The 57671-nt window shown below is 66.1% G+C and carries 53 protein-coding genes and 1 tRNA gene (1 of these 54 running past the window's edge); 22 read left to right on the top strand and 32 right to left on the bottom strand.

Annotated features, from left to right (window positions below; all coding sequences use genetic code 11):
• The 4 genes from SB4_RS06025 to SB4_RS06010 form a co-directional block, all read right to left on the bottom strand.
• Positions 1-96 carry the start of a hypothetical protein gene (locus SB4_RS06025; protein WP_058751827.1) on the bottom strand. Its footprint begins 594 nt before the window's first position, so the window shows 96 of its 690 coding nt (coding positions 1-96); it begins with the start codon at positions 94-96; the stop codon falls past the left edge of the window.
• Between the two features lie 106 nt (positions 97-202).
• Positions 203-514, bottom strand: coding sequence for a hypothetical protein (locus SB4_RS06020; RefSeq protein ID WP_058717046.1), 312 nt, complete (start codon positions 512-514; stop codon positions 203-205).
• A 166-nt stretch (positions 515-680) separates the two neighbouring features.
• Positions 681-1274, bottom strand: a complete 594-nt coding sequence (locus tag SB4_RS06015) for a hypothetical protein (RefSeq protein ID WP_058751826.1) — start codon at positions 1272-1274, stop codon at positions 681-683.
• Positions 1275-1374: 100 nt separating this feature from the next.
• Positions 1375-3180 carry a DUF885 domain-containing protein gene (locus SB4_RS06010; RefSeq protein WP_058751825.1) on the bottom strand — a complete coding sequence of 602 codons (1806 nt, stop codon included), beginning with the start codon at positions 3178-3180 and terminating at the stop codon, positions 1375-1377.
• Here SB4_RS06010 and SB4_RS06005 point away from each other — a divergent pair.
• From SB4_RS06005 to SB4_RS05995, 3 genes are read left to right on the top strand one after another with little or no spacing between them, the layout of a single operon-like run.
• Entirely contained in the window at positions 3179-4867 is a 1689-nt protein-coding gene (locus SB4_RS06005) for a DUF4153 domain-containing protein (protein ID WP_058751824.1), read from the top strand. The two genes, SB4_RS06010 and SB4_RS06005, sit on opposite strands and share 2 nt — an antisense overlap.
• Before the next feature lie 11 nt (positions 4868-4878).
• Positions 4879-5586: a response regulator transcription factor gene (locus SB4_RS06000; RefSeq protein ID WP_058751823.1), complete on the top strand. Its 708-nt coding sequence runs from the start codon at positions 4879-4881 to the stop codon at positions 5584-5586.
• Positions 5565-7166, top strand: a complete 1602-nt coding sequence (locus SB4_RS05995) for a sensor histidine kinase (protein WP_241488500.1) — start codon at positions 5565-5567, stop codon at positions 7164-7166. The genes SB4_RS06000 and SB4_RS05995 overlap by 22 nt, the downstream gene beginning before the upstream one ends.
• On the opposite strand, the gene SB4_RS05990 is transcribed toward SB4_RS05995, so the two are convergent.
• The 4 genes from SB4_RS05990 to SB4_RS05975 all read right to left on the bottom strand — a co-directional run bounded on the left by SB4_RS05990 (position 7157) and on the right by SB4_RS05975 (position 9865).
• Positions 7157-8773 (bottom strand): DUF5597 domain-containing protein, encoded by a 1617-nt coding sequence (locus SB4_RS05990; RefSeq protein WP_058751822.1) that lies wholly within the window; start codon positions 8771-8773, stop codon positions 7157-7159. The genes SB4_RS05995 and SB4_RS05990 overlap by 10 nt on opposite strands.
• Before the next feature lie 77 nt (positions 8774-8850).
• Positions 8851-9060, bottom strand: a complete 210-nt coding sequence (locus SB4_RS05985; RefSeq protein ID WP_058732650.1) for a hypothetical protein — start codon at positions 9058-9060, stop codon at positions 8851-8853.
• A 76-nt stretch (positions 9061-9136) separates the two neighbouring features.
• The gene (locus tag SB4_RS05980; RefSeq protein WP_058717052.1) at positions 9137-9349 is read right to left on the bottom strand and encodes a cold-shock protein; all 213 of its coding nucleotides are present in this window, start codon (positions 9347-9349) and stop codon (positions 9137-9139) included.
• Between the two features lie 135 nt (positions 9350-9484).
• Positions 9485-9865 (bottom strand): hypothetical protein, encoded by a 381-nt coding sequence (locus SB4_RS05975; RefSeq protein ID WP_153006092.1) that lies wholly within the window; start codon positions 9863-9865, stop codon positions 9485-9487.
• 327 nt (positions 9866-10192) lie between these two features.
• Between SB4_RS05975 and paoA the strand changes: the two genes are divergently transcribed.
• From paoA to SB4_RS05955, 4 genes are all read left to right on the top strand, one after another.
• Complete coding sequence (gene paoA / locus SB4_RS05970) at positions 10193-10843, top strand: aldehyde dehydrogenase iron-sulfur subunit PaoA (protein WP_082670008.1); 651 nt, start codon at positions 10193-10195, stop codon at positions 10841-10843.
• Positions 10840-11790 (top strand): FAD binding domain-containing protein, encoded by a 951-nt coding sequence (locus tag SB4_RS05965; RefSeq protein ID WP_058751820.1) that lies wholly within the window; start codon positions 10840-10842, stop codon positions 11788-11790. Before paoA ends, SB4_RS05965 begins: the two co-directional genes overlap by 4 nt.
• Positions 11787-13997 (top strand): aldehyde oxidoreductase molybdenum-binding subunit PaoC, encoded by a 2211-nt coding sequence (gene paoC / locus SB4_RS05960; protein WP_058751819.1) that lies wholly within the window; start codon positions 11787-11789, stop codon positions 13995-13997. Before SB4_RS05965 ends, paoC begins: the two co-directional genes overlap by 4 nt.
• Before the next feature lie 284 nt (positions 13998-14281).
• A complete protein-coding gene (locus SB4_RS05955; protein ID WP_058751818.1) occupies positions 14282-15643 on the top strand; it encodes a cation:proton antiporter in 1362 nt (453 codons plus the stop codon).
• A gap of 186 nt (positions 15644-15829) precedes the next feature.
• On the opposite strand, the gene SB4_RS05950 is transcribed toward SB4_RS05955, so the two are convergent.
• Entirely contained in the window at positions 15830-16516 is a 687-nt protein-coding gene (locus SB4_RS05950; protein WP_058717058.1) for an Npun_F0296 family exosortase-dependent surface protein, read from the bottom strand.
• Between the two features lie 240 nt (positions 16517-16756).
• Here SB4_RS05950 and SB4_RS05945 point away from each other — a divergent pair, with 240 nt between their 5' ends.
• Positions 16757-17395, top strand: a complete 639-nt coding sequence (locus SB4_RS05945; RefSeq protein ID WP_058751817.1) for a tetratricopeptide repeat protein — start codon at positions 16757-16759, stop codon at positions 17393-17395.
• A gap of 7 nt (positions 17396-17402) precedes the next feature.
• On the opposite strand, the gene SB4_RS20305 is transcribed toward SB4_RS05945, so the two are convergent.
• Positions 17403-17681: a hypothetical protein gene (locus SB4_RS20305; RefSeq protein WP_241488499.1), complete on the bottom strand. Its 279-nt coding sequence runs from the start codon at positions 17679-17681 to the stop codon at positions 17403-17405.
• 18 nt (positions 17682-17699) lie between these two features.
• Between SB4_RS20305 and SB4_RS05940 the strand changes: the two genes are divergently transcribed.
• The 5 genes from SB4_RS05940 (at position 17700) to SB4_RS05920 (ending at position 23114) form a co-directional block, all read left to right on the top strand.
• Positions 17700-18011: a MarR family winged helix-turn-helix transcriptional regulator gene (locus SB4_RS05940; protein ID WP_241488498.1), complete on the top strand. Its 312-nt coding sequence runs from the start codon at positions 17700-17702 to the stop codon at positions 18009-18011.
• Entirely contained in the window at positions 18008-19411 is a 1404-nt protein-coding gene (locus tag SB4_RS05935; RefSeq protein ID WP_058751815.1) for an efflux transporter outer membrane subunit, read from the top strand. Before SB4_RS05940 ends, SB4_RS05935 begins: the two co-directional genes overlap by 4 nt.
• Positions 19408-20586 (top strand): HlyD/EmrA/EmrK family protein, encoded by a 1179-nt coding sequence (locus SB4_RS05930; protein WP_058751814.1) that lies wholly within the window; start codon positions 19408-19410, stop codon positions 20584-20586. Before SB4_RS05935 ends, SB4_RS05930 begins: the two co-directional genes overlap by 4 nt.
• Positions 20586-22145 carry a DHA2 family efflux MFS transporter permease subunit gene (locus SB4_RS05925; protein WP_058732643.1) on the top strand — a complete coding sequence of 520 codons (1560 nt, stop codon included), beginning with the start codon at positions 20586-20588 and terminating at the stop codon, positions 22143-22145. The genes SB4_RS05930 and SB4_RS05925 overlap by 1 nt, the downstream gene beginning before the upstream one ends.
• A gap of 171 nt (positions 22146-22316) precedes the next feature.
• Positions 22317-23114, top strand: a complete 798-nt coding sequence (locus SB4_RS05920) for a ThuA domain-containing protein (protein ID WP_058751813.1) — start codon at positions 22317-22319, stop codon at positions 23112-23114.
• On the opposite strand, the gene SB4_RS05915 is transcribed toward SB4_RS05920, so the two are convergent.
• The 14 genes from SB4_RS05915 to rpsB all read right to left on the bottom strand — a co-directional run bounded on the left by SB4_RS05915 (position 23115) and on the right by rpsB (position 36650).
• Positions 23115-24491, bottom strand: a complete 1377-nt coding sequence (locus SB4_RS05915; RefSeq protein ID WP_058751812.1) for an L-serine ammonia-lyase — start codon at positions 24489-24491, stop codon at positions 23115-23117.
• A 111-nt stretch (positions 24492-24602) separates the two neighbouring features.
• Positions 24603-24917: a PilZ domain-containing protein gene (locus tag SB4_RS05910; RefSeq protein ID WP_058717895.1), complete on the bottom strand. Its 315-nt coding sequence runs from the start codon at positions 24915-24917 to the stop codon at positions 24603-24605.
• A 145-nt stretch (positions 24918-25062) separates the two neighbouring features.
• Positions 25063-25293, bottom strand: a complete 231-nt coding sequence (gene rpmE / locus SB4_RS05905; protein WP_058717894.1) for a 50S ribosomal protein L31 — start codon at positions 25291-25293, stop codon at positions 25063-25065.
• Positions 25294-25412: 119 nt separating this feature from the next.
• On the bottom strand, positions 25413-25865 hold the full coding sequence (gene fabZ / locus SB4_RS05900) for a 3-hydroxyacyl-ACP dehydratase FabZ (protein ID WP_058717901.1): 453 nt from the start codon (positions 25863-25865) through the stop codon (positions 25413-25415).
• Positions 25866-25896: 31 nt separating this feature from the next.
• Positions 25897-26568: an OmpH family outer membrane protein gene (locus SB4_RS05895; RefSeq protein ID WP_058751811.1), complete on the bottom strand. Its 672-nt coding sequence runs from the start codon at positions 26566-26568 to the stop codon at positions 25897-25899.
• Entirely contained in the window at positions 26568-29288 is a 2721-nt protein-coding gene (gene bamA, locus SB4_RS05890) for an outer membrane protein assembly factor BamA (RefSeq protein ID WP_153002948.1), read from the bottom strand. Before bamA ends, SB4_RS05895 begins: the two co-directional genes overlap by 1 nt.
• 79 nt (positions 29289-29367) lie before the next feature.
• Positions 29368-30504, bottom strand: a complete 1137-nt coding sequence (gene rseP / locus SB4_RS05885; RefSeq protein WP_058751810.1) for an RIP metalloprotease RseP — start codon at positions 30502-30504, stop codon at positions 29368-29370.
• A complete protein-coding gene (gene dxr, locus SB4_RS05880; RefSeq protein ID WP_058751809.1) occupies positions 30501-31658 on the bottom strand; it encodes a 1-deoxy-D-xylulose-5-phosphate reductoisomerase in 1158 nt (385 codons plus the stop codon). The genes rseP and dxr overlap by 4 nt, the downstream gene beginning before the upstream one ends.
• Positions 31658-32425, bottom strand: a complete 768-nt coding sequence (locus tag SB4_RS05875; RefSeq protein ID WP_058751837.1) for a phosphatidate cytidylyltransferase — start codon at positions 32423-32425, stop codon at positions 31658-31660. The genes dxr and SB4_RS05875 overlap by 1 nt, the downstream gene beginning before the upstream one ends.
• 53 nt (positions 32426-32478) lie before the next feature.
• Positions 32479-33195, bottom strand: a complete 717-nt coding sequence (locus tag SB4_RS05870; RefSeq protein WP_082670011.1) for an isoprenyl transferase — start codon at positions 33193-33195, stop codon at positions 32479-32481.
• A 41-nt stretch (positions 33196-33236) separates the two neighbouring features.
• The gene (frr, locus tag SB4_RS05865; protein ID WP_042487694.1) at positions 33237-33794 is read right to left on the bottom strand and encodes a ribosome recycling factor; all 558 of its coding nucleotides are present in this window, start codon (positions 33792-33794) and stop codon (positions 33237-33239) included.
• A gap of 4 nt (positions 33795-33798) precedes the next feature.
• Complete coding sequence (pyrH, locus tag SB4_RS05860) at positions 33799-34524, bottom strand: UMP kinase (protein WP_058751808.1); 726 nt, start codon at positions 34522-34524, stop codon at positions 33799-33801.
• Between the two features lie 220 nt (positions 34525-34744).
• The gene (gene tsf, locus SB4_RS05855) at positions 34745-35680 is read right to left on the bottom strand and encodes a translation elongation factor Ts (protein WP_058751807.1); all 936 of its coding nucleotides are present in this window, start codon (positions 35678-35680) and stop codon (positions 34745-34747) included.
• 160 nt (positions 35681-35840) lie between these two features.
• Positions 35841-36650, bottom strand: a complete 810-nt coding sequence (rpsB, locus tag SB4_RS05850; protein WP_058751806.1) for a 30S ribosomal protein S2 — start codon at positions 36648-36650, stop codon at positions 35841-35843.
• A 287-nt stretch (positions 36651-36937) separates the two neighbouring features.
• Here rpsB and SB4_RS18815 point away from each other — a divergent pair, with 287 nt between their 5' ends.
• Positions 36938-37255 (top strand): hypothetical protein, encoded by a 318-nt coding sequence (locus SB4_RS18815; protein WP_241488497.1) that lies wholly within the window; start codon positions 36938-36940, stop codon positions 37253-37255.
• On the opposite strand, the gene pssA is transcribed toward SB4_RS18815, so the two are convergent.
• Both pssA and SB4_RS05835 read right to left on the bottom strand, forming a co-directional pair.
• Entirely contained in the window at positions 37194-38015 is an 822-nt protein-coding gene (pssA, locus tag SB4_RS05840; RefSeq protein ID WP_058751804.1) for a CDP-diacylglycerol--serine O-phosphatidyltransferase, read from the bottom strand. The genes SB4_RS18815 and pssA overlap by 62 nt on opposite strands.
• 11 nt (positions 38016-38026) lie before the next feature.
• Positions 38027-38749, bottom strand: coding sequence for a phosphatidylserine decarboxylase (locus SB4_RS05835; RefSeq protein WP_058717885.1), 723 nt, complete (start codon positions 38747-38749; stop codon positions 38027-38029).
• A 143-nt stretch (positions 38750-38892) separates the two neighbouring features.
• Here SB4_RS05835 and SB4_RS05830 point away from each other — a divergent pair, with 143 nt between their 5' ends.
• A complete protein-coding gene (locus SB4_RS05830; RefSeq protein ID WP_058751803.1) occupies positions 38893-40113 on the top strand; it encodes an NADP-dependent isocitrate dehydrogenase in 1221 nt (406 codons plus the stop codon).
• 83 nt (positions 40114-40196) lie between these two features.
• On the opposite strand, the gene SB4_RS05825 is transcribed toward SB4_RS05830, so the two are convergent.
• Positions 40197-40640: a c-type cytochrome gene (locus SB4_RS05825; RefSeq protein WP_058751802.1), complete on the bottom strand. Its 444-nt coding sequence runs from the start codon at positions 40638-40640 to the stop codon at positions 40197-40199.
• 112 nt (positions 40641-40752) lie between these two features.
• Between SB4_RS05825 and SB4_RS05820 the strand changes: the two genes are divergently transcribed.
• Positions 40753-42531 (top strand): cation:proton antiporter domain-containing protein, encoded by a 1779-nt coding sequence (locus SB4_RS05820; RefSeq protein ID WP_058751801.1) that lies wholly within the window; start codon positions 40753-40755, stop codon positions 42529-42531.
• Between the two features lie 38 nt (positions 42532-42569).
• On the opposite strand, the gene SB4_RS05815 is transcribed toward SB4_RS05820, so the two are convergent.
• The 5 genes from SB4_RS05815 to SB4_RS05795 form a co-directional block, all read right to left on the bottom strand.
• Entirely contained in the window at positions 42570-45365 is a 2796-nt protein-coding gene (locus SB4_RS05815) for a valine--tRNA ligase (protein WP_058751800.1), read from the bottom strand.
• A 44-nt stretch (positions 45366-45409) separates the two neighbouring features.
• Positions 45410-47005, bottom strand: coding sequence for a histidine kinase famiy protein (locus SB4_RS05810; protein ID WP_058751836.1), 1596 nt, complete (start codon positions 47003-47005; stop codon positions 45410-45412).
• 100 nt (positions 47006-47105) lie between these two features.
• On the bottom strand, positions 47106-47684 hold the full coding sequence (locus SB4_RS05805) for a DUF2497 domain-containing protein (protein WP_082670007.1): 579 nt from the start codon (positions 47682-47684) through the stop codon (positions 47106-47108).
• Positions 47685-47728: 44 nt separating this feature from the next.
• Positions 47729-49261 (bottom strand): TolC family outer membrane protein, encoded by a 1533-nt coding sequence (locus tag SB4_RS05800; RefSeq protein ID WP_058751799.1) that lies wholly within the window; start codon positions 49259-49261, stop codon positions 47729-47731.
• Between the two features lie 6 nt (positions 49262-49267).
• Positions 49268-49936 (bottom strand): protein-L-isoaspartate O-methyltransferase family protein, encoded by a 669-nt coding sequence (locus tag SB4_RS05795; RefSeq protein WP_153006091.1) that lies wholly within the window; start codon positions 49934-49936, stop codon positions 49268-49270.
• Positions 49937-50154: 218 nt separating this feature from the next.
• Here SB4_RS05795 and SB4_RS05790 point away from each other — a divergent pair.
• The 6 genes from SB4_RS05790 (at position 50155) to SB4_RS05765 (ending at position 57610) form a co-directional block, all read left to right on the top strand.
• Positions 50155-50228 (top strand) — tRNA-Cys (locus SB4_RS05790).
• 312 nt (positions 50229-50540) lie between these two features.
• Positions 50541-51002: a hypothetical protein gene (locus SB4_RS19485; RefSeq protein WP_153006090.1), complete on the top strand. Its 462-nt coding sequence runs from the start codon at positions 50541-50543 to the stop codon at positions 51000-51002.
• Positions 51003-51163: 161 nt separating this feature from the next.
• Positions 51164-53092 carry a M61 family metallopeptidase gene (locus tag SB4_RS05780; RefSeq protein WP_058751797.1) on the top strand — a complete coding sequence of 643 codons (1929 nt, stop codon included), beginning with the start codon at positions 51164-51166 and terminating at the stop codon, positions 53090-53092.
• A 132-nt stretch (positions 53093-53224) separates the two neighbouring features.
• Entirely contained in the window at positions 53225-53785 is a 561-nt protein-coding gene (locus SB4_RS05775; RefSeq protein ID WP_058732792.1) for a PAS domain-containing protein, read from the top strand.
• On the top strand, positions 53782-57231 hold the full coding sequence (locus SB4_RS05770; protein WP_058751796.1) for a CheR family methyltransferase: 3450 nt from the start codon (positions 53782-53784) through the stop codon (positions 57229-57231). Before SB4_RS05775 ends, SB4_RS05770 begins: the two co-directional genes overlap by 4 nt.
• A complete protein-coding gene (locus tag SB4_RS05765) occupies positions 57224-57610 on the top strand; it encodes a response regulator (RefSeq protein ID WP_058751795.1) in 387 nt (128 codons plus the stop codon). The genes SB4_RS05770 and SB4_RS05765 overlap by 8 nt, the downstream gene beginning before the upstream one ends.
• Positions 57611-57671: the final 61 nt, after the last annotated feature.

The raw sequence follows: 57671 nt of genomic DNA, 5'->3' as shown, positions 1-57671 counted from the left end.
GCGCGCGGTGGCCTTGGGCGGTTCAGCCCGACGCGCATCGGCGACCGAGGGGAAAAGCAGGGCAAGACCGGCCAGCGGCGCCATCAGGAATTTCATCGGAGCATCATACTCAAGCAAAAGGCCGGTCCTTCCCCAATGAAGGGGAAAGACCGGCACGGTATTTTATCAGTCTATCGCAGGACCGACAGGATCAATGCTGCGATCAATGGCGGGGGCGACGCGCGGGCTTCTGTTCCTGCACGGTCAGGCGCTGTTCGACGCCATCGACGCGACCGGTCAGCTGATCCAGCCGCTGGCCATTGGCCTGGGACTGGCCCGATGCCGCCTGCGCCTCGGCCAGCGCCTGCTTGGCGGTGCCGTCGGTCTGCTGGAGCCGCTGTTCGAGCGTGTCGACGCGCTGGCTCACGGGAGCGATCTGCTCGCGCACGAAGGACTTCGTGGCGCAACCACCAAGACTGACGGCACCGGCCAAGGTCACCATGGCGAGCAGGGATTTAGATGCAAAAGCAGACATAAACACTTCTTTCAGTCGTTAACCAACCGCAACAACGAAGCCGAGTGCGAAAAGTTCGACAATCCCGATTGTGTTCGACCGTGCCGGTTTTTCGACCAAGCGTTGACGAGCGAATACTTACGAACACTTGGAGATTTCACGATTTTGTTAAGTCCGCGTTCAGAATCTAACGCTTTCGTGACACGCGTTTCGCAAAGGGATCGCGCGGAATGCCATCGGCACCGTCCTGGTCACGCGACGCCTTGGCGGGAACGACCTTTCGGGCCGACACACAGTCGCGCAGCGCGGCGATCGCGGCCCCGCTTCCGCCAAGCGACAGGCGTTCGACCGGCACATCACCCCGCGCGATGTCCAGCCGCTGAGACTTGGCGAGATAGGTCGGGAAGGCACGCTCGAAGCTGGTGACGAAGCCCTGCTTGCCGTCCGCGGCCAGCCCGACAGCGAAATGTTTGGGATAGCCGCCGCTCGTCAGCCGGAAGTCCAAGGCCAGCCGCTCCTTCGGCTTGATCGACCAATTGGCGTTCAGCACGGTCAGATGGTTCGACCCGTCGCGGTCCAGCCCGAGCAGCAGCGTCGTGTCGCCAGGCCGGTCATAGATGCGCGTCAGGAAACACCCGTCGCCATCCTCGCTGATCGCCAGCGTCCAATCGCCGACTTTGCGCGGCAGGGTGTCCTTATCGGCGGCGCTGGCGCCACTCGGCGATAGCGCAACCGCCAGGCCAAGCATCGCTAGAGCGGACAGACGACGTGAAAGCTTCATAGACTTCTTCCTCCACCGCCGACCCTATCCGCACGGACCGCTATTGGCCAAGCCTGAGGCCCCCTTCCACTCATACCCTGCAAGCGGAGCAAGGGAGGGCTTACGCCATCCGCTCGCGCACCACCCGCTCCAGCACGTCGAGCGGCATTGCGCCCAGCGTCAGGACGCGGTGGAATGCCTTGGGGTCCCATTTCGCGCCCGCCTTGGCCTTCGCTTCGTCACGCAGGCGGGTCCAGACGGTGTGACCGATCTTGTAGCTGCACGCCTGTCCCGGCCAGACGGTATAGCGGTCAATCTCCCCTTGGCTGCGACCGCGCGCGATGCCGGTGGTGGCGATGAAATAGTCGGTTGCCTTTTCGCGGCTCCAGCGCTTGGCGTGCATCCCGGAATCGACCACCAGCCGCGTCGCGCGGAAGAGCAGCGATTGCAGATAGCCGACCTGGCCGAGCGGATTGCCCTCATACAGGCCCATCTCGTCGGCCAGCTGCTCGGAATAGAGCGCCCACCCTTCCGAATGGCCCGAATAGTAGACACCCCGGCGGATCAACGGAATGTCGTTGCTTTCCAGCGCCGACATGACCTGCAGGTGGTGGCCCGGCACCGCCTCGTGATAGGTCAGCGTCGCCAACCCGAATTTGGGTCGGTCGAACGTATCGCGCAGATTGATGAAGTAGATGGCGGGCCGCGAGCCGTCGAGCGAGGCGGACTGGTAATAACCGCCCGGTGCACCCGCCTGGATCGCCTCCGGCACGCGACGGATTTCGACCGGAGCCTTGGGCAGCACCGCGAACTGTTCGGGCAGGCGGCGGGTCATCGCCGCGACCTGCGCGCGCAACTGCTCGAGCAGCGCCTCGCGACCGGCATCGGTGTTGGGATACAGCTGGTCCGGGCGCTTGTTGAGCGCGACCAGCCGCTCGCCGACGCTGCCCTGCCCCATGCCCTGCGCCTTCAGGATGGCATCGATCCGTGCGCCGATCTCCGCCACCTGCGCCAGGCCCAGCCGATGGATGTCGTCGCCCGACATCTGGGTGGTCGTCGCGGCGGCCGCGGCGGCGGTGTAATAGGCCTCGCCATCGGGCAGCCGCCACACGCCCGCGTCATGCACAGCCCGGCCGCGCAACTCGGTGACGAGCGCCCGTTGCCGGTCGAGCGCGGGGAAGACCTTGTCCGCCATCAACCGGGCGACGGCCTGCGCCCGCTCGGGCGGCAGGTTCGCCGCCTTCAGCTTGGCGGCGAGGTCGGTGGCGGGCCCGGTCGCTTCGGGCGCCTTGTCGCGAACCGCCGCCAGCTGCTTCAGCGTGGTGTCGAGGATATAATCGGGTGCGAACACGCCCTTGGCGGCATCCTGCCGCTGACGCTCGGTGTCCGCATCGACCGCGGTCGCCAACGCCTCGACCCGCGCGACATAGGCGTCGGCGTCGGCCGCGTTCGTCACCTGATGCTGGCTCGACAGAAAATCGGGGACATCGCGATAGGCCCCCGACAACTGGCTGAGCACATAAGGCGCATATTGCCCCGCGCTGGTCCCATAGGCGAACCGCTCGCCCGCGATCACCTGGTCGAGCCCATAGCCGACGATATCGTAATCGAGCCGCGCCGCCTCCCCCAGCGAAGCGCGCGGGATGGTCCGCAGCGCCGCCAGCTCCTGCCGCGCCCGGGCATATTGGCGGGCCTCGCCTGCTCGCGACACATCGCCGAGCCTGCTCTTCAGGTGCGCGCGCGGCCCCGTATCCAGCCCCAGCGAGGTGGCCTGTTCGGGACTGTCCTCCAGCCGCGCATAGAAGAAGCGGTCGAGCATCGCCCGCAGCTCCGCATCGCGCGAACCGGTCGCCGCGCGGGCCAGACCCGGCCAAGCGGTGGAGACGGCGGCAAGGCTGGCGGAGGCGAGAAACTGGCGACGCTGCATGGACGATCCCGGCAATTATGACGTGATTGCCAAGGCTAAGCCCCTGATCCTGCGATGCAAGGCGAAAAGCCGCCCGCCCTATCTGCACGGTTTCTGCACCGAAAGCGCGCCGGATCACCAGCCCCCACACCAGTCGATCTGGACCCCGGCGGCCCATAGCCGCCCCATCAGGGAGTTCGGCATGACCATCACCACATCCATACACCATAGCTTCCACACCAAGCTGCTCGGCACCTTCGTGCTGGTCGGGCTGGCGCAGTTTCTCTTCTATGGGCAGGAGGCCGGCTGGACGCTGGGCGGCTTTGCCCTCGCCTGGACCATCGTGCTCCTCCTGACGCGCGCCGATGTCCGCGCCAGCCGCCCCGCGCGCGTCGCGGTGGCGATCGCGACGCTATTCGGCGTGATGATGGTCGATGATCCGGGGCCGCTCAAATGGCTGTTGTTCGGTGCGTCGATCGGCATGGCGACGCTGTTGCCGCTACGCCGGTTCGACGATGCGCTTCGCTGGGCCGGGCGGCTCGTCATCCATGGCTTTGGCAGCATGGTGGTACCACTGCGCGACGCGGGGCGGCTCGCCCGAGCCCGTCGCCGCCGACCGGGACGGCGCATGGTCGCGGTGGCGACCATGCTGGTCCTGCCGGTACTGGGCAGCGCGCTGTTCCTGACCCTGTTCGCCCAGGCCAATCCGGTGATCGAACGGGCCTTTGCCGCGATCCGCTTTCCCGACCTGTCAGACATCATTTATAGAACGCTGTTCTCGCTATTCTTTCTCGTGATGATCTGGTCCAGCCTGCGCCCACGCAGGACCTTGTTACCGCAGGGCTTCATGGCGACGCCCGGCAAGGGCCCCCTTCCCTCAATCGGTCGCCACACGCTGATATTATCGCTGCTGACGTTCAACCTGATCTTTGCAGGCCAGAACGCACTCGATCTCGCCTTTCTGTGGAGCGGCGCGCCGTTGCCGCAGGGCGTGACGCTGGCCGATTATGCGCATCGCGGGGCCTATCCGCTGATCGTGACCGCGCTGCTGGCGGGCGGGTTCGTGCTGCTGGCCGGACGATCCGGGGATCGGCTGGTGCGGCGGCTGATCGTCCTGTGGGTCGCGCAGAACGTGCTCCTCGTCGCCTCCAGCATCCTGCGCACGGTCGATTATATCGCGGTCTTCGGGCTCAGCGGATGGCGGATCGCCGCGCTCGCCTGGATGGGCTTGGTCGCGCTGGGACTGGTGCTGATCGTCTGGCGGATGCTGCGCGGGCGTTCGGTCCGGTGGCTGATCAACGCCAATGCGCTGGCGGCCGGGGCCGTGCTGACCGCCGGATGCGCCAGCGACCTGGGAGAGATCGCGGCCCGCTGGAACGTGGCCCATGCCAAAAGCGCGGCGGATATCGACCTGTGCTATTTCGAGAGCCTGGGCTCGTCCGCGGTGCTGCCGCTGATCGAGGTCGAACGGCGCGCATCCGGGCCGGTCCTTCGCTATCGGGCCCGCAACATCATCGGCGATGTGATGGCCGATATGCGCCGCGACCGGGCTGACTGGCGTCGCTGGAGCTGGCGCAATGCCCGCCGCCTGTCCGCGGCCGAAGCCCTGGTCGGACAGCGCAAGCCCGCCGCCAAACCCCATTTCTGCGGTGAGCCCTATCGGACGCAGGCCTCGGCCCCCGCGTTGACGAAGCCGCACCAGTCATGATCCTATGCCCCATGCCCCGCACGATCCTGGTCGCCGATGACGATCCCAATATTCGCCAGCTGCTGGTCTTCGCGCTCGGCAAGGCGGGGCTCGACACGATCGAGGCAGCGGACGGCGAAGCGGCGCTGGCCGAGGTGGCGCGGCACGCGCCCGACCTCGTGGTGCTCGACATCAACATGCCGCGCATGGACGGGCTGGAGGTTTGTCGGCGGCTGCGGGCGGGTGGCGAGACGCCGATCCTGTTCCTGTCCTCGCGCGATGACGAGATCGACCGGGTATTGGGGATCGAGCTGGGAGCGGACGATTATGTCGTCAAACCCTTTTCCCCGCGCGAGGTGGTGGCGCGGGTCATGGCGATCCTGCGCCGCACCCATGCCCATCCGCCGCAGGTGGAGACGGCGGGCGCGGTCATCCACCATGGCCGCCTGGCCCTGGATGTCGAAGGGTGGCAGGCGCGCTGGGCGGGGGCGGAGGTGCCGCTGACCGTCACCGAATTCTCGATCCTGCGCACGCTCGCCGTCATGCCCGCCAAGGTGTTCAGCCGCGAGGCGATCATCGACCGGCTGCACGGTCCCGGTTTTGCCGTGACCGACCGGACGATCGACAGCCATATCCGCAACCTTCGCGCCAAATTCGCCGAGCGCGGCGGCACCGACCTGATCGAGACGCGCGCCGGGATCGGATACCGGCTGGGAGCGTGCAGCGGCGGGGCGGCGTGATCGCGCGGCTAAAGGCCTGGGCCAAGCGCCACTGGCCGCGCCTGTCGCTTCGTACCTATCTGTTCGCCAGCTTCTTTCTGGTCGCCGCGCTGCCCGGTGTCGGCGCGGTGGCCTTGCGGGTCTATGAGAACACGCTGGTCCGCCAGACCGAGGCGGAGCTGGAGGCGCAAGGTGCCGCACTCGCCGCCAGCGCCGCCGCCTTGTGGCCCGCCGCGCCGCCGGGACGCCCCGTCATCCGCTTCGCCGCCGAGACGAGCGGCCCCTATGGCGGCGCAGTCGCCACCGCCGTCGACCTGAGCGCGACGCCGATCCTGCCCGAACGGCCCCTGCCCCAAGCTGCTGGCGCGCCGAGCCCGGATGCGCGAGCCGCCGCCACGCGCCTGTCGCCGGTCTTGGCCGTCACCCGCCAGGCGACCCTCGCCTCGATCATCCTGCTCGACCGGGACGGGAGGATCGTTACTGGATCAGCCGCACAGGGAAGCTATGCCGCGCTGCCCGAAGTCGCCGCCGCGCTGGCGGGTCTGCCCCGTACCGTTCTGCGCCGCAATGCGAGCTACCGGGCGATCTTCCGCTTCGACTGGCTTTCGCGCGCCGCCGCCACTCGGGTCCATTATGCGCGACCGATCCTGGTCGACGGACGGGTGGTCGGCGTCCTGCTGCTATCGCGATCGGCGCGGTCACTGTTCGTCGGGCTCTATCAGGACTGGGGAAAGATCGTCATCGGCGTGGCTGCGATCCTGGGTACGCTGATCCTGCTCTCGGGCCTGTTGTCGCGCGGCATCGCGCGGCCGATCGAGGAGTTGCAGGACGCCGCGCGCGACGTGGCGGCGGGGCGCGGCACCGTGCCCGCGATACCCGCCACGGCGGCGACCGAGATCCAGGACCTCTACCGCGACTTCGCCGCCATGGCCGAGGCGATCGAGGCCCGCTCGCTCTACCTGCGCAACTTCGCCCATGCGGTCAGCCATGAATTCAAGACGCCACTGACGGGCATTCGTGGCGCGATCGAGCTGTTGCAGGATCACGGTGCCACCATGTCCGATGCCGAGCGTCGCCGCTTCCTGGCCAATGCGAATGCCGATGCCGGGCGGCTGACCTTGCTCGTCTCGCGTCTGCTCGATCTGGCGCGCGCGGACATGGCGGTAGCAACGGAGGGCGAGAGCGATGTCGTCGGCGTCGCGCTGAAACTCGCCGATGCACACCGGCGACAGGGTGTGGCAATCCCGGTCGAAGCCGATCCCCCCAAGGTCCTGGCCTTAATAACCCCGGAGACGCTGGAAGCGATCCTGACGACCCTGATCGAAAATGCCGGTCAAGCCGGGGCCGATACGATCACCATCCGAGTCGAGGCGGCGGATCGCGTCGTCATCGACGTGATCGATAATGGCGGCGGCATTCCGCCCGGCGACCGGGACCGGATCTTCGAGCCCTTCTTCACCTCGCGCCGGACGAGCGGCGGCACAGGACTGGGCCTGTCGATCGCCCGCGCGCTGCTCGCCGGGGCGGACGGAACGCTGGAACTCGCCGATGTCGAACAGGGGACGACCATGCGTCTCACCCTGCCCGCGCCTCAGCGATAGCGGCCCATCACCACCTTCAGCACGACCGGCCGGTCGACGATGTTGATGCCGTAATCGGTCTGGTCCCCGTTCCAGATGCGGTCCATCACCCAGCGGCCATCGGTGAAATGCCCCTGCTCGATCCGAACGATCATCGCCTTCGGATCGGGGACCGCAGGCTCGAAGCGGGTGCGGACATGGTCGCCGACCATCAGGAATTCGTCGCGCGACAGCTGGACCACCGCCATGCCGCCGACCGACTCGGCCTTCCAAGGAGCGGGTTCGGACTTGAGCCAGGTCCAGCTCTTCTCGCCGAACTGCCACTGGCCGAACTCGGCGCGGATACGCCAGTCGCCCAGCACCGTCTCGCGGTCGCCGCCGTCATCGGGCTTGGCCGCGCCCCAGGTCGGATGCTCGAACGCCGCCTTGGCCCAGTCGCGCATCACCCCCGCCACCGCGCCATAAGGCCCGGCAAAGGCATCGAGCGTGCTGTCGTCCAGCGCCTTGGCCCCCAGCGGATAGTTGAAGAAGCCGGTGTCATCCATGCCGAACGGCGCAAAGCCGATCGCGCCGTGCCCCAGCGCTTCGTAGAAATAGCGCGCAAATTCACGGCCATTGCCGATCTCCGGCACCAGCAGCGGGTTGTCGGGCCGGGCATAGGCATCGAGATACAGGCCGACATTGCGGCTGGCCCGGTCATAGATATCGGGGGCCTCGGCATCGATCGCGGGGGCGGCAACCTTCCAGATGTCGAGCACGTCCTGCTGCGGCCCGCCGCTCGCCACGCCGTCGGGATCGGGCACGTTGGACGGCCCCGCCAGCGCCGCGTTGACGTACATGGGCAGGGGCTTCACCGCCTTGCCCGCCTCGACGATCTCGTTGATGTAGCGCGCGGTGTACCAGCTGTTGAAGGCGCGGTCGGCCTGCGCGCCGAACACCATGGTCCAGGTGCCGCGCGGCTTGCCCAGCTTGCGGGTCAGTGCCTCGGGCACGGGCTGCTCGAACAGGCGCTGCGCCGCCGCCGAATAGTCGCGCGGGTTGCGATAGCTGCCCACTTCATTTTCGGGCTGGACCATGATGACCGTGTTCTGCGGATCATGCTCCTTCAGATAGGTCATCAGCCGTACGAAGGCGCGCTTGTCGGCCTCCAGCGTGGTCCGCGCCATCGGGGTCAGCGCATAATGATCCTTGCCTTCGCGCGTCTTCATCCGGGGGAAGCGGCGATTGTCGAGCTTTACCCAATCGGGCGTATAGCCGGGCGAGGTATTCTTCCAGGTGGCGAACCACAGCAGGACCACGCGCTTGTCACGCGCGCGCGCCTGATCGAGCAGGGTCTGGACAAAGGTGAAATCGAACTGCCCCTCGACTGGTTCGATCTGTTGCCAGGCGACGGGGATTTCGATCGTGTTGGCATGGATGCGGTCCAGCACCGGCCAGACCTGCGGCAGCGCGGCGGCATAGTTGCTGGAATTGTTGACCTGCGCAGCCAGCATCAGGAACGGCTGCCCATCGACCAGCAAGGCGTGCCGCCCCGCCCGGGTGACGATGTGCGGCACCTCGGTCGATTGCGCGGCCAGCGGCGTCGCCAGCCCAAGCGTCACTATCGCCCCTATGATCGCCAAGCGCATCGCATCCCCCTCCTTTTGCACAGTCTGTGCACGGGAAGGCGTTGCGCGGCAACAGGGCTGTGACGGACGAAGCGGCGTCAGGCCGCCTGTTCGGTCTCCATCAGGCGGAGCGCGTCGGTCGTCGCGCGGGCGTCGCGAGCCGCCTCGGTGCGCAGCGACCGCTGCGCCATCGCCGCCCAGGCCGCCTCGGAGCGCAGGCAACGCTCGCGCACATTGGCGAGATCGGTCGTCGCGGCCTGGTCGCGGCACTCATTGGCGCGCTGCTGGAAGAGTTCGGAGTCACGCATGGTCATGCCTTTCGCGCAAGAATGGCAAAGGGTGGCGGGGAGCCGCCGGATGACCCGGCCTGTCCCCGCCCGGGGATCAGTCGACGGTCTGCAAGTTGACCGCCGCCATCTTGCCGCGCCGATCCTGTTCCAGGTCATAGCCGATACGCTGGTTCTGCTGCAGCGTGATCATGCCCGCCCGCTCGACCGCGGTAACGTGCACGAACGCATCCGCGCCGCCGGTATCGGGCGTGATGAAACCATAACCCTTGTCGGCATTGAAAAACTTGACGGTTCCGTTCTGGCTCATGGAGATCTTCCTTCCATTGCGGGTCTGCCGGATCAGCGGACCCATGGGGCCTCGACTGCAGGGAAAGAAGGAAGAAGGGGCGTGCCAGGCGCCAAAAACCGTCGATGTGCGACTAAAGCCAGATCAATATGGGGATCAGGCCGCCAGACCGCAACCGGTGGCCCCGGCGGGCAATGGCGCGGCGCAACGATATTCGGCCGCGATGCGCAGGATTTCGGCGCAGGTGAAGCCGCCGCTGGCCCGATCGTCGCCCGCATCCGCCTCTCGCCAATGATCGATCTCGACCATGCGGACGGGACGCATCGCCACGATGCCCACCCAATGCGCGAGAAGCACGTCCAGCTCGCGGAAACCATTGGCGGTCACCCGGGCCCGCACGGTCCGCCGGCGCTGCGACAGCGCCCTGGCGGGGGTCGCCCAGAGCGGCGCGATCCGCTCCTCGACGACGCGGATGCCGTCCATCAGCGCGCGATAGGCGCGGGCCTGTTCGGCGGGGGTGATTAACATATGCGTCATGCGCATCGCCCCGAGGGGCGGCAAGGTGGGGCAAGGATCAAGACGGGGGCTCCGGCGCAACAAGCGGGAGCACAATGTCTCTCAGTCACCAGCGCTTGCGATACCCAAACCGGCGATGGGCAACGCTAACAGGTCGCCCTTTCGACGTCGCGCGGAATCGGTTTCGCGACGAAATTTATCCCAGGATATATTTTGCCGCCACCAAAAGCCATTACACACGTTTCATGAAAGTCACCGCCATGGTGCCTCCCTTTGACCGAGCGACTGCGCTTGCAAGGGCGCGCGCCGCAGCGGATGCTCGGGACAAGGTGAAAGGAAGCCAGACCATTGGCCGATCGCAGCGAATTTTCGGTATCGCGCCGTGGGGTGATCGTCGGCAGCGCCGCGACCGCCATGGCCGCGTCCTCCCCCGCCTCGGCTGCCCTCGGGGCCCAGAGCAGAAAGAGTGTCATGCCACCCGATCCCTCTGCCATGCCCGTCACGCTGAAGGTGAACGGCCAGACCCGCAAACTCTCGCTCGATCCGCGCACCACCCTGCTCGACACGCTGCGCGAACATCTCCACCTGACCGGCACCAAGAAGGGTTGCGACCATGGCCAGTGCGGGGCGTGCACGGTGATCGCCAACGGGCAGCGGATCAATAGCTGCCTGTCCCTGGCGCTCCAGCATGAGGGCGACAGCATCACCACCATCGAGGGGCTCGGCACGCCCGAGAAACTGCACCCCATGCAGGCGGCGTTCGTGCGCCACGACGGCTATCAGTGCGGTTACTGTACACCGGGCCAGATCTGCTCGGCAGTGGCGGTGCTCGACGAGATCAAGCGCGGCGTCCCCAGCCATGTCCAGGCCGACCTGACCGCCAGGCCCCAGGCCAGCAACATGGAAATGCGCGAGCGGATGAGCGGCAATATCTGCCGCTGCGGCGCCTATTCCAACATCGCCGACGCGATGGCCGAGGTTGCGGGAGCCAAGGCATGAAGCCCTTTACCTATGAGCGCGCAAAGGATGCCGTCTCGGCCGCCGGCGCCGCCACCAAGCCCGGCGCGAAATTCCTGGCGGGCGGCACCAACCTGCTCGACCTGATGAAGATCGAGGTCGAGACGCCGACGCATCTGATCGACATTCAGGACGCGGGCCTCGACAAGATCGACAAGACCCCGGAAGGCGGTCTGCGCATCGGTGCCTTTGTCAGCAACACCGCGCTCGCCGCCGATGAGCGGGTGCGGCGCGACTACGGCGTGCTATCGCGCGCCATCGTCGCGGGGGCCAGTGGACAGCTGCGCAACAAGGCGACGACGGCGGGCAATCTGCTCCAGCGGACCCGTTGCCCCTATTTCTATGACACAAACATGGCCTGCAACAAGCGCAAGCCCGGTTCGGGATGCAGCGCGATCGGCGGCTATTCGCGCCAGCTGGCGGTGATCGGATCGAGCAGCGACTGCATCGCCACCAACCCCAGCGACATGAACGTCGCTATGCGGGTGCTCGACGCGGTGGTCGAGACGGTGAACCCGCAAGGCCAGACCCGCGCCATCCCCATCGCCGATTTCCACCGCCTGCCCGGCAACACACCGCATATCGAGACGGCGTTGCAACCCGGCGAGCTCATCACCGCCGTCACCCTGCCCCGCCCGATCGGCGGTACGCATATCTATGAGAAGGTGCGCGACCGCGCGTCTTATGCCTTTGCGCTCGTGTCGGTCGCGGCGGTGATCCAGAAGGACGGCTCGGGCCGGGTCGCCGTCGGCGGGGTCGCCCCCAAGCCCTGGCGGATCGAAGCTGCCGAGGCCGCGATGCCGCAGGGGGCCAAGGCAGTGACGGCGACGCTGTTCGCCGATGCCCGGCCCACCGAGGACAATGCCTATAAACTGCCGCTCGTCGAACGAACGCTGGCGGCGACGATCAACCAGGCGAGGACCGCATGAAGTTCACCGAGCCTGCGGGCACCAATCCCATCGACCGCATGACCGTGGTCGGCCGTGCGCAGGACCGGATCGACGGTCCGCGCAAGACGACCGGCATGGCCGCTTACGCCTATGAGCATCATAAGGAGGCACCCAACGCCGCCTATGGCTGGATCATCGGCGCCGCCGTCGCCAAGGGGCGTATCCGGTCGATGAACCTGGACGATGCGCGCGGCGCGCCGGGCGTGTTGGCGATCGTCACCGCCAATGACGCTGGCCCGCTCGGCAAGGGCAATTTCAACACGGTCAAGCTGCTCGGCGGCCCCGACATCGACCATTATCATCAGGCGGTCGCGATCGTCGTCGCGGAGAGTTTCGAGCAGGCGCGCGCCGCCGCCGGGCTGGTCCGCATCGACTATGAGCGCGGCAAGGGACAATATGACCTGGCCGAGGGCCTGAAGTCCGCTCCGCTGACCGGTGGCGAAGAGGGCAAGCCCGGCAAGGAAGACCGGACCGGCAGTTTCGAGAGCGCCTTCACCGCCGCGCCGGTGAAACTGGACGCGACCTACACGACGCCCGACCACAGCCATGCGATGATGGAGCCCTTCGCCTCGATCGCATCGTGGGAGGGCGACAAGCTGACCGTCTGGACCTCCAACCAGATGATCGCCTGGGGCCATGGCGATCTGGCCAAGACGCTGGGGCTGCCCAAGGAGAAGGTGCGGCTGATCTCGCCTTATGTCGGTGGTGGCTTTGGCGGGAAACTGTTCCTGCGCGCCGATGCCGTCATGGCGGCGCTGGGGGCAAAGGCGGCGGGCCGTCCGGTCAAGGTCGCGATGCAGCGGCCGCTGATGGCGAACAACGCCACCCACCGCCCCGCGACGACCCAGCGTATCCGCATCGGCGCGACCAAGGACGGCGCGATCCAGGCGATCGCGCATGAAAGCGGATCTGGCGACCTGCCCGGCGGCGGGCCGGAAACGGCGGTCAACCAGACCAAGCTGCTCTATGCCGGGCCGAACCGCCTGACCTCGATGCGGCTGGCCGTGCTCAACCTGCCCGAGGGCAATGCGATGCGCGCGCCGGGCGAGGCGCCGGGCATGATGGCGCTGGAAATCGCGATGGACGAGATGGCGGAAAAGCTGGGGATGGACCCGGTCGCCTTCCGCGTAAAGAACGACACCCAGGTCGATCCCGAAAAGCCCAAGCGCCGATTCTCGCAACGCCAGCTCGTCCGCTGCCTGGAAGAAGGCGCACAGCGCTTCGGCTGGTCGCAGCGCAACGCCAAGCCCGCCCAGGTCCGTGACGGGCGCTGGCTGGTCGGCATGGGCGTGGCGTCCGCCTTCCGCAACCATATGAACATGAAGTCGGCGGCGCGGGTCACGCTAGGCAAGGACGGGCGCATCCTCGTCGAAACCGACATGACCGATATCGGCACGGGCAGCTATACGATCATCGCCCAGACCGCCGCCGAGATGATGGGCCTGCCGATGGATGCCGTCGACGTCCGCTTGGGCGACAGCGACTATCCCGTGTCGGCGGGCTCTGGCGGTCAGTTCGGCGCGGCCAATGCGACGGCGGGCGTCTATGCCGCCTGCGTCAAGCTGCGCGAGGCAGTGGCGCAGCGGTTGGGCTTCAACTCGGCCGACCTGACCTTTGCCGATGGCCAGGTCACGGGCGGCAATCGATCGGTAAAGTTGCGCGATGCGGCTTCCGCCGGTCCGCTGACCGCCGAGGACAGGATCGAATTCGGCACACTCGACAAGACCTATCAGCTCTCCACCTTCGGCGCGCACTTCGTCGAGGTCGGAGTGGACCTTTATACCGGCGTCACCCGCCTGCGGCGGATGCTGGCAGTCTGTGCGGCCGGGCGCATTCTGAACCCGAAGGCGGCGCGCAGCCAGATGATCGGCGCGATGACCATGGGCGTCGGCTCGGCGCTGATGGAGGAACTGGCGGTCGACAAGCGCTTCGGCTTTTTCGTCAATCATGATCTGGCGGGGTATGAAGTGCCGGTCCATGCCGACATTCCGCATCAGGAAGTGATCTTCCTGGAGGAAGCCGATGACAAGGCCAATCCGATGAAGGCCAAGGGTGTCGGCGAGCTCGGCCTGTGCGGCGTCGGCGCGGCGGTGGCCAATGCCGTCTACAATGCGACCGGCGTGCGTATCCGCGACTATCCGCTGACGCTGGAGAAGCACCTGGACAAGTTGCCCGCCATCGCCTGATGGGCCCCTCACCCTTCCCCCTGCCCAGGCGGGCGGGAGGGGTGAGGCATCGATTCGCACCGGCCGCTCGTTGCCGCCGATATCTTGGTCAAACCGCAACAGGTTAGCGCCTCCGTCGCCGCAAACCCGCCGTCTCTTCGTAGCATGCGAAACACAGTGCGGTGAAAATGGTCGGAAATCCGCTCCACGTCCGCACATTCCCATTGCAAGATGATGCCGCTTGCCCTCGCTATCGCGACGCCGATCGGTCATGCCGTCGGGAGCATGGAGGGGACGATCACCATATGAACGACGCGATCGACAGTTTCTGGAAGACGGCCGGTAGCATCCTGTCACCGCACGGGCCCGCCACGGCGGGCGCCGCGGCCAGCTATGTGCCCGGCGACTACAGCATCCACTTCTTCCTGCAACTGGCGGTGATCCTGTTGGCCTGTCGCGTCGTCAGCTGGGTGGGGCAACGCTTCCTGGCGCAGCCGCCCGTCGTCGGCGAGATGATCGCGGGTGTGGTCCTGGGCCCCTCGCTGCTGGGGCTGTTCTTCCCCGAGCTCCAGGGTGCCATCTTTCCTAAGGAGACCCGCAACGTCCTGTATGCCGGATCGCAGCTGGGCGTGGCGCTCTACATGTTCCTGGTCGGCCTGACGCTGCGGCTCGATCATTTCCAGTCCAAGGCGAAGAGCGCGATGGCGGTGTCCGCCTCGGGCGTACTCGCGCCCTTCCTGATCGCGGTGGCGATTACCCCCATGCTGCTGACGGTGCCCGGCCTGTTCGCCGCCGGGATCAGCCAGGCCAATGCCACCCTATTCATGGGCGCATGCATCGCGCTGACCGCCTTTCCGATGCTGGCGCGGATCATCAACGAGCGGGGGCTGGCCAACAGTCCGCTGGGCACATTGTCGCTGGCGGCGGGCGCATTCGACGATGCCGCGTCATGGTGTGTGCTTGCCATCGTGCTGGCGACCTTCGGCGGCGGGCCCGGCGTCGCGATCCTGGCGATCGGCGGGGCGGTGATCTATGTCGGCCTGCTCAGCCTGTTCGGCCGCCGCCTGCTCGCGCCGCTCGGCCGCGCGGTCGAGGCCAAAGGCGAGATGTCGACCACGGTGCTGGCCGTCACGCTGATGGCCTTTTGCACCTCCGCCTTCATCATGGACGCGATCGGCGTGCACGGCATCTTCGGCGGTTTCATCCTGGGCGTGTTCATGCCACGCGGGCTGTTCGTGACCGAGTTGAAGAAGAAGGTCGAACCATTGGCGGTCGTCCTGCTGCTGCCCATGTTCTTCACCTATTCCGGGCTCAACACGCGGATGGACATGGTGAATTCGGTGCCGCTGCTGCTGATCGCGCTGGGCATCCTGGCTGCGTCGATCGCCGCGAAGTTCGGGGCCTGCTATCTGGCGGCACGCGTCTGCGGCGAGGACAATCGCACCGCCATGGGCATCGGCGCGCTGATGAACTCACGCGGACTGATGGAGCTGATCATCATCAATATCGGGCTGCAAAAAGGGATTATCGGTCCGACGCTCTTCTCGATGCTGGTGCTGATGGCGATCGTCACCACGATGATGGCCAGCCCGCTCTTCGAGTTCGTCTATGGCCGCAAAGCGCGCGTAATGGGCGAGATGGAGACGCTGAACAGCGCCGCCGTCTGAGCGCCTTGGCGTCTTCGAGCCCCCGCCGTCCCCATCCGTGACGACGGGGCTCTTTGCGTTCGGACATGATCTACCGAGCGGCCCTTCCCCCGCCCCGAACGAGGGGCACAAAAAAGGGCGGCCTCGGCCACCCTTTCTCGTCCGTCAGACCCAGCCGCAACCGACCGGATTTCCGGATGCCCGATCTCAGGCGGTCTTCTTGCGACGACGACGCGACGCCGCGATCAGACCACCAATGCCCGCGCCGAACAGGGTCAGCGTGGCAGGCTCCGGCACCGAGGTAGGCGCGGTGTTGAAGAAGGACACGTTATCCAGCTCGAACGCGGCCTGCCCCGACGCGAACTTCAGACCGCCGATCTTCTGGCCGGTCAAGCTGTCCAGCGTATAGGTGACATACTGGTTGTACTTCGGGCTGCTGGGATTGCTGAACAAGGCGTCCGCACCCGGCGCGGCAAAGTCGAGGCCGGTGATGGTCTTGATGACCTGGCCCGCCGTGTCGAGGATCGACAGCGTGTTGTACGAGTCGGCCGAACCCCAGTAGAGGCTGACGCCATCGAAACCCTGGCCGCCGGTGCTCAGGGTGGCGCTCTTGCCGCCATTGACCATCAGATACTGGGTGGTGTCACCAAGCGGCGCGGACCAGCCATTGGCCGAACCGGTCGTCAGCAGGCCGCCGCCGGTCAGCGAGAAGCCGTTAGGCAGGTTCGTCTGCCCCGGCGTGCCGTTGCTGTTGAAATCGACCGTGACCGAACCGGCGCGCGGCGTCTGGTCGCCCGCGACCGAGGTCAAGGTGCCCGCGCTTGCGGCGGTCGACACCATGGCACCGGCGACGATACCCGCCACAGCCATCATCTTTGCAATACCAGCCACCATCAGTCTCCCTGACCGCTATAAACGTTCATCTGCATCCTGTGATGGGGGATAGAGCGCGTCAGCACCATAGTTGATCCGCAAGACCGAGTCCCAATACGGTTCATATCGTCCCGATACGGTTCGGATCGCTCCGACGACTGTCCCAGGATCATACAGGCCCCTCGCTCCCGATCGGCTTTTACCCTATCTCAAGGTCGATCGGGTGATAGGCCCGTCCGACGCCAGCAGCAGGGATGATCCATGAAACGCCGCAAGAAGCTCCTCGTCATTGCGGGCGCCGTGCTCGTGCTCATCATCCTGGCCATCACCGCGCGCGGACTGCTGCGCCGCCCCGTGGAGAAGGCCGCACCGACGCCGGTCTTCGTCGAGCGTCCGGCCCCGGCCGCTGATCCCGGCGCGGCCCAGGCCGCCGCCGCGAAGGCACCGGGCAGCGCCGCCGCGCAGAAGGAATTGGGCGATGCCCTGCTCGCCAAGCGTCGCTTCGACGAGGCGGGGGCCGCCTATCGCGCCTCGCTCGCCATCGACCCCAACCAGCCGCTGGCCTGGTCGGCGCTGGGCGAAACGCTGATGCAGACGACCAAGTCCGAGCGCGTCGGCCTGCCCGCAGGAGCCGCAGACGCCTTCCGCAAGGCGCTGGCCCTCGACCCGCGCGATCCGCGGGCGCGCTTCTACTTCGCAATGGAAAAGGACTTTAAGGGCCAGCATGACGAGGCCATCGGCGAATGGCTGCAGCTGCTGCGCGAGGTTCCGGCAGGATCGGATGCGGACGAGGCGATCCGCACCACCCTGGCCGCTTCGATCAAGCGCAATGTCCAGCTGATCCGTCAGGCCGCTGACGAGGCGGGACGCGTACAGCCACGCTACAAAACGGAAAAATAGTCCGTTTCTAATCGGGAATCTTGAGCGGCGTGGGCGGCATAGGCCCTTCACGCCGCTTTCGTTTGTGGCCCCGAAAAGCCCAGCTTGAGAGAGCGATCATGAAAATCATGCCATGATCGCAACAAGAATTGACTGCTAAGGCAATGATTGCCATGGCAGCGATATATCCCTGTCCGATCCAGATCCTTTCGACCCCGAGCGCTCCGTCGGTTATCTGACGAAACGCTGTTTCCAGCTTGCGCGGATCGGGCTGGAACCGGTCTTCGCCGACGAAGAGGTCACGCATACCCAGTGGAGCGCCCTGATGGCGCTGCATTATGGCGTGGGCGGCACCGCGGCCGAGCTGTCGCGCCATTTGTGCCACGACACCGGCGCGACGACCCGCATTCTTGATACGCTGGAGGAACGCGGCCTGATCGATCGGTCGCGCTGCACCACCGATCGCCGCGTGGTTCGCCTGTCGCTGACCGAGGCGGGGCGGGTCGTCACCGACCGCTGCAAGCAAAAGGTCATGGCCCAGTGGAACGACTGGATGGCCGACTGGCCAGGCGAGGACGTCGCCCGGTTCCTCGGCTACCTCCTGCGCCTGCGCAACACCCTGGAGACCGTCGCATGAAGCGTTTCGCCCTTCTGACCGGCCTGTTGCTGGCTGGCTGTTCGGTGCCACAGGCGCACCCTAGCGTGACGCCCAAAGCGCCGGAAACGCTCGGCCTGGGCCAGGCGCAGGCCCCGCTGGTCGCCGCCGACTGGTGGCGGGGGCTGGGCGATCCGCAGCTCGACCGGATCGTCAGTGACGCACTGGCGGGCAACCCCTCGCTCGACATCGCGCTGGCCCGGTTGCGGCAGGCGGAGTCGGTGCTGGCCAGCCGCCGCGCAGATAACGGCCCCTCCGCCACACTCGATGCGCAGGAGCAGTATAACCGCTTCTCGGGCCGCTATATCATTCCGCCGCCCTATGCGGGCACGATGCAGTGGCTGGGCCAGGCCCAGGCCAATCTGAATTGGACCATCGACCTGTTCGGGCGACAGGCCGCCGCGATCGACGCCGCACGCGCCTCGACCCGCGCCGCCGCGCTCGACGTGACGGCCGCGCGGCTGGCGCTCGCCGGGTCGGTCGCCCAGACCTATGTCGAGCTGGCCCGGGCCGAGCGGCAGGCGGCGATCGCCCGCCAGACGATCGACACGCGGACCCGCTCGCTGGGCTTGGTGCAGACGCGCATCCGGCATCAGCTCGCCAGCCAGATCGACGCCGCCGGAGCGCAGACGCTGCTGGCCCAGGCACGGGTCGCGCTCGCCCGGGCAGAGGCGCAGGCCGCCCTGTCGCGCAACGCGCTGGCTGCCTTGGCCGGACGCGGGCTGGACTATCCGGCGACCATCGCGCCGACCCATATCGCCTTTGACGCAGCCCTTCCCATTCCCGCCACGGTGCCAGCCGACCTGCTGTCGCGCCGCCCGGACATCGCCGCCTCGCTCGCGCGGATCGACGCCGCCGCCAAGGGACAGGAGGTGGCGCGCAAGGCCTTCCTACCCAACGTCAACCTGATGGCGTTTGCGGGTTTGCAGGCGGTCGGGCTGGGCAATTTGTTCACCGCCGATGCGGGCACGATCGGGGCGGGCCCCGCCCTCCATCTGCCGATCTTCGACAGCGGACGGCTGCGCGCCGGGCTGGCGGGCGCGACCGCAGCGCTCGACCTCGCCACCGCCGACTATAACAACCGCATCGTCGGCGCGGTGCGCGAGGCCGCCGATGCCGTGACGCGCAGCCGGACGCTCGCCACCGAACGCGCCCGCCAAGCCGAGGTGGTGCGCGGCCTGTCCGAAACCCGCCGCCTCAATGCCATCCGGGTGTCGAGCGGCCTGCAATCGCAGCTGGGGCTGATCGACCCCGACATCCGCCAGCTGGAGGCCGATCAGGCCGACGCCAATCTCGCCGCCGATGCGGTCCAGGCGCGCATCGCGCTGGCCGTCGCCCTTGGGGGCGGTTTCTCCTCTTCTTCGCAGGGTATCACGCAATGAGCGACACCGAAGCCGCCTCCCCCACCGCTCCCACAACCCAGGCTCCGAACGGTGGCAAGCCCAAGGCGCGCAAGACCGGCCTGATCGTCCTGGCGGTCGTCGTGGTCGTGGCCGCGATCGTGTGGGCGGTGTTCCACTTCCTGCTCGCCAAGCCCGAGGAAGAGACCGATGACGCCTATGTCGCGGGCGACGTGGTGGCGATCACCGCGCGCGATCCGGGTACGGTGCTGGCCATCCATGCCGACAATACCCAGACGGTGAAGGCGGGCGCTCCGCTGCTCGACCTCGACCCCGCGACCGCCGATGTCGGCCTGGCGTCCGCCGCGGCCGAGCTGGCGCGCGCGGTCCGCGCAACCCGTGCCGACTTCACCAAGGTCAACCAGAGCGGCGCCGCCATCGTCCAGGCCCAGGCCGAGCTGACCCGTGCCCGCGCCGACTATGCCCGCCGCCAGGGTGCCGCCGCCGAAGGCGCGGTGTCGGGCGAGGAACTGTCGCACGCCGCTGATGCGGTCAAGGTCGCCACCGCCAACCTGGCACTTGCACGGGCCCAGGCCGCGCAGGCGCGGACCGCCGTGCAGGGCACCGACGTCAACACAAACCCGGCGGTGCTTGCCGCGATCGCCGCCTATCGCCGCGCCGCCATCATGCGCAGCCATATGCACATCACCGCGCCCATCGACGGGGTCATCGCCCAGCGCACGGTGCAGGTGGGCCAGCAGGTCGCGGCCGGAACCCCGCTGATGGCGGTAGTGCCGCTCGACCGGCTGTGGGTCGACGCCAATTTCCGCGAAACCCAGCTGCGCGACCTGCGCATCGGCCAGCCCGCGACGATCACCGCCGATATGTATGGCGGCAAGATCGTCTATCACGGCAAGGTCATCGGCCTGGGTGCGGGCAGCGGCAATGCCTTCGCCCTCTTGCCGCCGCAAAATGCCAGCGGCAACTGGATCAAGATCGTCCAGCGCGTGCCGGTGCGCATCGGGCTCAATGCCAACGAACTGCGCCAGAATCCCCTGCGCGTCGGCCTGTCCGCGACCGTCACCGTGGACACCGCCGACCAGAACGGCCCGCGTATCGGCACCGCCGCCACCCAAGCCTATCAGACGCGCGCGACCGACGGTAACGATCCGGCGATCGAAGCCCGGATCGCGCAGATCATCGCGGCGAACCGCTGATGGCCGGGGCCCCCGCTCAGGCGGGCGCGGGGGATGGCCCCGCCCCGCTGAAAGGCGCGCCGCTGGCGCTGATCGCCTTTGCGCTGGCGCTCGGCACCTTCATGCAAGTGCTCGACTCGACCATCGCCAACGTCTCGCTGCCGACCATCGCGGGCAATCTGGGCGTCAGCTCGGATAATTCGACCTGGGTGGTCACCGCCTTCGCCGTCGCCAACGGCGTGGCGGTGCCGCTGACCGGCTGGCTGATGGGCAAGTTCGGGGTGGTGCGCACCTTCTGCGTCTCGGTCTTCCTGTTCACCATCGCATCGTTCCTGTGCGGCATCGCGTGGAACCTGTCTTCGCTGATCGGTTTCCGCGTGCTACAAGGCGCGGTGTCCGGGCCGATGATCCCGGGCAGCCAGGCGCTGTTGATCTCGATCTTCCCGCCGCAGAAGCGCTCAACCGCGCTCGGCATCTGGTCGATGACGACGCTGGTCGCGCCGATCATGGGGCCGATCCTGGGCGGATATATCTCCGACAATTATCACTGGAGCTGGATCTTCCTGATCAACGTGCCGGTCGGCCTATTCTGTGCGGGCGTGTGCTGGCGCGGGCTGTCGAGCCGCGAAACACCGACGCGCAACCTGCCGATCGACAAGGTCGGACTGATCATGCTGGTCGTCTGGGTCGGTGCGCTGCAGATGATGCTCGACCTGGGCAAGAATGACGACTGGTTCCATTCGACCCGGATCGTCGTGATGACGGTGATCGCGATCGTCGGCTTCATCGCCTGGCTGATCTGGGAGCTGACCGACGCCAATCCGGCGGTCGACCTGTCGCTGTTCAAGGGCCGCAACTTCAGCATCGGCACCCTGTCCTTCTGCCTGGGCTATGCGGTGTTCTTCGCCAACACGCTGCTGCTGCCGCTCTGGTTGCAAACGCAGCTGGGCTATACCGCGACCTGGGCGGGCCTGGTCGCTGCGCCCAGCGGCGCGGTCGCAGTGGTCCTGACCCCGGTCGTCGCGCGCCTGTCGGGCAAGGTCGATGCGCGGATCATGGCGACCATCGCCTTTGCCGCCTTCGGTGTTTCCTATTGGATGCGTTCGGGGCTCAATACCCAGGCGAGCTTCAGCGACTTCGTGCTACCGCTGATGGTGCAGGGCATTGCGATGAGCACCTTCTTCCTCGCGATGCTGACCATCGCGCTCGACGGCGTGCCGCAGCATCGCATTCCCTCGGCGACGGGCATCTCGAACTTCGCGCGCATCACGGCGGGCAGCTTCGCCGCGTCGCTGACCACCACCATGTGGGACCGGCGCGAGGCGATGCACCAGGCGCATCTGTCCGAGGCGATCGGCCAGAACCCGGTGTGGCAGATGGCGCGGATGGGGCTCAACCATCTGGGCCTGACCGATACCCAGGCGGCGGCGGCCGTCACGCGGCAGATGGTGGGCCAGGCCTATCTGTTGGCCTCGACCGACATCTTCTACGTCTCGGCGTGGTTGTGCATCGTGCTGGCAGGGCTGACCTGGTTTACCCGGCGACCCAAACCGCATGACGGCCCGATCGCGGCGGACTAAGCCAATTCCTCCCCTGTAAGGGAAGGTGGCAGTCCGCAGGACTTACGGAGGGGTGTCACCATCAGCCGGGACACCCCTCCACCATGCTTCGCATGGTCCCCCTCCCCTTACAGGGGAGGAATGCATTGCCCTTACCCGGCAGCTTGCTACGCTCGCCGAAAAGGGAGACGGATGATGTTGAAAACACTGGTGATGATCGCATTGGTCGCGGTGGCCCAAGCCCCGTCCGACCCGCATCTGCCGCCCAAGGTGGTCGACACAATCGCCCCCGCCCTGCCCGCAGGATTGAAGCATGGCGTGCTGATCGTCTCCAAGACCAATGGCTGGCGGCATTTCGAGCATATCCCGCATTCCAACGCCGTCCTGGCCGACATCGCCAAGCGGCTCGGCCGTCCCAGCTTCACCACCGAGAATGCCGCCGTCTTCAACGACGACCAGCTCTCCCATTTCTCGGTCGTCGTCCTGAACAGCGCCAGCGGCGAATTCATGACCGCGGAGCAACAGGCGGCCCTCGCCCGCTTCGTCGCGCGTGGCGGCGGCGTGGTCGCGCTGCACGCGGCGGGCGATAACAGCCATACTTCGCCCTGGTATGTCGACACGATCATCGGCACGACCTTCACCGGCCATCCGAACGGCGCGGATCATATCCAGCCCGCCCGGGTCGAGATCGTCCAGCCGCGCCACCCGATCATGGCCGGGGTGAAGACGCCCTGGACGCCCCGCGACGAGTGGTACAGCTTCGATAGCAATCCGGCGACCAAGGGCATGACCGTCCTCGCCCAGCTGGACGAGGCGAGCTACCGTCCCGGCGAGCGCCTGCGCATGGGAACCCACCCGATCATGTGGATCAACCCGCGCACCAAGGGCCGGGTCTTCTATTCAGCGCTGGGGCATGAGCCCGAACTCTATGACGATCCCGACTATCACCGCATCCTGGCCAACGCGATCCGCTGGGCGGCGGGGACGTGATCAGCACTCGACGACGTTGACCGCGAGACCGCCGAGGCTGGTTTCCTTATACTGGGATTTCATGTCCTCGCCGGTCTGGCGCATCGTCTCAATCACCTGGTCGAGGCTGACGATATGGTTGCCGTCACCATGCAGCGCCAGATAGGCGGCGTTGATCGCCTTGATCGCGCCCATCGTATTGCGCTCGATGCACGGGATCTGCACCAGCCCGCCGATCGGGTCGCAGGTCAGGCCGAGATTATGCTCCATGCCGATCTCGGCCGCGTTCTCCACCTGCGCCGGGGTTCCGCCCAGCGCCGCCGCCAGCCCCGCCGCCGCCATCGAGCAGGCGACGCCGACTTCGCCCTGACAGCCCATCTCCGCCGCCGAGATCGAGGCGCGCTTCTTGTAGAGCATCCCCACCGCCGCCGCCGTCAGCAGCAGGGTGCGCACGCCGTCGCGGGTCGCGCCGTGGACGAACGTCTCGTAGTAGCGCAGCACCGCCGGGATGACCCCCGCCGCGCCGTTCGTCGGCGCGGTGACGACCCGGCCACCCGCCGCATTCTCCTCGTTCACCGCGAGCGCCCACAGGCTGACCCATTCGAACACCAGGCTGGGGTCGGTGCGCGGGCCCCGGTCGAGCAGCTTCTGCCGAATCGCCTGCGCCCTCCGCTGAACCTTCAACCCGCCCGGCAGGATGCCGGAGGCGGCACAGCCCCGCTCGATCGCACCGCACATCGCGTCGCGCACGCGGTCCAGAAATGTGTCGGTCTCGGCATCCTCGCGCCAGGCCGCTTCGTTGGCGCGCACGATCTGGGCGATCGACAGGCCGGTCTCCGCCGTCCGCGCCAGCAATTCCGCGCCCGAGGCAAAGGGATGGGCAAGCCGCCGGTTGGTCCGCATCGGCTCGGCGCCTTCCATCCGGATCGCGCCGCCGCCGATCGAATAGAAGCGGCGGACGACCGCGCTGCCGTCGGGCAGGAAAGCGGTAAACACCATGCCGTTGGGATGTGCGGGCAGGAAGCCAGGGCGGAACAGCAGGTCCGCCTCATAGTCGAACGGCATCACATGCCGCCCGTCGAGGGCGATTCGCCCCGTTTCGGCGATCTCGGCCAGCATCGCCTCGATCGCGTCGGGATCGACCGTCTCGGGCGTCTCGCCCGCCAGGCCGAGCAGCACCGCGCGGTCGCTATGGTGCCCGCGCCCGGTAAGCGAGAGCGAGCCGAACAATTCCGCCTGCACCCGATCGGGGACCAGGCCGGTGTCGAGCATCTCGGTGGCAAAGGCCTTGGCGGCGCGCATCGGGCCGACCGTATGCGAGCTGGACGGGCCGATGCCGATCGTGAACAGCTCGGTCACGCTGACGGCCGCAACGCTGTCTTCACTGCGCGGCAACATGGTTGCGGGCGCAGTCGCGGGGGTGACGGGCAAGGTCAAGATGGTTCCATTTGTTACGGCTTTGCCACTGCGTAGCGCAACCGTGCGGGGCTGACCAGCCCGCCGCCCCGATCAAGTCAGCGGCGCGAGGATCTCGAACGCCTCGGGTGCCAGCGGCTTTTCGAACTGGCAGCCGGCGGCGAAGTCGGTGGCCCAGACGACATGCGCGGCGACTTCGCCCACCTGGGGCAGGCGCAACCAAATGTCCGAGCCGCGCCGGAGCGAGGTATAGGTCTGGAGCCGCGCACCATGAACCGAGATGTCGAGCACCCGGCACAAGGCCCGGGACAGCCCGCCTCGATCCATTTCGGTATCGAGCGCCGCGGCCTTCCGCAGGGCGCGGCGGCGGTTGGTATATTCGGCGGGTTCAAATTCGGCGGCAAACATGAGGCTATGTTGCACAGCGCTGGTTAATGGACCGCAAACCGCATTTTGAAAATTTTCGTCATGCACTCGCACTCGACGCAAAAAGGCCCGGCGCTTCGCGAAGGAAGCACCGGGCCCTTTGTCGTTCACCCGAGGGGCGAGCCGATTACTTGCGGAGCGTGAGACCGCCACCGAAACGCTTGTTGAAGCGCGCGACCTGACCGCCGGTGTCCAGCAGCGAGCCACGACCACCGGTCCAGGCCGGGTGCGCCAGCGGATCGATGTCGAGCTGCATCGTGTCGCCTTCCTTGCCCCAGGTCGAGCGGGTCTCGAACACGGTGCCGTCGGTCATCTGGACCTTGATCATGTGATAGTCGGGGTGCGTATCGGTCTTCATGATAATGCTCCGAAAATGGCTGGTTCCGACCAGCCTGGAAACGGGAAGCGCGGCCCATAGCGGACCGCGCGCCCTTAGTCAAAGTGCAGGAACGCCCCGCCCGTAGGCGAAGCGTTCGATCAGGCGGCCTTGGGCGGATCGGCGATCATCGCGGTGAAATTCGCCTCGGCGACGGTCACGCCGTCGATCTTGGCGACCCCTGCGAACTTGCAGACGCTCGACCGCTTCTGGACGAATTCGACCTCCAGATGGAGGAGGACGCCGGGCTCCACAGGCTTGCGGAACTTGGCGCCGTCGATCGCCATGAAATAGACGAGCTTGCCCGACCCGGCGAGGCCCAGGCTTTCCACCGCCAGAACACCGGCGGCCTGCGCCAGCGCCTCGACGATCAGCACCCCCGGCATGATCGGACGGCCGGGGAAGTGCCCCTGGAAAAAGCCCTCGTTGATCGTCACCGCCTTCACCGCGCGGATCGACGTGTCGAGGACGATTTCCTCGACACGATCGACCAGCAGCATCGGATAGCGGTGCGGCAGGGCCGCCATGACCCGCCCGATATCGAGCGGGCCCATGGTGGTCTTTTCCGTCTCGCTCACAGGGCTATTACCGGCCGCTGTTCTGGCGACGGGCAGGCGCCGGGGCGGCGGCGGCCGGAGCGGTCGCGGCGGGAGCGGCACCCTGCTGCTGACCCTGCTGGCCCGGCTGCCAGTTGGCGGGCGGCGTGATGCTGACGGTCGGGACCAGCTTGTCCAGCTCGGCGGTCACGGCCGCCGTGATGTCGGCGGTCGGCTGCATGAACAGCACCGCCTGCGGGCTGACCAGCAGGCTGACATTCTTGGCGCGCACGGCGTTCTGCACCGCTTCGCCCAGACGCGCCTGGATCTGTTCGATGGCATAGCTCTGCGCACGGGCGGCGGGCTGGGTCAGGCGAGCGAGTTCCTGCTCACCGGCCTGCTGCTTGGCCTGGATCGATTCGGCCTGGGTGCGCAGCGCGGCCTGGTTGGCGTTGGGGGCCGAACGGGCGGTCTGGAACGCCTGGACGAGCGGCTCCAATTCGCGGCCGATCGCGGCGCGGCGGGTCTCGGCCTGGTCGAGCTGGGCCTTGTAGGTCGTCTCGATCTGCTGGCGGGCAGCGGTCCAGGCGCGCGAACCGGCGATCGCACCCTGCGGGTCGGCGACGGCGACGCCGTTCACCTGCGCGCTGGCGGTGGTCGCGACGGTCGCCGCCGGCGCGACGAGCGCCGCCGCGAGGAGAAGCTTGGAAATCGTCTTCATCAGAACTGCGTCCCTACGTTGAAAGTGATGAGCTTGGGGTCGTCGCCCGGCTGCGTGACCAATGCCTTGGCCAAGTCGATGCGCAGCGGTCCGAATGGTGAATTCCAGTTCACGCCGACGCCGATCGACACGCGCGGCTTCCACGTGCCGCCATAGAATTCCTCGACGGCGAAGGCGGTGTTCTGCAGCGCGACATTGGCCGTGGTGCCGGTGCAGGCCGTGCTGCCCAGCGGCGCATAGCCGGTGGCGCAGTTGGTCTGCTGGTTAGCGATGGTGGCATCGGCGGTGCTGGGCACCTGATACACCTGCCGTCCCTGGCTATCGACCAGCGGCGCCGCCGCCAGCGTGGGCGATCCGTCCTTGTTGAACAGCAGCTTGCCGCTGGCATCGCGCGCCTGCGGGAAGTTGAGCGACGGCAGCGGGCGCGTGACGCCCCACAGGCTGCCCGCCTGGACATAGATGCTGGGACGCAGGCCCATTTCGCGCGCACCCGAGCCCAACGGCACTTCCAACTCGGCACGGGCCAGATAGTAAGCGCGACCGCCCAGCGAGTCGTCGACGATCTGATTGCGATCGGTCTGCTTGGTCTGGCTGCCATCGGCACCGATTACATAGGGAATACGCAGCACGCGCGGGCCGACGCCGCGAATGTCGAAGCCACGGAACTGCGGCTCGCCCAGATAGAAGCGGTCGACGATGCGGACCGGATCGATGCCTGGCCCCCGGCTGCTTTCCAGCGAGTGGATATAACCACCCTCGCCCTGCACCGAGAACACGAAGCCCTTGCCGAGCCCCTTGAACTTGGCACCCTGCGCGCGGGTACGGATATATTTCACGTCACCGCCCAGACCCGCAAAGTCCTGGCTGAACGAGAATTGCTGACCGGCGGTCGGGCGCAGGCGGCTGTTCAGGCTGTCATAGATCAGCGAGTAGCCGACCGACGAGGTCCAGCGATTGCCGATCGAGTCGCAGAGATAGCGACCCGCCGACTGATAGTTACAGGTGCCGTCGGCGTTGAAGAAGGACGAAGCCAGACCGACCTGATCATAGGTCAGGCCATAGCGGCCCGACAGCGACCAATATTCGGTCAGCGGCACACCCGCTCGCACCTGGAAGCCGGTCGACACCTGGCTATAGGTCGTCTGACGGGTGGTGCCCAGATAGTTGAACGAGTTGAAGTCGCGGCGGAACACGTCGACGCCCAGCGCGATATTCTTGTCGAAGACATAAGGCTCGGTGAAGCCCAATTCGATCGACTTGGAATAGGCCGAATAGTTGACGCCAGCGCGCAGTTCCTGGCCCTTGCCGCGGAAGTTGCGCTGGGTGATGTTCGCTTGGATAATGAAGCGTTCCAGCGACGAATAACCCGCCGACAGCTGCAACGAGCCGGTCGACTGTTCCTCGACATTGGTTTCCAGCACGATCCGGTCGGGGGTCGAGCCCGGGTTCTGCTTGATCTCCAGCTTTTCCTGGAAATAGCCCAGCGAGTTGATGCGATCCTGGCTGCGGCGAACCTGGAAGCTGTTGAAGGCGTCACCCTCGGCCACGCGGATTTCGCGGCGAACCACCTTGTCCTGCGTCTGCGTGTTGCCGTTGATGTCGATCCGCTCGACATAGGTGCGCTTGGCTTCGGCGATGTTGAACGTGACCGACATGGTCAGCGCGTCCTTGTCGCGCTGGATGTCCGGCTCGACATTGGTGAAGGCGTAACCGAACAGGCCCGCCGTCTGGCTGAGGCTGTCGATCGAATCCTCGACCAGCTTGGCGTTATACCACTCGCCCTTCTTCATCGGCAGCGAGGCAGCCAGCTTGGCATTGTCGAAGTCGCGAATCTGGCTGTCGACCTTCACGTCGCCGAACTTGTAGCGCGGACCTTCCTCCACCACATAGGTGATGATGAAGTCCTTCTTGTCCGGCGTCAGCTCGGCCACCGCGCTGGTCACGCGGAAATCGGCATAGCCGTTGGTCAGGTAGAATAGGCGCAGCTTCTGCTGGTCGGCAGCCAGGCGGTCCTGGTCATAGCTGGTGGCCGAAGACAGGAAACGGAACCAGCGCGACTGCTTGGTGTACATCGCACCACGCAGTTCGTCGTCGGAGAATTTCTCGTTGCCGATGATGTTGATCTGGCGGACCTTGGATTTGGGCCCTTCGCTGATCTCGAACACCACGTCGACGCGGTTCTGGTCGAGATTGACCATCTTCGGATCGACCACCGCGCCGAAACGGCCCTGGCGACGGTACAGCTCGACGATACGAGCGACGTCCTGGCGAACCGCGGTCCGGGTGAAGATCTGCCGCGGTGCGAGCTTGATCTCCTTCTTGATCTTGTCTTCCTTCAGGCGCTTGTTGCCCTCCAGAATGACCCGGTTGATGATCGGGTTCTCGCGCACACGCAGCACGATATCGCCGCTCTCGACGCCGGTGATCGAGAAGTCGGCGAACAGCTCCGACGCCTGAAGGTCCTTCAGCGCTTGGTCGAGCGTTTCGGGCGTATAGGGCATGCCGACACGCAGCTTGGTGTAGGACAGCACCGTCTCCGGCTCGATACGCTGTGCGCCCTCGACGCGGAGCGTCTTGATCGTCCGCACCGGCGCTGGGGCCACCACCGGCGTGGGGGCGGCACCCGCCCCCGGCACGGTCGGCGCGGTCTGCGCCCAGACGGGAACACCGGACAGCATCGTGCCCGCCAGCAATATGGCGCCCGCGCGCACAGTCTTCATACCCGTCATTGCTGTCACCAAACCCACCCCAGAAAAGTCGAACCGACCCCTGTCGTCGTCGCGCCCTGCCCCATCGGCGTCACCCGATCAAGCCAGCGATATTTTTCCATAGCCCGAAATTGCCGAGATCGTTGAACGTCACGAACAGCATCAAGGCCAGGATCGCGATCAAACCGCCACGAAACGCCCATTCCTGGGCCGCCGGCTCCAGGGGACGTCGCCGCACCGCTTCGATCGCATAGAAGAAAAGATGACCGCCATCCAGCATCGGCACTGGCAACAAGTTGATGAACCCCAGATTGATGGAGACCAGTGCGATGAAGAAAACAAAGGAGTCGAGCCCAAGTGAGATCTGCTCCCCCGAAACCTTGGCGATAGAGAGTGGCCCGCCCAGTTCCTTGGCCGAGCGGCGACCGGAAATCACCTGGCCCAGCGTTTCGACCATCATATGGACGATCTCGCCGGTCCGCTCGACCGCGACGACGGGCGCGCGGAGCAGGCTGACCGGGCGGACATCGACCGTCCCTGCGCCGCGCAGGCCCAGACGGCCGACGCGATATTCGTTGCCGAAGCGGTCGTGCTGAACGTCGGTGCCGATCGTGGCGTCTGTGGTGAAGGGCGTACCGCCGCGCGTCGCGGCGATCGTCACCCGTTCGCCAGCGCGAATCTGCACATAGCGGGCGATGTCGGAAAAGTCGGAGACGGTCCGGCCGTCGATCGCGGTCACGCGGTCGCCGGGACGCAACGTCGTGGTCGCCGCCGCACTGCCCGGCATGACCTGACCGACGACCGGCGGCACCACCATCTCGCCATAAGCATAGGCAAAGCCCGCCAGGATCAGGATCGCCGCCACGAAATTGATCGCCGGGCCGGCCGCGACGATGATCGCACGCTGCCACACGGGCTTGGCCTGGAACGTCCGCGCGCGTTCTTCGGGCGGCAGGGACAGCCACGCTGCATCCGCCTGGCTCGCCGGGTTCATGTCACCAGCGAATTTGACATAGCCGCCCAGCGGCAGCCAGCCGACCTTCCACCGCGTGTCACGCTTGTCGGTAAAACCGAGGATCTCGCGCCCGAAACCGATCGAGAAGGTCTCGGCCTTCACGCCGAAAAGTCGCCCGGCGAGATAATGCCCCATCTCGTGCACGAACACGAGCGGGCCGATGGCAAGGACAAAGGCCAGGATGGTCAACAACAGGCCGGGGGTTTCGCTCAAACGATGCAATCCTCAACGCGCTCGGCCGCCAGTCCCCTCGCTTCCGCATCGACGGCGATCACCGCGTCGAGCGTTTCCGGCGGGGCCGGGTCGTAGCGATGGAGAACATCCTCGACGATTGCGGCAATTTCGAGGAAGCCGATGCGCCGGGCCAGAAAAGCTGCGACCGCGACCTCGTTGGCGGCATTGAGAATGGCCGGCGCAGCGCCCCCCGCCTCCAAAGCAGCCCGGGCAAGGCGCAGCGCGGGGAAGCGCACTGGATCGGGCGCGGCAAAGTCCATCCGGCCCAGCGCAACGAGATCGAGTGGTGCCATCGGCGTCGGCATCCGGTCCGGCCAGGCCAGGCAATGCGCGATCGGCACCCGCATGTCCGACGGCCCCAACTGGGCCAGCATAGACCCGTCGACATAATCGACCGCCGAGTGGATGACCGATTGCGGGTGGAGGACGATCTCGATCCGGTCGGACGGCACGGGGAACAGGCGGGCGGCCTCGATCAGCTCCAGCCCCTTGTTCATCATCGTCGCCGAATCGACTGAGATCTTCGCACCCATCGACCAGTTGGGGTGCGCCACTGCCTGTTCGGGCGTGACGCGGCGCATTTCTTCGGTCGTCCACTGGCGGAACGGGCCGCCGCTGGCGGTGAGGACGATGCGGCGAACCCGCTCGGGCCGCGCGAAATCAAAACATTGGTAGATGGCGTTATGCTCGCTGTCGGCGGGCAGGATCGTCGCCCCGGCCTTGGCCGCCGCCGCCAGCACCACCTCGCCCGCCGACACCAGCGGTTCCTTGTTGGCGAGCACCACCGTTCCGCCATTGGCGATCGCCGCCATGGCAGGCTCCAGCCCGGCACAGCCGACGATCGCGCCCATCGTCCAGTCGGCATGAAGTGCTGCCGCCTCGATCACCGCCGCACGGCCACCCGCGACCTGCGTCTCGGTCCCCGCCAGCGCATCGCGCAAATCGGCCAGGCAGCGTTCATCTGCGACCACGGCCAGTTCGGCATTGGTCCGCTTCGCCGCCGCCGCCAGCTTGGCGACGTCGCAATTGGCGGTCAGCGCGCGGACGCGGTACCGGTCCGGCTCGCGCTCGATCAGGTCCAGCGTGGAGGTGCCGACCGAACCGGTCGCCCCCAGAATCGTCACGCTACGCATCAGAAAAGGTCCGGCAGAAAGATCAGGAGCGCGGCGATCGGCGCGACCGGCACGATGCCGTCCAGCCGGTCCATCACACCGCCATGGCCGGGCAGGACATTACCGCTGTCCTTGACCCCTGCCCGCCGCTTCAGCCCGCTCTCGAACAGGTCGCCGCCCTGCGCCAGCACCGCCAGGACCGGCGTCGCGATGACGAGGTGCAGCGGCAGGCCATGCGCCCAGCGCATGACGAGCGCGAGCAGGGTCGCCGCTGTCACGCCGCCGATCAGGCCCGACCATGTCTTGGCCGGGCTGATCGAGGGCGCGAGCTTGGGTCCGCCGAACTGCCGCCCGACGAAGAACGCGCCGCTGTCGCACGCCCAGACCAGCGCCATCGCCCAAAGCGACAATACCAGCCCATCCTCATGCAGGCGGATCGCCAACAGCGAGAAGACCGGCAATCCGACATAGAGCGCGCCCGCCCCGAATTCCGGGCGACGCGATATGATGGTCAGGAAGAAGAAGGTGGCCGCGATCAACCCCAGCGCGAAAAAGCCTGGCCCGGCGGCCAGCCCTGGCGCCATGATGGCGAGCGGCACCGACAGCGCGAACTGCGCCAGTCGCTTCTGCTTGGCGTCGACCTTCAGCAGGTCCGACCATTCGGCCATCATGAACAGACCGACCACGACCGCCAGCAGCCAGAAGGCCAGTCCACCCAGCGCCAGACAGACGCTCGCCACCGCGATCATCACGATGCTGGCCAGCACCCGCTTGGTCAGGTTGGACATGCTCTTGACCGGGGCCGCATCGGGCGTGCCGGTCGGCGGGATATCGGGATCGGTCACAGGCCGCCGAAACGCCGGTGTCGTCGCCCGAACTCGGCGACCGCATCGGCCAGCGCCGCTTCGTCGAAATCGGGCCAGAGCGTGTCGACGAACAGCAACTCGGCATAGGCCGCCTGCCACAGCAGGAAGTTCGACAGGCGCTGCTCGCCCGAGGTGCGGATCACCAGATCAAGCGGCGGCAGGCCGTTGGTCTGCAACTCGCCCTCGATCGCCTCGGGCGTGATCGCCTCGGCCGCCATCTCCCCGGCGGCGACCTTCAGCGCCAGCCGCCGGGTCGCCTCGACCAGTTCGGCCTGAGCGCCATAGTTCAGCGCGATGGCCAGGATCGGGCCGGTATTGGTCGACGTCCGCTCAACCGCGTCGTCAATCATCGCAACCAGATCGGCCGGGAAACGGCGATAGTCACCGATCACCCGCAGCCGCACATTGTCAGATACCAGCTCGGCCAGGTCCTTGCGCAGGAAGATGCGCAGCAGACCCATCAGGTCGCTAATCTCAGTCTCGGGCCGCCGCCAATTCTCCGACGAGAAGGCATAGAGCGTCAGCGCCTCGATCCCCTGCGCCCGCGCCGCGCGCGCGATCCGGCGCACGGCATCGACCCCGGCCTTGTGACCGGCGAAGCGGGGCAGCAGACGGCGTTTAGCCCAGCGGCCATTGCCGTCCATGATGATCGCGACGTGACGCGGGACCGCACCCGTATCGGGCACGGCCACCAGCGACCCCAGAGCCGTCTGGGCCGAGGCGGCCGGAGGACTCACTTGCCCAGGATTTCCTTTTCCTTGGCCGCCGCGGCTGCATCCAGCTCGGCGATGGTGGCGTCGGTCAGCTTCTGCACCTCGGTCTCGTGGCGCTTGCGCTCGTCCTCGCCGAAGACGCCCTTTTTCTCGTCGACCTTCAGGCTGTCCATGCCGTCGCGGCGGACGTTGCGCACCGCGATGCGCGCGCCCTCGGCGTACTTGCCGGCCAGCTTGGCGAGCTCCTTGCGGCGCTCCTCGGTCAGGTCGGGGATCGGCAGGCGCAGCGTCTGGCCGTCATTGATCGGGTTCAGGCCCAGACCCGCCGAGCGGATCGCCTTTTCGACCGACGACACGTTCGACTTGTCCCACACCTGCACCGACAGCATGCGCGGCTCGGGCGCGGAGACGGTCGCGACCTGGTTCAGCGGCATGTGGCTGCCATACACCTCGACCGTCACCGGATCGAGCAACGCCGTCGAGGCGCGGCCGGTGCGCAGGCCGTTCAGGTCGTGCTTCAGCGATTCGACCGCGCCCTGCATGCGGCGCTCGAGGTCGGACTTGTCATAGGCTGCCATGATTTTAAGCTCCTGCGTTCTGGACGATCGTCGACACACCCTTGCCCGACAGCACGGCACCGAAATTGCCATGTTCGCGGATGTTGAAGACGACGATCGGGATATTGTTGTCGCGGCACAGCGCGATGGCCGAGGCGTCCATGACCTTCAGGTCGTCGGACAGGACCTTGGAATAGCTGACTGTGTCGTAGCGGGTGGCGGTCGCGACCTTCTTGGGGTCGGCATCGTACACGCCGTCGACGCTGGTGCCCTTGAACAGCGCATCGCACTTCATCTCGGCAGCGCGCAGCGCGGCGCCGCTGTCGGTGGTGAAGAAGGGCGAGCCGACACCGGCGGCGAAGATCACCACGCGGCCCTTTTCGAGGTGGCGCATCGCACGACGACGGATGAAGGGCTCGCACACGCTCGACATCGGGATCGCCGACTGGACGCGGGTGTCGACGCCGATCTGCTCCAGCGCGTTCTGGACCGCCAGCGCGTTCATGACGGTCGCCAGCATGCCCATATAATCGGCGGTCGCCCGCTCGATCCCCTTGGCCGCCGCCGACAGACCGCGGAAGATGTTGCCGCCACCGACGACGATGCACAGTTCATAGCCCTGTGCGCGGACATCGGCGATCTCCTGCGCCACGCGCGCGGTGATGTCGGGCGAGATGGCCAGACCACCCTCGCCCATAAGGACTTCGCCCGACAGTTTCAGAAGGATACGTTTGAAGGGCGGGGTCGTCATTGTTTCTCGTGTCTTGGCCATGAAAGTGGCGCGGACCTTAGGCGGCGACCGGGCGGCGGGCAACCATGGAGCGGCGGGTTGCGGGGGTTTTTGTGCCCGCCATTCTTCCCCTTTGACGATGGGGAGGAATGCGCAGACCCATAAACGCAAAGGGAGCGGCCACCCTGCGGCGGCCGCTCCCCTCAATCCATCACCGTCCCATCAAGGGACGATCCCGGAATTACGCCTTCTGCGGCACGCCCGAAGCGGCGGCGACTTCGGCGGCGAAGTCCGACGCTTCCTTCTCAATGCCCTCGCCCAGCTGGAAGCGGACATAGTCCACCAGCTTGATCTCGGCACCGGCGTCCTTGGCGGCCTTGGCCACCACGTCGCTGATCTTGGTCTTGCCGTCCATCACGAACAGCTGGCTGACCAGCGCGTGCTCCTTGCGGTACTTGGCGATGCCGCCCTCGACCATCTTGGCGATGATGTCGGCGGGCTTGCCCGACTCGGCGGCCTTTTCGGTCGCGATCGCGCGCTCACGCTCGATCTCGGCCTCGTCCAGGTCTTCCTCGTTCAGCGCCTTCGGGAAGGCTGCCGCGACGTGCATGGCCAGATCCTTGCCCAGCTTCTGCAGAACCTCGTCCGAGGCATCCGACTCCAGCGCGACCAGCACGCCGATCTTGCCCAGGCCCGTTGCCTGCTGATTGTGGACATAGGACACGACCGCGCCCTTCGACACTTCGAGGCGCTTGGCGCGACGCAGCGACTGGTTCTCGCCGATGGTGGCGATGTTGTTGGTCAGCACTTCGGCAACGGTGCCGCCCTGCGGCATCGCTTCGTTCTTCAGCGCCTCGACATCGTCGCTGGTCTTCAGCGCGATCTCGGTCACGTCCTTCACGAACGCCTGGAATTGGTCGTTCTTGGCGACGAAGTCGGTTTCCGAGTTCACTTCGACGGCAGCGCCGACGGTGCCGCTGGTGGCGACGCCGACCAGACCTTCGGCGGCAGTACGGCTCGACTTCTTCTGCGCGGCCGCCAGACCCTTCGTGCGCAGCCAATCCAGCGCGGCGTCCATGTCGCCAGCGGCTTCGTTGAGCGCCTTCTTGCAGTCCATCATGCCCGCGCCGCTCTTTTCGCGCAGGTCCTTGACCATCGCTGCGGTGATATCGGCCATTGTCTCAATCCTCTGTCTGAAAAGGGGGATGCGGGTAGGGCCGCCCCATCGGAGGCGGCCCTTAGCACGGCTTGCATGTCAAGCCGATGTCACCGACCGGCGGGATGCCCCGTCCGGTCGATGATCGCCCCGCCCGCACCCGCGGGGCATGTCCACGCGATTACGCGTCGAGCTGACGCTCGGCCTCGACGGCCTGCTCAGCGGCGTCGGCCGGGGCGACGGCCAGCGCCTCCTCGACGGGCGGCTCGGCCATCGCGCCGAAGTCGGCACCGCTGCGGCGCTGCTGCTCGTTGTTGCCACGGGTCGCGGCAATGGCCACGGCCTCGCAGTACAGACGGATCGCGCGGCTCGCGTCGTCGTTCGCGGGAACCGGGAACGCGATGCCGTCGGGCGAGACGTTCGAGTCGAGGATCGCCACGACGGGAATACCCAGCGTGTTGGCTTCCTTGATCGCCAGCTCTTCCTTGTTGGCGTCGATCACGAACATCACGTCCGGGATGCCGCCCATGTCGCGGATGCCGCCCAGCGACAGCTCGAGCTTGTCGCGCTCGCGGGTCAGGTTCAGCACTTCCTTCTTGGTCAGGCCGTGCGTGTCGCCCGACAGCTGCTCTTCAAGGGTCTTGAGGCGCTTGATCGAGTTCGAGATCGTCTTCCAGTTGGTGAGCATGCCGCCCAGCCAGCGGTGGTTGACGAAGTGCTGGCCCGCGCGGCGAGCGGCCTCGGCGACCGGCTCCTGCGCCTGGCGCTTGGTGCCGACGAACAGGACCTTGCCACCGCCAGCGACGGTCGAGCTGATGAACTCCAGAGCGCGCGCAAAGAGCGGCACGGTCTGCGACAGGTCCAGGATGTGGACGCCGTTGCGGTCGCCAAAGATGTAGGGCTTCATCTTCGGGTTCCAGCGGTGGGTCTGGTGGCCGAAGTGCGCGCCGGTTTCGACCAGCTGCTGCATGGTGACGACGGGTGCCGCCATAATGTAATTCCTTCCGGTTAGTCCTCTGGGAAGCGGATGACGCGGCGGGCAAAGCCCATGCGCACCGAAATATGATGCTTCCCATGCGGTGTTGAGGGGCGCGCCCTTAGCCGATGCCCAACCCCCATGCAAGCGAACAATCATGTTCACTTTTGTTCCGGTCACTCTTGACGGCGGAACAGGATTGGAACATAGAGGGATCACAACAGGGAATGCAGGTTGATCGTCGCATAACGCCATCGCAACGACGTGGAATTGGCACGACTTATCGTGCTGTCACGAATGCGATGACGGAACTTGACGAAAATCTGAATGGTTACGGTCGGGTTAATATGCCGGACCGCAAAGTCAGGCAGGAGGCGAACATCATGATGATCGTGGTGAGTGTTCTGGTTTTCACGGGCGCGCTGGTCGCGGCCATCGCGACCATTGCGATGATGATCGCGCCGCAATGGCGTCGCATCCTGCATCTGGCCACTGGCCATGTCGAACCTGCCTTCACCCCGCTGGCGACGCTGGTGGTGGCTGAGCGTCGGATCGCCGTCAGGCGCTGGGCGGCAAGCTCGCCTGCCCCTTCGCTGGCCCGCCGCCGCGTGGCCGCTTAAGTCGGGCATAGGCGAGCATCGTGAACGGGATGCTCGCCAGATAGGCCAGGCACAAAGCGGTTAGCGCGTGCCAGGGCGCGGAGATAAGCGCCACACCAACCAGGACGATGATCGCCAGCGCCTCGAACCGCACGTTGCGGCGGAGGCGGAACGAGGTCCAGGACAGGGTGGCGACGCTCGACACCATCAGCAGCGCCACAAAGGCCACCCAAGGCGCGACGATATAGGGCGAAGCGAACAGGGGTTCCCCCGTCCAGAACCACAGATAGAGCGGTAGCATTGCCAGCCCGGCGCCTGCCGGCGCCGGAACGCCGGTGAAAAATCCGGCGGTCTTACGCGGCTGGTCCGTTACATCGAGCTGCGAGTTGAACCGAGCCAAGCGCAGTGCGCAGAACACGGCCTGTAGCACGGCACAAATCCAGCCGATGCGCGGCAGATTTTCGAGCGACCAAAGATAAAGGATCAACGCAGGCGCCACGCCGAAGGAAATGGCGTCGGAGAGCGAATCCAGCTCCGCACCGAACCGGCTTTCCCCACGCAACAGTCGGGCGATCCGTCCGTCCAGTCCGTCCAGCACGGCCGCGACCATGATCATGGTGACGGCCGCTTCCCAGGACCCGGCAATGGCGAACTTCACCCCCGTCAGCCCCGACACCAGCGCAAGCGCGGTCACCGCATTGGGAATGATCGCGCGCAAGGGAAGGCCACGGGGCGGTTCGCCAAGGGCACGGCGTCGTGCGAAACGGGGGGAAAACGCCATGTGATTGGGGCTTACTGGGCGATGCCGGTCATCGGCTTGCCGCCGACACGGCCGATCACGGTCTCACCCGCCACCGAACGCTGGCCCAGGCAAACCTGCGGCGTGACGTCATCGGGCAGATAAACGTCGACGCGGCTGCCGAAGCGGATCAGGCCGACGCGCTGACCGGCGGCGACCATATCCCCCGGCTTCACGAAGCCGACGATACGACGGGCGACCAGACCGGCAATCTGCGTGAAGCCATACTTGCGGCCATCCCGCCCCTCGACGACGAAATGCTGACGTTCATTCTCGTCCGACGCCTTGTCGAGATCGGCGTTGAGAAACTTGCCCGAGATATAGACGACCTGGCGGATAACGCCCGCGACGGGCGTACGGTTAATGTGCACGTCGAACACCGACATGAAGATCGACACACGAACCAGCGGCGCCTCGCCCAGTTCGCCGACCAGCTCGCGCGGGATCGGAACGCGCTGGATCATCGTCACCAAACCATCGGCGGGTGCGACGATCAGGTCGTCGCCCTGCGGCGTGGTACGAATAGGGTCGCGGAAGAAGGCGGCGATCCAGATGCACAGGCCGACGAACGGCCAGAACAGCACCTTGGTGATCAATGTCGCGAGCAGGGTCAGGCCCGCCCCGATCAGCACATATTTGCGCCCTTCGGGATGGACGGCGGGGAAGCGCCACTTGACGGTGGTGGTCGCGACGGGGGGCTTTTCAAGCGAAGGCATCGGGCCTGTCTACCTGTCCACCGGCCATCGCACAATCTTTTCGGTTCGCCCCGGCCCTTTCTCGTTGCAAGCGGGGTGGTTGATCCGCCGCGCCCCCTCCCCTAGACGCTTGCCCAAACCCGCCTAATCTGAAGGATGCGCATATGGCGAAGATCAAGGTAAATACCCCCGTCGTGGAGATCGACGGCGACGAAATGACCCGGATCATCTGGGAATGGATTCGCGAACGCCTGATCAAGCCCTATCTCGACATCGAACTCGCCTATTTCGACCTGTCGGTTCAGAATCGCGACGCGACCGCCGACCAGGTGACGATCGACAGCGCCCACGCCACGCAGAAGTACGGCGTCGCGATCAAGTGCGCGACCATCACCCCCGACGAGCAGCGCGTCGAGGAGTTCGGCCTGAAGAAGATGTGGAAGTCGCCCAACGGCACGATCCGCAACATCCTGGGCGGCGTGGTGTTCCGCGAGCCGATCGTCATCAAGAACGTTCCCCGCCTCGTCCCCGGCTGGACCCACCCGATCGTCGTCGGTCGTCATGCGTTCGGCGACCAGTATAAGGCGACCGATTTCAAGGTCCCCGGCAAGGGCAAGTTGACCCTAAAGTGGGAAGGCGAGAATGGCGAGTCGATCGAGGAGGAGGTTTTCAACTTCCCCGCCGCCGGCGTCGCCATGGGCATGTACAATCTCGACGAATCGATCCGCGACTTCGCGCGCGCGTCGATGAACTATGGCCTGAACCGTGGCTGGCCGGTCTATCTGTCGACCAAGAACACCATCTTGAAGGCCTATGACGGCCGCTTCAAGGACATCTTCCAGGAAGTGTTCGACGCCGAGTTCGCCGAGCAGTTCAAGGCGGCGGGCATCGAGTATCAGCACCGCCTGATCGACGACATGGTCGCCTCGGCGCTGAAGTGGCACGGCGAATTCGTCTGGGCCTGCAAGAACTATGACGGCGACGTGCAGTCCGACACGGTGGCACAGGGCTTCGGCTCGCTCGGCCTGATGACCTCGGTCCTGATGACCCCGGACGGCAAGACGATCGAGGCGGAAGCGGCGCACGGCACCGTGACCCGTCACTATCGCCAGCACCAGCAGGGCAAGGCGACCTCGACCAACCCGATCGCGTCGATCTTCGCCTGGACCGGCGGCCTGAAGTATCGCGGCAAGTTCGACAACACGCCGGACGTCGTTCGCTTCGCCGAGACGCTGGAAAAGGTCTGCGTCCAGACCGTGGAGAACGGCCAGATGACCAAGGATCTCGCGATCCTAATCGGCCCGGATCAGCCCTGGATGACCACCGAGCAGTTCTTCGAGGCGATCCGCGTCAACCTCGAAACCGCGATGGCCAACTGGCAGTAACTTCTGCCAAACATGGTTAGAAAAGGGCCCGGAAACATTGTTTTCGGGCCCTTTTTTATGCCGTTACCGAATGGCGGTTATCATTATTGCCGCCCCTCCCGTTCCAGATAGGCGATGACATCCGCTCGGGCGAGCGGATCAGGCAGACCGGGAAAGCTCATCTTCGTCCCCGGCGCAAAGCGTTGCGGCGAGGTCAGCCACCGGTTCATCGTCGCGCGATCCCAACGCCCGCCGACCTTCATCAGCGCGGCGGTATAGCCGAACCTTACGCTGCCGCCCGCGACCGGCTTGCCCATGATGCCGTGCAGGTTCGGCCCCGCGCGGTCGAGTTCGCCCTTGCCGATCGTGTGGCAGGCCATGCACTGGCCGAAGGTCCGCGCGCCCGCATCGGCATCCGCGACCCGCATCAGTGCGTCGAGCGAAGGATGGGGGCCTGCCGCCTTCAACCGTTCCGCCCGCCCGTCATCGCCACAGCCACCGAGCGCCAGACAGGACAGGAGAGCGAAGGACACAGAATAACGGATCATCACCGCGCCCTAGCCCCGCCTGGCCCTCCCTCGCATTGGACGAATCGCCCCATCGTCGTTTCACCCGATTAACGACCTGACAAGCGCGACATTACCGGGCTAGTCTGTCGCCATGGCACTTCGGTTAGACAATCAGGGCTTTTCCGACGCCCTCGTGATCCTCGGGTCGGCGGGGATCGTCATTCCGGCCTTTGCGCGCTTCCGGGTCAGCCCGGTGATCGGGTTCATTCTGGTCGGGCTCCTGGTCGGCCCGGCCGGACTGGGCTCGCTCGTGCCGCACGCACCTTGGCTCTATTATCTGACCATCTCCAACCCGGGGTCGATCGAGCCCTTTGCTGAGTTCGGAATCATCTTATTGTTGTTTTCCATTGGCTTGGAACTGTCTTTTCGCAGGCTATGGGCGATGCGGCGGCTGGTGTTCGGCACCGGTGCCGCCGAGCTGATCGGGTCGGCCACGCTGATCGGCATCGCGCTCCATCTGCTGGGCCAAGGCTGGGCCGGAGCGATCGGACTGGGTCTCGCGCTGACCCTGTCCTCGACCGCGCTCGTGCTGCCACTGGTCGGCACGACGAGCCCCGTGGGCCGGGGCGCGTTCGCGATGCTGTTGTTCGAGGATCTCGCGCTGGTCCCGATCATCTTCGCGCTGGGCGCGATGGCCCCCACCGCCAGCGATGAGGGCTGGGTCGGGATTGCAGGCGTTGCACTGCGCGGCGGCCTGACCGTGGTCGCCATGTATCTGGGTGGCAAGCTGGTCCTGCCCCGCCTGTTCGCCCAGGCCGCGCGCACCAAGAGCCCCGAGTTGTTTCTCGCCGCCTCGCTGCTGGTCGTCATCGTCGCCAGCGTCGCGACCACGGCGGCGGGGCTGTCGCCGATCGTCGGTGCCCTGCTCGCAGGCCTGCTGATCGCCGAAACCGAATATCATTCGGAGGTCGAGGTGATGACCGCGCCGTTCAAGGGCCTGGCGCTCGGCGTGTTCCTGATCACCGTGGGCATGAGCCTGGACCTGCGGCTGATCGCGCGGAATTGGGATTCGCTGCTGCTCGCAGTGGTCGGGATCGTCGCGGTGAAGGCGATCGTCACCTATCTGCTGCTGCGGATCGCCCATGCCCGGCGCGGCGTCGCGGCAGAAACCGGGCTGCTAATGGGCAGCCCGTCCGAGACGACGCTGATCGTGCTGGGCACGGCGGCGCAGGCGCAGCTGATTCTGCCCTCGACCGCCAGTTTCTGGCAGACGGTGACCGCAATCGGCCTGACCATCACGCCGCTGCTCGCCAAGGCGGGCCGGGTCATATCCCGCCGGATCGAGGCGCGCAGCACTGACGCCCCGCCCGCGCCGCAGCCAGAAGCGGATGGCGGGCGGACCGTCATCATCGGCTTTGGGCGCGTCGGCAAGATGATCGCCGACATGCTGACCGTGCACGGCCAGCCCTATGTCGCGGTGGAAGCGGATATCGATTCGGTCAACGACGCGCGGCGCGCGGGCTATCCGGTGTTGTTCGGCGATGTGGCGCGGGCGGAATTGGTCGACCGGCTGGACCTGCCCGCGGCCCGCGCGCTGATCCTGACGATGGACGATCCCGTTCTCACCGTCCGGCTGGCGCGGCGTATCCGCGAAGCCGCCCCGAACCTGCCGATTATCGCCCGCGCGCGCGACATGGCGCATGCGACCGAGCTCTACCGGGCGGGCGTCAGCGAGGCAGTGCCCGAGACGCTGGAAAGCTCGTTGCAACTGTCGGAGGCGGTGCTGGTCGACCTGGGCGTCGCGATGGGGCCGGTGATCGCGTCGATCCACGAAAAGCGCGACGAACTGCGCCAAGTCATCCGGCGCGAGGCACAGCTCCAGCGGGAACCGCGTATCCGGCGGCTGCGGCGTCTGGGCGAGCAAGGGTAAATCCCTCCCCGTTCAGCGACGGGGAGGGATCAAACGGATCAGCCCAGGCGGCCAAGCGCCGCGTGCAGCCGAGCCGCTTCGGCCATCTTGTCGGCATGGTCGGCACGAGCCTTTTCCACCGCTTCGGGCTTAGCGCGTTCGACGAAGCTGGCGTTGCTCAACCGCCCGCCCAGCGCGTCGCGTTCCTTCTCGACCGCCGCAATCGCCTTGGTCAGGCGCTGACGCTCGGCGTCGAGGTCGATCACGCCTTCCAGCGGCAGGACGAAGGTCGCTTCGTCCACCACCACCTGTGCGGCCCCGCCGGTGACCCCACCTTCGGCAGCGTCGACACGCGCCAGACGCGCCAGCGCCGAAGCCTGACGGATCAGACGCGCCGTCGTACCGTCATTGGCATCGCGGACGTGCATCGGCAAACGCGCGCCCGGCGGCACGTTGAGTTCGGTCCGCGCGGCACGGATTTCACTGACCAAGCGGATCAGCCAGTCGATCTCACGCTCCGCTTCCGGGTCGAGCGCGCGGGCGTCCGCCATCGGCCATTGCGCCACGATCAGGTCGTGATCGCGCGCGCCCATGGCGTGCCACAGCTCCTCGGTGATGAACGGCATGAACGGGTGGAGCAGGACCAGAATCTGGTCGAGCACCCAGCCCGCGACCGCGCGGGTTTCCTCGCCGCCTTCTTCGCCGCCCTGCAGGACCGGCTTGATGAGTTCGAGATACCAATCGCAGAAGCGGCTCCAGACGAACTGATAGATCGCGTTAGCCGCCCCGTCGAACCGGTAATCGGCCAGCGCGAGGTCGACCGCCTGTACCGTCTTCACCGTTTCGGCGATGATCCACTTGTTGACCGCGAGGCTGGCGTTCGGTGCCTCCAGCGTGGTCGACGCGCCGATCCCATTCGACTGGGCGAAGCGCGCCGCGTTCCACAGCTTGGTCGCGAAGTTGCGATAGCCCTCGACCCGGCGTTCATCCATCTTGATGTCGCGGCCCTGGCTTTCCATCGCCGCCATGAAGAAGCGCAGCGCGTCGGCGCCGTACTGGTCGATCAGGCCCAGCGGATCGACCGTATTGCCCTTCGACTTCGACATTTTCGAACCGTCGGCGGCGCGGACAAGACCGTGGAGATACAGCGTCTTGAAGGGCACATCTTCCATGAAGTGCATGCCCTGCATCATCATCCGCGCATCCCAGAAAAACAGGATGTCGAAGCCGGAGATCAGCACGTCATTGGGGTAACGCCCCGCAAGCGTCTTGTCGTCCGTATCGGGCCAGCCCAGCGTCGCGAACGGCCAGAGCGCGGAAGAGAACCACGTATCCAGCACGTCCGGGTCGCGCAGAAGAACAATCGGCTTTTCAACTGAAAGGTTTTCAATCCACAGCTTGCTTGCCTCGCCCGGAGTGGCAGCGAAGAAGACGCGATCTGCCGCAACGCCGTAGTGCGCTGCCGCCTGTTGACGAGCGGTCTGCTCGTCTTCAGCGACGAAGACCGGCCCACGCTGATGGCCAAAGCTGTTCAGTTCTTCCGCCTCCGGCCCAAACCACGCCGGGATCTGATGGCCCCACCAGAGCTGGCGGCTGACGCACCAGGGCTGGATATTCTCCATCCAGTTGAAGAAGGTCTTCTCCCACGCCTGCGGCACGATCTTGATCTTGCCGCTACGCACGGCTTCTATCGCGGGCTGGGCCAGAGTCTTGGCGTCGACATACCATTGGTCGGTCAGCCAAGGCTCGATCACCACGCCAGAGCGGTCGCCGAACGGGGTCTGAATCGTGCGCGGCTCGGCATCGTGCTCTTCACCGTCCTTGTCGATATGCGGGATCAGGACGCCCTCGTCCTTCAACCTCGCGACGACGGCCTTGCGCGCATCAGCCGTCGACAGGCCCAGGAAGGCGTCGGGAATCAGGCCGTCCGAAGTCTGGCAGATATGCGCCTTGGCATCGAGCATGTTGAGCATGTCGCGCGCCTCGATGCCCGCACGGCGGCCGACCTCGAAGTCATTGAAATCATGGCCGGGCGTGATCTTGACCGCACCCGATCCTAGCTCGGGGTCGGCATGTTCATCGGAGACGATCGGGATCAGACGGCCGGTGATCGGCAGGCGGACCTGCTTGCCGATCATTGCGGTGTAACGCGCATCGTCCGGGTGAACCGCGACCGCCATGTCGGCGAGCATCGTCTCCGGCCGGGTCGTCGCAACCTCGATAAAGCCCGATCCATCGGCCAGCGGATAACGCAGGCGCCAGAAGCTGCCCTTCACTTCGCGCGTCTCGACCTCCAGGTCGCTGATCGCGGTGCCGAGCCCGGCGTCCCAGTTGACCAGCCGCTTGTCGCGATAGAGCAGCTTCTGGCGATGCAATTCGACGAACACCTTCAGCACCGCCTTGCTGAAGCCCTCGTCCATCGTGAACCGTTCGTTCGCCCAGTCCATCGAGCAGCCCAGACGGCGCAGCTGGCCGGTGATCTGGCCGCCGCTCTCCGCCTTCCAGGTCCAGACCTTCTCCAGGAACTGGTCGCGGGTGAAGTCGGTGCGCTTTTCGCCACGCGCATTCATCTGGCGCTCGACGACCATCTGGGTCGCGATGCCCGCATGGTCGGTGCCGACCACCCACAGCGCGTCCTTGCCCTTCAACCGGGCATGACGGACGAGGATGTCCTGCAACGTGTTGTCCAGCGCGTGGCCGATATGCAGATTGCCGGTGACGTTGGGCGGCGGGTTGACGATCGTCCAGGGCTCGGCGTTCGGGCGGTCGGGGCGGAACAGGCCCTTTTCCTCCCAATGGCCATACCAGCGGGCTTCGATTGCGGCGGGGTCGAACGTCTTGGGCAGCTCAGTCATGACGCTGCCTTAATCACCCGCGCGGCGATCCGCCAGATATTGTATCAGGTCCGCGCGCCCGGCCGGTCGAGTACCGCGCGGATACGCTCGTTCAGCTCGGCGCGGCGATAGGGTTTGCGGATCAACTCATAGGAGCGTGCACCCTCGTCAATCGCTTCATCGGCAAAACCGGTGGTCAGTAGCACCGACAGCCGCGGGTAGTCCCGCCGGACCGCCTGCGCCAGCGCCACGCCGTTCATCCCACCGGGCATCAGGATATCGGTGAACAGCAGCTGGAAATCGCTGTCCTTGGCCAGATGGTCGAGCGCCTCGCGCGCGCTGCGGGTCAGGACGACATCATAGCCCAGATCCTCGAGCATCGACTTGCCCAGATCGCCGACGTCCTCCTGGTCCTCGACCATCAACACTCGCTCGACACCGCCGCTGCGCGCAGGCTGGACCGGTGTGGCGCGCCGTTCGGTCACGCCCGCCGCGCGCGGGAAGTACAGCGTGATCACCGCACCCTCTGCGTCGGGCTCGGCGGTGGCGAGGCCGCCCGACTGGCGCATGAAGCCATAGACCATGGCAAGGCCGAGCCCCGCGCCCTTCCCCATCTCCTTGGTGGTGAAGAACGGGTCGAAGATCTTGTCGGCGATCTGCGGATCGATGCCCGGCCCGTCATCGGCGATGCGGACGATGACATATTCGCCGGGCTCCAGATTGGCGGGGCCCTCCGGATCGTCCGGCGACTGGATCATGTTGCGGGTGGAGATGGTGATCTCGCCCTGCCCCCCATCGCGGGCCAGCGCCTCGCGCGCATTGGTGACGATGTTGAGCAGCGCCATCTCGGCCTGGACCGGATCGATCCGGCAGTTCCAGAGATTTTCCTCCAGCCGCTGACGCACGACCACCCGGTCGCCCGCCGTGCGATTAAGGATCGGGCGGAAATCCTCAATCAGCTGGTTGAAGTTGAGCAGCCGGTCGCGCAACTCCTGCTTGCGGGCAAAAGCAAGCAGCTGCTGGGTCAGCGTCGCACCACGCGCCGCCGCTGCGCCGATCGCCTCGACCGCGCGCCGTCCGCTGCGGTCATTTTCGTCGACCCTGGCTTCCAATATGTCGGCATAGCCGATGATGACCTGAAGCAGATTGTTGAAGTCGTGCGCGATGCCGCCGGTCAGCTTGCCGACCGCCTCCATCTTCTGCGCCTCGTGCAAGGCATCCTCGGCCTCGCGACGGCGCGAGATGTCGAGTTGGCTGCTGAAGAAATAGACCAGCTCACCCGCATCGTCATAGACGGGCGACACGAACAGCGCGTTCCAGAAGGTCGAGCCGTTTTTGCGATAATTGAGCAGCTCGACCGCGATCTCATCACGGCGCTCCACCGCCGCCCGAACCTGCGCCACCACGTCGCGGTCGGTTTCCGGCCCCTGCAGAAACCGGCAATTGGTGCCCAGAATCTCCTGCTCGGAATAGCCGGTCATGAAGCTGAAGGCTTCGTTGCAGAAAACGATGGGGTTGTCCGGCTGGCGCGGATCGGTGACGATCATCGGCATCCGCGTGGTCTTCACCGCCGCGAAGAAGATGTCCGACTGGCCCGAATGCGGCTGGCGCGCATCGGCGATCGGTGGGGACGACACGTGGGAGCGCGTCGACTTCGTCATATCGTGCGTCTCATCGGCCGGGTCCATGCCCATCGAACCCGGTCAGGTGCCGCCGGTTCCACCCGCCCAGCGATACGAGTGGAAAAGGCGGCAGTTGGGATCAGCGGCCTTCGCGGGTGATCCGGGCGATTTCGCGCGCGACCATCGCCTCGACCATCTCAGGCAGGTTCGCGTCGAGCCAGTCGCGCAGCATCGGACGCAGCATCTCGCGGACCATCCCCTCCAGGGTGCCGTCGCTGCTCGGTTCGGGCTTGACCATCATACGGCTGAGCGCCTCCAGGGAACCGCGACTGGCCTGAGCCGCGCGCGGGGATACGATCGCCTCCTCGGCATCATCCTCTTCGTCCAGCGCGGCGAGAGCCGGCGCGGCGACGGGAGCGGGCGGCGCGACCTGCGCCACCGGTTCGGGCGCCGGGGCCGGAGCGGGCACAGGCGCGGGCTCGACCACGCCGCGCATCGCCGATTCGGCGGCACGGGCGGCGGCGGCCTCGACCTTCATGCGCAACGGCATGGGATCGCTCAGTTCGAGGACCTCGGGCGAATCCTCATCGACGACCGGCGACGGCACGGGGCGCGGCTGGCGACGCTGGCGCGCAGGCACCTCCCCCTCTTCGGCGATGATTCGTTTGATCGAGGAGAGGATCTCCTCCATCGACGGTTCGGCGCTGACTTCACCCATGACCGCAATCCCCATTGAAGCCCCCCAAGGCCCCGCGTCCGGCCTTATTGCCGACTTGGTGCCGATGCACCTGTGGTTAATGCGGGGCTTCTGTCAACAGGGGCGTTGACGTCGGCGTCGAGCGGACGGGTCACCGCCGCCGTCTGCGCCGGGGTCGCGGCGGTCGTGCTGGCGATCGGAGCGGGCTCGCCATCGCCGTCCCAATCGTTGATGCGATTGCGCACACGCTTATAATTGGTGACCGGATCGTAGAGCGGACCGCCGTCCAGCCCCAGGTCGCGCGCCTCGGCATTGCCCATGGCGGCGATCAGCGCAAAGCCCGCGACATAGGCGTCGCGCCGCGCGGTCACCAGCGTCACCTGGCTGTTCAGCAATTCCTGCTCGGCGTTCAGGATGTCGAGCACGGTGCGGGTGCCGACGCTGTTTTCGGCGCGCACACCCTCCAGCGACAGCGAGTTGGCGCGCACCGCCGATTCGGCCGACAGGATCACCTCCTGCGAGGATTGCCAGACCGCATAGGCGGAGCGGACCTGCGCCACCACCTGCCGTTCGGTGCCGGTCGCATTCTCCAGCGCCTGGCCCCGCAGCGCCTCGGCCTGGCGAACCTGCGCCGCCGGGCGACCGCCCTGGAACAGAGGCATGGTCAGCTGCGCGCCCACGGTCGCGTTGACGCCCGAGCCGGGCACGTTGCCAGCCCCCGGCGGGGCGTTGATCGAGCCGAGATAGTTGAAGTAATTGCCGCTCGACACCGCCGCGACGCGCGGCAGCCGATTGGCCCGCGCGACATTGATGTCATAGCGGGTGGCATCCGCAGCCCGCCGAGCCGCGATCAGCTGCGGATTCTGCTCCAGCGCAACGGCCACCGCCTGGTTGGGCGAAGCTGGCAGCGTGGGAAGCGCGGGCGGCTGTTCCAGCCCGACCGGCGCGACACCGACCACCGCGACATAATTTTCGCGGCTGGAGATCAGGTTGGCCTGCGCCGACTGAAGCTGCGCACGTGCCTGAGCCAGACGCGCCTCGGACTGCGCCACGTCGGTCCGGGTCAGGTCGCCGACCTGGAACCGATCGCGCGAGGCGCGCAGGTTCGTGTCCAGCACATTGACGTTACGGGTGTTCAGATTGACGATCGCTTCGTCGCGGATGACGTTCATGTACGCCGCCACGACATTGGTAAAGAGGTTCGCCTCCACCCCGCGCAGCTGCGCCCGGCCCGCATCGACCCGCGTCTCCGCCGCTCGCACCGCGTTCTTGACCGCCCCGCCCTGATAAAGGGGCACCGAGAGCTGCAACGACCCGGTGCCGACCCGCTCGGGGTTCAGGAAGTTGTTGTTCGCAACGACGATATTGTCGGTGAACTGCCCCGAGCCTTGCAGCGACGGCAGGCCGCTGGCGCGGGCGATCGGCACATTCTCATCGGTCGCGCGCTGGGCGGCGCGCTGGCCGGTGATCGTCGGGTTGGTCTGGTACGCCCGCACCATCGCCTCGCGCAACGTCTCCGCCGAAGCCGCGCCGGTGAGCAGCAGGGCCGCGCCGATCGCGACGCCGGAAGACAGGGCAGAAGTCAGGTGCAGGCGCATGGTCCCTCAGAATTGGAAGGCGCGAGGACGGGCAAAGCCCGGCAGGATGGTGCATTCGGCATCGGCAAAGGCGCGCACGCCGTGGCCGCCCTCGGTCCGGCGGCCGCTGGCCAAGCGGGTCACGCCGTTTTCGACCAGGCCGGTGACAATGCGACCGCCGATCTTGACCTGCTCGACCAGCGCGGCGGGCAGTTCCTCGACCGCGCCGTCGATGATCAGCACGTCATAGGGCGCACCGGCGGGGTGGCCCGCGTTCAGCGGCGCTTCGACGATCTCGACCTTGGCCTCGCCCGACAGCGCGGTGCGCGCGGCGGCGGCCAGCTCGGCCTGTTCCTCGACTGCGACGACGCCCGCGACGATCTCGGTCAGCAGCGCGGCGGTATAGCCAGTAGCCGCGCCAATCAGCAGGACACGGTCGCCCGCTTCCAGATACGCCTCGGTCAGCAGCCGGCCGGTCGCCATCGGCAAATTGATCGCACGCCCCTGCCCCAGGTCCAGCGTGCCATCGCGATAGGCGACGGGACGCAAGCCCTCGGGCGTGAAGACTTCGCGCGGAACCCGCGCCATCGCGGCGACGACACGCTGGTCGCTGACCGCGGTCGTCCGCAACTGGCTCGCCACCATGGCGTGGCGCATCGCGTCGAAATTCGAGGAGTCATTGCTGGTCGTCATCATGGCCCATCCCTGTCGCACAACCGTTTTAGCTGCGCAATACACTAAATTGGTTCCCGCCGCTTCTATCGCGCGGGGGCTTTTCCGCCAAGCCGACAGCGATGAGAGAATATGATGTCACCCAGATGCCGTAAACGAGTCGGACTTTTTCAGAGCGATGCCCCAATCCCCTGTTGACGTCGCACGAAAAACCGCACACATGCCCGCCTCCCACGCATCGAGGCGCGATGGCGGAGTGGTGACGCAGAGGACTGCAAATCCTTGCACCCGGGTTCGATTCCCGGTCGCGCCTCCAAGCGTTTGTGCGACATAACGCACAAACGCCCTCATGACCAAAAAAAATGAGATCATGCGGCGTCAAATCGGGATCACCGCCTTAATCAATCAATAATAGCTGCAGAGCATTAAATGCTTTCGGAAGGAAGCATATGCATACTGATCTCTACTCCTTTTTCGCACCTCCTGGCTCGGACGAAGGTTCGATAATAACCCAAATTACAAATATTGCTCATTTGCACTCAGCCTCGGCGATCAATGTCTCTGGGACACCTTGGCCCTCCTCTCGCGGCCGAATATTAAAAGTGCAGATCAAGGGCGAGAAGGCTAGATGCCTTCTCTTCGCAGCCAGTCGTCCTTCTGGTATGAAGCACATTCGGTCTTGGTGACGGGAAAAATGAAAACGCCGCACCCACATCCGCTTCAAACTGTCCTTACACAGCACGCCAAGCTGCTGGACTGGGCGAATGGCAACTCAGGCCCGCAACATGCGGCCGTGGTAGGAGCTCTCGGCGAACTAGTAGCCTCGACCTATCTCGGCATACCAATCGTGAGCCACGTTAAAAGCGAACATGATCTTTCCAATGGCCTCGTCACCATCGAGGTAAAAACAGGAAAGGGCAAAAAGATGTCCGGAAAGATATGCGACGAAGTAGTCCAGGTAGATCTGGAGAGATCTTCGCGCGGACAGATACACGTAAAAGGCATTGACAAGCGCCCTCATCCAGACCCTGGAGATGGGCATTCACACTGGTTACCCGTACCTGACTTCACGAGCTTTCGCATTCTTTGATTGAATGACTCTCATCGTTTTTGGCCAGTACCCAGAATATTGAGCGAGGCACATTTGCCAATTTTTCACGTCGTCTATTGTCGATTCCTAGATCGATAAAGCGATAGACCATGCCCCCGTGCCTCGCTTAAACCTGCCGCTCGAAACGCTGAGGATGATGGATGCGCAACGGAACGATAGCAGCAACGATCGGACTTGCGCTGGGCGGGCTGCTTCCCGCCACGGCTTGGGTCCAAAATACGCCGCACGTTGCGGCGCGCAGCCGCTCCACTCCCCAGGCTCCCACCCAGACCGCACCGACAGCCGTCGACTACGATATCGCCTTCCCGCGCGCCCAGCATCACGAGGCGCAGGTCAGCGTCACCTATCGCGATCTGCCCGCCGGGCCGGTTCGCTTCCAGATGGCGCGCTCCTCGCCCGGACGCTACGCGCTGCATGAGTTCGCCAAGAACGTGTATTCAGTCTCCGCCGTCGATAGGGCGGGCCGTCCGCTGGCCGTCCAGCGCACCGATCCTTATGGCTGGACCGTGCCCGCTCATGATGGCACGGTGACCGTCCGCTACACGCTGTTCGGTGACCGGGGTGACGGCACCTATGCGCAGATCGATCCCACCCATGCGCGGCTGAACATCCCCGCCACCTTCCTCTGGGCGGTCGGTCAGGACGCGCGGCCGGTACGCGTCCGCTTCCATCCCGCGCCGGGCTGGAAGATCGCGACGCAGATGGTGCCGACCGACGATGCCAATGTCTTCACCGCACGCGACCTGCAATATTTCATGGACAGCCCCGTCGAGCTGTCCGCCTGGGACGCGCGCAGCTGGACGGTGGCGGACGGCGCGAAACGCTACAGCATTCGCCTGACCGTGCATCATGACGGGACGCCCGCCGATCTCGACCGGTTCGCCGCCATGGCGCAAAAGGTCGTCGCGCAGCATATTGCCGTCTTCGGTGCGCCGCCGCCCTTCGACTATGGCACCTACACCTTCCTGGCCGATTACATGCCGCAGATCAGCGGTGACGGCATGGAGCATCGCAACTCCACGGTGATCAGCCAGGCGCGATCGCTGGCCGCCGCCAATTTTTCGCAGATCCAGACGCTGAGCCACGAATTCTTCCACGCCTGGAATGTCGAGCGTATCCGTCCCGCCGAGTTGGAGCCGTTCGACTTCACCCGTGCCAACGCCACGCCGTCGCTGTGGCTGGCCGAGGGCTTTACCCAATATTACGGGCCGCTGGCGGTGGTGCGCGCGGGCGTGATGCCGCTGGACGATTACATCAAGCAATTGTCGGGCACGCTGAACGGCCTGATCAACACGCCGGCCCGACGCTATGGCGGACCGCAGGAGATGAGCCTGCGCGCCCCCTTCGTCGATGCGGCCCAGTCGATCGACCCGACCACCCCCAATATCTTCGTCTCCTACTACCCGTACGGCGCGGTCATCGCGCTGGCGCTGGACCTGGAGTTGCGCCAGCACTTCCCGCAGCTGTCGCTCGACGATTACATGCGCCAGCTGTGGCGCAACCACGGCAACCCGGAGCGCAGTTACCGCCCCGATGACCTGCGTATCGCGCTGGCGCAGGTGACCGGGGACCAGGCCTTTGCCGACCGCTTCTTCGCGCGCAGCGTGACCGCCAGCGGCCTGCCCGACTTCGCGCCGCTGCTCGCACAGGCGGGGTTGACGCTACGCACCGCGCGACCGGGCAAGGCCTGGGCGGGGCCCAGCCCGATCAAGGGCGATGCGGGCCTGTCGCTAGCCACGCCGACCGCGCCCGGCACGCCCTTTTACGAGGCCGGGCTCGACAAAGGCGACCAGATCGTCAGCGTCGACGGCACGCCGGTGACCACGCCCGAGGCCTGGGCGGCGCTGATCGACCGTCATGCCCCGAGTGACAGACTGGCGATCGTCTACCGCCAACGCGGCGGCGAGCGGAACGGGACGCTGACCCTGGCCGCCGATCCCACGATGGAGATCGTCCGCAACGAGGGGCTCGGCCAGGCCCTGACGCCCGAACAGGCGCGCTTCCGCCAGGCCTGGCTGGGCCCACGCCCGGTGCCCGCCCCATCGCCCATCGTCACAGGGCTGCGCTGAGGGCACTCAGCCGGGAACGCGCAAGCGGGCTGGCGGGTTAATCTCGGTGATCATTTCGGGGACGATGGGTCATCTCGACCCTTGCGGAGGGACGGACGCCATGCGAATGCGCGTCGAGGAGCCAGATATTTTGTGAACCACATTGAAATTCCGGGCCATCTGGCCGCCTATCTGGACCAGTCTCCGATCGCCTTGGCTCTGGCCGACGCGCGGGCCGACAACCCCCTCATCTTCATCAATCATGGTTTCCGTCAGCTGACCGGTTACACCAGTGAGGATATGGTCGGTCATAACTGTCGAATGCTGCAACGCGACGCCGACAATGTCGAAGCGCGCGAGCGAATTCGGGAGTTTCTGGCCAATGACCGGCAACTCAACGTGCGCACCATGCTGATCAATTTCCGCAAGGACGGTTCGCCCTTCGTCAATCTGCTCTACATGTCCAAGCTGCGGCTGCTGGGCGGCGACATGCCCTATATCTTCGCCTCGCAATTCGATGTCAGCCGGTCGCAGCCCGAGCGCCTGACCGCCTATGACGCCGAACTCGGCCGCACCCTGGGCAAGCTGACGCCGATCCTGGCCGAAAGCGGCATGGTGCTCGAAGGATCGCTGACCGCCATCGCCAACACCGCCGCGACCATCGCCCAGGCCAAGCTGACCCTGTCGGACCTCGACAGAGCAGCCTTTCCATGAGCAACCACGCACCCGCATCGCAACCGGAGGCGACCCAGGATCGCGGCGGCGCGCCGGTTCCGGTCGTCGGCATCGGTGCCTCGGCCGGTGGGCTGGAGGCGCTGCGCGAAATGCTGACGCCCGCGCGCGCGCCGACCGGCATGGCGTTCGTCGTGGTCCAGCATCTCGACCCCAATCACGAGTCCATGCTGGCCCAGTTGCTCGACCGCCACACCAATCTGGAGGTGCGCCAGTGCGAGGGGCTGGAGCGGATCGAGGCCGACCGCGTCTATATCATCCCGCCGGGCCGGGGCCTCGCCATTCGCGGCGGCGTGCTGGAGCTGACCGACTTCGTCCAGCCGCGCGGGCTTCGCCGCCCGATCGATGATTTCTTCCTGTCGCTGGCCAGCGACCAGCAGGCCAATGCCGCCTGCGTTATCCTGTCGGGCACCGGCGCGGACGGCACGACGGGCCTGCGCGCGATCAAGGAACATGGCGGCGTCGGTGTCGTCCAGAAGCCCGAGACCGCCCGCTATGACGGGATGCCCCTGTCGGCGGTCGGCACCGGCCTGGTCGATTTCGTCAAGCCGCCCAGCGAGATCCTGGACTGCCTCCACGCCTTCTTCTCGCGCCGCTCGGGCGAGCCCAAGGAGCATGAGGCGGAGGTCGTCGCCGATCATATCGACGATCTGTGCCGGGTGCTGCGCAATGCGGTCGGCCACGACTTTTCGGGCTATAAGCGCACGACGCTGGTCCGCCGGGTGGAGCGGCGGATGCACGTCCTCGGCATCGGCACCGGATCGGCCTATCTGGCGCGGGTGAAGAGCGATGCCGACGAGTGCGAAGCGCTCTTCCGCGACCTGCTGATCAACGTCACGCGCTTCTTCCGCGATGCCGAATTGTTCGAGACGTTGCGCACCAAGGCGATCGAGCCGCTGACCCGCAATCGCGACCCGGACGAGGATATCCGTATCTGGGTGCCGGGCTGTTCCAGCGGCGAGGAGGCGTATAGCATCGCGATGCTGTTCGCCGAAGCGGCGCGCGAAACCGGACAGCCGCTGGCGGTGCAGATCTTCGCGACCGATATCGACGAACAGATGCTGCAGATCGCGCGCGAGGGCAGCTATCCGGCCTCGGCGCTGGCCGACATCCCGGCGCCTTTGCGCGAACGCTACACCATGCCGCATGCCGAGCGGTTCACCATCACCGCGTCGATCCGCGACATGATCCGCTTTTCCAACCACAGCCTGGTCAAGGACCCGCCCTTTTCGCGGATCGACCTGGTATCGTGCCGGAACCTGCTGATCTATTTCGACGACCGGTTGCAGCAATCGGTGCTGCCGCTACTCCATTATGCGCTGCGTCCGGGCGGCTACCTGTTCCTAGGCCCGTCGGAGAGCGTCGGGCGGTTCGACCATCTCTTCCCCGCGATCGACGGCCATGCGCGGCTGTTCGAGCGGTCGCCGGGGTCACCTTCCTACCCCATCGACCTGCCCGGCGGCATGAACCGCAGCCCGCGTCGGCGCGGCGAACGGGGGGAGCGTGACGGCAGCGCGGTGAGCAGCGACGAGAGCATGATGATGCGCCGCATCGTCGATCGCTATGCCCCGCCCAGCATGGTGGTGGACCAGGACGGCGCCATCCTGGCGGCGTTCGGCAAGCTCAGCCGCTATTTCAACTTCCCCGTGACTCGTGCGGGCGGATCGAGCGCGGTGACGCTGGCGCGCCCCGGCCTGCGCGAGGTGATCGGCCCGATGCTCCGTCAGGCCCGCGACGCACGCAAGCGGATCGCGGCGCGCGACGTGGCGGTCACGACCGAGTTTGGCGTCCAGAAGGTCGAGGTTGTCTGCGATCCCATGACCGACGGATCGCTGCTGTTCCTGTTCCGTGACAGCGCACCGTTCAGCCCGGTCGAGGCGAGCGACCTGGCCGATCTGGAGCCCGGCGACGATCATATCGAGGCGCTGGAGGACGAACTTCGCCTGACCCGCCACCGGCTGCGCTCGACGGTCGAGGAGCTGGAGACGGCGAATGAGGAGCTGAAGAGCTCCAACGAAGAAATGATGTCGATGAACGAGGAGCTTCAATCGACCAATGAGGAATTGTCGACCGTCAACGACGAGCTGAAGACCAAGGTCGATCAGCTGACCATCGCCAATTCCGACCTGCGCAACTTCTTTGAATCGACCGACCTGGCGGTGGTGGTGCTCGACCGGAATTTGCGCATCCGCAGCTATACCGAGGCGGCACGGTCGATCTTCCCGTTGCAGCCCAGCGACAGGGGGCGGTTACTCGCCGATGTGTCGACGCGGCTGTCCAACACCGATTATCTGGACGGCGCGGCCGAGGTCGCGGGCGGCGGCGGCCCGACGCAGCAACGGGTCACGACGCGCGACGGTGAGCGGACGCTATCGCTGCGCATCCTCCCCTATCGCACCCAGGGCGACGGCATCGACGGCGCGACGCTGGTCCTGACCGACATCACCGATGCGCTCAGCATGGAACGCGAACTCGCCGCCGAGCGCGAGCGGCTGGACCTGGCCATCAAGGCGGGCGGAATCGGTGTGTGGGAGTATCGTAGCGGCACCGGCGAGATCATTCTGGACGAAACCGGCCGCCACCTCTTCGGCTTCGGCGAGCAGGACGATGCCGACCGCGTGGCGCAGGTGTTCGACCGGATCGTGCCCGAAGACCGGCCCGGCGTCGAACTGGCGCTAGCCGAAGCGATGGCCGGGCGCGGCGATTTCGAGATGACCTTCCGCCTAGACCTCGACGGCAAGGAACGCTGGATCAAGGGCTTTGGCCGGGTCGTCACCGCGTCGGCGCCGCACCGGATGGTCGGCGTATCGATCGACGTGACCGCCGAATATGCGATCGCCGAGACGCGCGAGCTGATGCTGCGCGAGATGAACCACCGGGTGAAGAACCTGTTCGCGATCATCTCCGGCATCGTGTCGGCCGCGTCGCGCTCGCATGACGACGTGACCGAGATGGCCGACGACGTGCGGGAACGGATCGCGACGCTGGGCCGCGCCCATTCGCTCGCATCGCCTGCCGGAGAGCAGCAGGCGATCGATCTGGGCTCGTTGGTGCAAGCGACGATCGCGCCGTATCAGGGACAGTCGACCATCCATATCGATGGCCCGACGCTGCTGGTCGACCGGCGGTGCCTGTCGCCGCTGGCGCTGATCCTGCACGAATGGGCGACGAACTCGGTCAAATATGGCGCGCTGGCCAAGCCCTCGGGCGAACTGGCGGTCAGCTGGACGCTGGGCGACAGGCAGTTGCACCTGACATGGGCGGAAACCGGCGGGACGCTTCCCGACGAAGAGGCGGGCAAGGGCTTCGGCACGCTGCTCGTCCAGACTTCATCTCGCCAATTGGGTGCGCAGTTGGAGCGGAAATGCGTCGACGGGCGTTTCCTGCTCAGCCTAGCTTTGCCGGAGAGCATTTTGTCGCATGACTAAGACGATTTTGCTGGTCGAGGACGAGTTCTTCGTGGCGCTGGATCTCCAGTCCATCATCGAGGATGGCGGCTATCAGGTCGATGGCCCCTATGTCAGCGTCGAGGATGTGCTGGCGCATCTGGACGGCGACAAACCCGAACTGGCCTGCGCGATCCTCGACGTGCGGCTGCGTGACGGAGAAGTGTTCCCGGCGGCAGAGCGACTGTGCGAAGCGGGCGTGCCCCTGATCTTCCATTCGGGCCATGCCGACGAACAGGCGCTGCAATCGCGCTATCCGGGAGCGGCTGTGTGCGGCAAGCCCTGCTCGCCGTCGCTGCTTCGCCGTACCCTGTCGATGGCGGTGTCGGGGCCAGAGGAGGCTGACCGGGCGGCGGAATGATGCCGGCCGGAGGCTCGGTGAGACATCCTGCCCTCCCCCAAGCGGGAGGGGCCGGGGGAGG

Source organism: Sphingomonas sanguinis, from assembly GCF_001476905.1.
Lineage (GTDB): Bacteria > Pseudomonadota > Alphaproteobacteria > Sphingomonadales > Sphingomonadaceae > Sphingomonas > Sphingomonas sanguinis_B.
This window is presented reverse-complemented; position numbering and strand designations above follow the sequence as displayed.

Coding starts and splice junctions, on each gene's coding strand:
- SB4_RS06010 (WP_058751825.1), bottom strand. CDS start 3,180: ATGCAGCGTCGCCAGTTTCTCGCCTCCGCCAGCCTTGCCGCCGTCTCC.
- SB4_RS05810 (WP_058751836.1), bottom strand. CDS start 47,005: ATGACGAAGTCGACGCGCTCCCACGTGTCGTCCCCACCGATCGCCGAT.
- SB4_RS05945 (WP_058751817.1), top strand. CDS start 16,757: ATGAAACGCCGCAAGAAGCTCCTCGTCATTGCGGGCGCCGTGCTCGTG.
- SB4_RS05975 (WP_153006092.1), bottom strand. CDS start 9,865: ATGACGCATATGTTAATCACCCCCGCCGAACAGGCCCGCGCCTATCGC.
- SB4_RS05795 (WP_153006091.1), bottom strand. CDS start 49,936: ATGATGACGACCAGCAATGACTCCTCGAATTTCGACGCGATGCGCCAC.
- fabZ (WP_058717901.1), bottom strand. CDS start 25,865: ATGGGCCCGCTCGATATCGGGCGGGTCATGGCGGCCCTGCCGCACCGC.
- SB4_RS05780 (WP_058751797.1), top strand. CDS start 51,164: ATGCGCAACGGAACGATAGCAGCAACGATCGGACTTGCGCTGGGCGGG.
- SB4_RS06000 (WP_058751823.1), top strand. CDS start 4,879: ATGCCCCGCACGATCCTGGTCGCCGATGACGATCCCAATATTCGCCAG.
- SB4_RS05895 (WP_058751811.1), bottom strand. CDS start 26,568: ATGAAGACGATTTCCAAGCTTCTCCTCGCGGCGGCGCTCGTCGCGCCG.
- SB4_RS05965 (WP_058751820.1), top strand. CDS start 10,840: ATGAAGCCCTTTACCTATGAGCGCGCAAAGGATGCCGTCTCGGCCGCC.
- SB4_RS05910 (WP_058717895.1), bottom strand. CDS start 24,917: ATGTTTGCCGCCGAATTTGAACCCGCCGAATATACCAACCGCCGCCGC.
- SB4_RS06015 (WP_058751826.1), bottom strand. CDS start 1,274: ATGAAGCTTTCACGTCGTCTGTCCGCTCTAGCGATGCTTGGCCTGGCG.
- paoC (WP_058751819.1), top strand. CDS start 11,787: ATGAAGTTCACCGAGCCTGCGGGCACCAATCCCATCGACCGCATGACC.
- SB4_RS05770 (WP_058751796.1), top strand. CDS start 53,782: ATGAGCAACCACGCACCCGCATCGCAACCGGAGGCGACCCAGGATCGC.
- SB4_RS05875 (WP_058751837.1), bottom strand. CDS start 32,425: ATGTCCAACCTGACCAAGCGGGTGCTGGCCAGCATCGTGATGATCGCG.
- SB4_RS06005 (WP_058751824.1), top strand. CDS start 3,179: ATGGACGATCCCGGCAATTATGACGTGATTGCCAAGGCTAAGCCCCTG.
- SB4_RS05940 (WP_241488498.1), top strand. CDS start 17,700: ATGGCGCTGCATTATGGCGTGGGCGGCACCGCGGCCGAGCTGTCGCGC.
- bamA (WP_153002948.1), bottom strand. CDS start 29,288: ATGAAGACTGTGCGCGCGGGCGCCATATTGCTGGCGGGCACGATGCTG.
- SB4_RS05820 (WP_058751801.1), top strand. CDS start 40,753: ATGGCACTTCGGTTAGACAATCAGGGCTTTTCCGACGCCCTCGTGATC.
- pyrH (WP_058751808.1), bottom strand. CDS start 34,524: ATGACGACCCCGCCCTTCAAACGTATCCTTCTGAAACTGTCGGGCGAA.
- SB4_RS05805 (WP_082670007.1), bottom strand. CDS start 47,684: ATGGGTGAAGTCAGCGCCGAACCGTCGATGGAGGAGATCCTCTCCTCG.
- SB4_RS05955 (WP_058751818.1), top strand. CDS start 14,282: ATGAACGACGCGATCGACAGTTTCTGGAAGACGGCCGGTAGCATCCTG.
- frr (WP_042487694.1), bottom strand. CDS start 33,794: ATGGCAGCCTATGACAAGTCCGACCTCGAGCGCCGCATGCAGGGCGCG.
- rpmE (WP_058717894.1), bottom strand. CDS start 25,293: ATGAAGACCGATACGCACCCCGACTATCACATGATCAAGGTCCAGATG.
- SB4_RS05800 (WP_058751799.1), bottom strand. CDS start 49,261: ATGCGCCTGCACCTGACTTCTGCCCTGTCTTCCGGCGTCGCGATCGGC.
- SB4_RS05990 (WP_058751822.1), bottom strand. CDS start 8,773: ATGCGCTTGGCGATCATAGGGGCGATAGTGACGCTTGGGCTGGCGACG.
- SB4_RS05985 (WP_058732650.1), bottom strand. CDS start 9,060: ATGCGTGACTCCGAACTCTTCCAGCAGCGCGCCAATGAGTGCCGCGAC.
- SB4_RS05950 (WP_058717058.1), bottom strand. CDS start 16,516: ATGGTGGCTGGTATTGCAAAGATGATGGCTGTGGCGGGTATCGTCGCC.
- tsf (WP_058751807.1), bottom strand. CDS start 35,680: ATGGCCGATATCACCGCAGCGATGGTCAAGGACCTGCGCGAAAAGAGC.
- SB4_RS05935 (WP_058751815.1), top strand. CDS start 18,008: ATGAAGCGTTTCGCCCTTCTGACCGGCCTGTTGCTGGCTGGCTGTTCG.
- SB4_RS05765 (WP_058751795.1), top strand. CDS start 57,224: ATGACTAAGACGATTTTGCTGGTCGAGGACGAGTTCTTCGTGGCGCTG.
- pssA (WP_058751804.1), bottom strand. CDS start 38,015: ATGGCGTTTTCCCCCCGTTTCGCACGACGCCGTGCCCTTGGCGAACCG.
- SB4_RS20305 (WP_241488499.1), bottom strand. CDS start 17,681: ATGCGTGACCTCTTCGTCGGCGAAGACCGGTTCCAGCCCGATCCGCGC.
- SB4_RS05980 (WP_058717052.1), bottom strand. CDS start 9,349: ATGAGCCAGAACGGAACCGTCAAGTTTTTCAATGCCGACAAGGGTTAT.
- SB4_RS05830 (WP_058751803.1), top strand. CDS start 38,893: ATGGCGAAGATCAAGGTAAATACCCCCGTCGTGGAGATCGACGGCGAC.
- SB4_RS05930 (WP_058751814.1), top strand. CDS start 19,408: ATGAGCGACACCGAAGCCGCCTCCCCCACCGCTCCCACAACCCAGGCT.
- SB4_RS05815 (WP_058751800.1), bottom strand. CDS start 45,365: ATGACTGAGCTGCCCAAGACGTTCGACCCCGCCGCAATCGAAGCCCGC.
- SB4_RS19485 (WP_153006090.1), top strand. CDS start 50,541: ATGCCTTCTCTTCGCAGCCAGTCGTCCTTCTGGTATGAAGCACATTCG.
- dxr (WP_058751809.1), bottom strand. CDS start 31,658: ATGCGTAGCGTGACGATTCTGGGGGCGACCGGTTCGGTCGGCACCTCC.
- SB4_RS18815 (WP_241488497.1), top strand. CDS start 36,938: ATGACGGAACTTGACGAAAATCTGAATGGTTACGGTCGGGTTAATATG.
- SB4_RS06020 (WP_058717046.1), bottom strand. CDS start 514: ATGTCTGCTTTTGCATCTAAATCCCTGCTCGCCATGGTGACCTTGGCC.
- SB4_RS05920 (WP_058751813.1), top strand. CDS start 22,317: ATGATGTTGAAAACACTGGTGATGATCGCATTGGTCGCGGTGGCCCAA.
- rpsB (WP_058751806.1), bottom strand. CDS start 36,650: ATGGCGGCACCCGTCGTCACCATGCAGCAGCTGGTCGAAACCGGCGCG.
- SB4_RS05825 (WP_058751802.1), bottom strand. CDS start 40,640: ATGATCCGTTATTCTGTGTCCTTCGCTCTCCTGTCCTGTCTGGCGCTC.
- SB4_RS05915 (WP_058751812.1), bottom strand. CDS start 24,491: ATGTTGCCGCGCAGTGAAGACAGCGTTGCGGCCGTCAGCGTGACCGAG.
- SB4_RS05925 (WP_058732643.1), top strand. CDS start 20,586: ATGGCCGGGGCCCCCGCTCAGGCGGGCGCGGGGGATGGCCCCGCCCCG.
- SB4_RS05835 (WP_058717885.1), bottom strand. CDS start 38,749: ATGCCTTCGCTTGAAAAGCCCCCCGTCGCGACCACCACCGTCAAGTGG.